The sequence below is a fragment of the Streptomyces acidicola genome (assembly GCF_009377235.1).
GTDB classification, from domain to species: domain Bacteria; phylum Actinomycetota; class Actinomycetes; order Streptomycetales; family Streptomycetaceae; genus Streptomyces; species Streptomyces acidicola.
On the sequence record NZ_VMNX01000048.1, the window covers coordinates 1 to 46,688 of the forward strand.

The 46,688-nt window shown below is 69.4% G+C and carries 42 protein-coding genes and 2 pseudogenes; 26 read left to right on the forward strand and 18 right to left on the reverse strand.

What is annotated here, in order from left to right:
- Positions 1-116 precede the first annotated feature (116 nt).
- Both FPZ41_RS15500 and FPZ41_RS15505 read left to right on the forward strand, forming a co-directional pair.
- A complete protein-coding gene (locus tag FPZ41_RS15500; RefSeq protein WP_322620271.1) occupies positions 117-1,424 on the forward strand; it encodes a hypothetical protein in 1,308 nt (435 codons plus the stop codon).
- A 62-nt stretch (positions 1,425-1,486) separates the two neighbouring features.
- Positions 1,487-2,764, forward strand: a complete 1,278-nt coding sequence (locus FPZ41_RS15505) for a hypothetical protein (protein ID WP_152863075.1) — start codon at positions 1,487-1,489, stop codon at positions 2,762-2,764.
- Between the two features lie 134 nt (positions 2,765-2,898).
- Here the strand turns inward: FPZ41_RS15505 and FPZ41_RS15510 are convergent, their stop codons facing one another.
- On the reverse strand, positions 2,899-4,395 hold the full coding sequence (locus FPZ41_RS15510) for an oligopeptide:H+ symporter (protein WP_152863015.1): 1,497 nt from the start codon (positions 4,393-4,395) through the stop codon (positions 2,899-2,901).
- A 445-nt stretch (positions 4,396-4,840) separates the two neighbouring features.
- Between FPZ41_RS15510 and FPZ41_RS15515 the strand changes: the two genes are divergently transcribed.
- Together FPZ41_RS15515 and FPZ41_RS15520 are read left to right on the forward strand one after the other, a co-directional pair.
- A complete protein-coding gene (locus FPZ41_RS15515; RefSeq protein WP_131559354.1) occupies positions 4,841-5,518 on the forward strand; it encodes a response regulator transcription factor in 678 nt (225 codons plus the stop codon).
- A 266-nt stretch (positions 5,519-5,784) separates the two neighbouring features.
- Complete coding sequence (locus FPZ41_RS15520; protein ID WP_322620272.1) at positions 5,785-7,056, forward strand: ATP-binding protein; 1,272 nt, start codon at positions 5,785-5,787, stop codon at positions 7,054-7,056.
- A gap of 35 nt (positions 7,057-7,091) precedes the next feature.
- On the opposite strand, the gene FPZ41_RS15525 is transcribed toward FPZ41_RS15520, so the two are convergent.
- From FPZ41_RS15525 to FPZ41_RS15545, 5 genes are all read right to left on the reverse strand, one after another.
- Positions 7,092-7,874, reverse strand: coding sequence for an ABC transporter permease (locus FPZ41_RS15525; protein ID WP_152863017.1), 783 nt, complete (start codon positions 7,872-7,874; stop codon positions 7,092-7,094).
- The gene (locus FPZ41_RS15530; RefSeq protein WP_152863019.1) at positions 7,871-8,905 is read right to left on the reverse strand and encodes an ATP-binding cassette domain-containing protein; all 1,035 of its coding nucleotides are present in this window, start codon (positions 8,903-8,905) and stop codon (positions 7,871-7,873) included. The genes FPZ41_RS15525 and FPZ41_RS15530 overlap by 4 nt, the downstream gene beginning before the upstream one ends.
- An 87-nt stretch (positions 8,906-8,992) precedes the next feature.
- The gene (locus FPZ41_RS15535; protein ID WP_152863021.1) at positions 8,993-9,835 is read right to left on the reverse strand and encodes a DUF4097 family beta strand repeat-containing protein; all 843 of its coding nucleotides are present in this window, start codon (positions 9,833-9,835) and stop codon (positions 8,993-8,995) included.
- Between the two features lie 87 nt (positions 9,836-9,922).
- Positions 9,923-10,441: a toxin-antitoxin system HicB family antitoxin gene (locus FPZ41_RS15540; protein WP_152863023.1), complete on the reverse strand. Its 519-nt coding sequence runs from the start codon at positions 10,439-10,441 to the stop codon at positions 9,923-9,925.
- 242 nt (positions 10,442-10,683) lie between these two features.
- Positions 10,684-11,253, reverse strand: a complete 570-nt coding sequence (locus tag FPZ41_RS15545) for a GtrA family protein (RefSeq protein WP_152863025.1) — start codon at positions 11,251-11,253, stop codon at positions 10,684-10,686.
- A gap of 201 nt (positions 11,254-11,454) precedes the next feature.
- On the opposite strand from FPZ41_RS15545, the gene FPZ41_RS15550 reads away from it, so the two are divergent.
- Genes FPZ41_RS15550 through FPZ41_RS15560 form a run of 3 tightly spaced genes read left to right on the forward strand, consistent with a single transcriptional unit; the run spans position 11,455 to position 14,347 of the window.
- Positions 11,455-12,606, forward strand: coding sequence for a 5-(carboxyamino)imidazole ribonucleotide synthase (locus FPZ41_RS15550; protein ID WP_322620273.1), 1,152 nt, complete (start codon positions 11,455-11,457; stop codon positions 12,604-12,606).
- On the forward strand, positions 12,603-13,133 hold the full coding sequence (gene purE, locus FPZ41_RS15555) for a 5-(carboxyamino)imidazole ribonucleotide mutase (RefSeq protein WP_152863027.1): 531 nt from the start codon (positions 12,603-12,605) through the stop codon (positions 13,131-13,133). Before FPZ41_RS15550 ends, purE begins: the two co-directional genes overlap by 4 nt.
- A gap of 5 nt (positions 13,134-13,138) precedes the next feature.
- The gene (locus FPZ41_RS15560) at positions 13,139-14,347 is read left to right on the forward strand and encodes a dipeptidase (protein WP_152863079.1); all 1,209 of its coding nucleotides are present in this window, start codon (positions 13,139-13,141) and stop codon (positions 14,345-14,347) included.
- Between the two features lie 40 nt (positions 14,348-14,387).
- On the opposite strand, the gene FPZ41_RS15565 is transcribed toward FPZ41_RS15560, so the two are convergent.
- The 3 genes and pseudogenes from FPZ41_RS15565 to FPZ41_RS15575 all read right to left on the reverse strand — a co-directional run bounded on the left by FPZ41_RS15565 (position 14,388) and on the right by FPZ41_RS15575 (position 16,587).
- Positions 14,388-14,780: a VOC family protein gene (locus FPZ41_RS15565; protein WP_152863029.1), complete on the reverse strand. Its 393-nt coding sequence runs from the start codon at positions 14,778-14,780 to the stop codon at positions 14,388-14,390.
- Positions 14,781-14,796: 16 nt separating this feature from the next.
- Positions 14,797-14,883, reverse strand: a pseudogene (locus FPZ41_RS48275) (VOC family protein); the annotation flags it as partial.
- Between the two features lie 360 nt (positions 14,884-15,243).
- On the reverse strand, positions 15,244-16,587 hold the full coding sequence (locus FPZ41_RS15575; RefSeq protein ID WP_152863031.1) for a UDP-glucose dehydrogenase family protein: 1,344 nt from the start codon (positions 16,585-16,587) through the stop codon (positions 15,244-15,246).
- Positions 16,588-16,809: 222 nt separating this feature from the next.
- Here FPZ41_RS15575 and FPZ41_RS15580 point away from each other — a divergent pair.
- Positions 16,810-17,774 (forward strand): annotated as a pseudogene (locus FPZ41_RS15580) (acyl-CoA dehydrogenase family protein).
- A 360-nt stretch (positions 17,775-18,134) separates the two neighbouring features.
- Here the strand turns inward: FPZ41_RS15580 and FPZ41_RS15590 are convergent.
- On the reverse strand, positions 18,135-18,581 hold the full coding sequence (locus FPZ41_RS15590) for a DUF397 domain-containing protein (RefSeq protein WP_322620274.1): 447 nt from the start codon (positions 18,579-18,581) through the stop codon (positions 18,135-18,137).
- Between the two features lie 646 nt (positions 18,582-19,227).
- Between FPZ41_RS15590 and FPZ41_RS15595 the strand changes: the two genes are divergently transcribed.
- The 7 genes from FPZ41_RS15595 to FPZ41_RS15630 all read left to right on the forward strand — a co-directional run bounded on the left by FPZ41_RS15595 (position 19,228) and on the right by FPZ41_RS15630 (position 24,624).
- Positions 19,228-19,482 carry a hypothetical protein gene (locus FPZ41_RS15595; protein WP_152863035.1) on the forward strand — a complete coding sequence of 85 codons (255 nt, stop codon included), beginning with the start codon at positions 19,228-19,230 and terminating at the stop codon, positions 19,480-19,482.
- Complete coding sequence (locus FPZ41_RS15600) at positions 19,454-19,969, forward strand: DUF6879 family protein (protein ID WP_152863037.1); 516 nt, start codon at positions 19,454-19,456, stop codon at positions 19,967-19,969. Before FPZ41_RS15595 ends, FPZ41_RS15600 begins: the two co-directional genes overlap by 29 nt.
- A gap of 14 nt (positions 19,970-19,983) precedes the next feature.
- Positions 19,984-20,832, forward strand: coding sequence for a helix-turn-helix domain-containing protein (locus FPZ41_RS15605; protein WP_152863039.1), 849 nt, complete (start codon positions 19,984-19,986; stop codon positions 20,830-20,832).
- A 771-nt stretch (positions 20,833-21,603) separates the two neighbouring features.
- Positions 21,604-22,467: a helix-turn-helix domain-containing protein gene (locus tag FPZ41_RS15615; protein ID WP_194236102.1), complete on the forward strand. Its 864-nt coding sequence runs from the start codon at positions 21,604-21,606 to the stop codon at positions 22,465-22,467.
- A 24-nt stretch (positions 22,468-22,491) separates the two neighbouring features.
- Positions 22,492-22,707: a DUF397 domain-containing protein gene (locus tag FPZ41_RS15620; RefSeq protein WP_322620275.1), complete on the forward strand. Its 216-nt coding sequence runs from the start codon at positions 22,492-22,494 to the stop codon at positions 22,705-22,707.
- Positions 22,708-22,991: 284 nt separating this feature from the next.
- Positions 22,992-23,819: an SDR family oxidoreductase gene (locus tag FPZ41_RS15625; protein ID WP_152863045.1), complete on the forward strand. Its 828-nt coding sequence runs from the start codon at positions 22,992-22,994 to the stop codon at positions 23,817-23,819.
- Between the two features lie 334 nt (positions 23,820-24,153).
- Positions 24,154-24,624 carry an Lrp/AsnC family transcriptional regulator gene (locus FPZ41_RS15630; protein ID WP_322620276.1) on the forward strand — a complete coding sequence of 157 codons (471 nt, stop codon included), beginning with the start codon at positions 24,154-24,156 and terminating at the stop codon, positions 24,622-24,624.
- On the opposite strand, the gene FPZ41_RS15635 is transcribed toward FPZ41_RS15630, so the two are convergent.
- Positions 24,625-25,110 (reverse strand): Lrp/AsnC family transcriptional regulator, encoded by a 486-nt coding sequence (locus FPZ41_RS15635; RefSeq protein WP_181586860.1) that lies wholly within the window; start codon positions 25,108-25,110, stop codon positions 24,625-24,627. It lies immediately after the preceding gene.
- Positions 25,111-25,428: 318 nt separating this feature from the next.
- Between FPZ41_RS15635 and FPZ41_RS15640 the strand changes: the two genes are divergently transcribed.
- The 7 genes from FPZ41_RS15640 (at position 25,429) to FPZ41_RS15670 (ending at position 31,881) form a co-directional block, all read left to right on the forward strand.
- Positions 25,429-26,340: an ABC transporter permease gene (locus tag FPZ41_RS15640; protein ID WP_322620277.1), complete on the forward strand. Its 912-nt coding sequence runs from the start codon at positions 25,429-25,431 to the stop codon at positions 26,338-26,340.
- Positions 26,337-27,152 (forward strand): ABC transporter permease, encoded by an 816-nt coding sequence (locus FPZ41_RS15645; RefSeq protein ID WP_322620278.1) that lies wholly within the window; start codon positions 26,337-26,339, stop codon positions 27,150-27,152. Before FPZ41_RS15640 ends, FPZ41_RS15645 begins: the two co-directional genes overlap by 4 nt.
- A 99-nt stretch (positions 27,153-27,251) precedes the next feature.
- Positions 27,252-28,334, forward strand: coding sequence for an ABC transporter substrate-binding protein (locus FPZ41_RS15650; RefSeq protein ID WP_152863049.1), 1,083 nt, complete (start codon positions 27,252-27,254; stop codon positions 28,332-28,334).
- Position 28,335: 1 nt separating this feature from the next.
- Positions 28,336-29,433 carry an ABC transporter ATP-binding protein gene (locus FPZ41_RS15655; RefSeq protein WP_152863051.1) on the forward strand — a complete coding sequence of 366 codons (1,098 nt, stop codon included), beginning with the start codon at positions 28,336-28,338 and terminating at the stop codon, positions 29,431-29,433.
- 159 nt (positions 29,434-29,592) lie between these two features.
- Positions 29,593-30,384 (forward strand): carbon-nitrogen hydrolase family protein, encoded by a 792-nt coding sequence (locus FPZ41_RS15660; protein ID WP_152863053.1) that lies wholly within the window; start codon positions 29,593-29,595, stop codon positions 30,382-30,384.
- Positions 30,385-30,392: 8 nt separating this feature from the next.
- The gene (locus tag FPZ41_RS15665; protein ID WP_152863055.1) at positions 30,393-31,091 is read left to right on the forward strand and encodes an RraA family protein; all 699 of its coding nucleotides are present in this window, start codon (positions 30,393-30,395) and stop codon (positions 31,089-31,091) included.
- A 73-nt stretch (positions 31,092-31,164) separates the two neighbouring features.
- The gene (locus tag FPZ41_RS15670) at positions 31,165-31,881 is read left to right on the forward strand and encodes a 3-keto-5-aminohexanoate cleavage protein (RefSeq protein WP_322620279.1); all 717 of its coding nucleotides are present in this window, start codon (positions 31,165-31,167) and stop codon (positions 31,879-31,881) included.
- A gap of 109 nt (positions 31,882-31,990) precedes the next feature.
- Here the strand turns inward: FPZ41_RS15670 and FPZ41_RS15675 are convergent, their stop codons facing one another.
- A complete protein-coding gene (locus tag FPZ41_RS15675) occupies positions 31,991-33,034 on the reverse strand; it encodes a glycosyltransferase family 2 protein (RefSeq protein ID WP_152863059.1) in 1,044 nt (347 codons plus the stop codon).
- 119 nt (positions 33,035-33,153) lie between these two features.
- Between FPZ41_RS15675 and FPZ41_RS15680 the strand changes: the two genes are divergently transcribed.
- The gene (locus FPZ41_RS15680; protein WP_456154442.1) at positions 33,154-34,614 is read left to right on the forward strand and encodes an LCP family protein; all 1,461 of its coding nucleotides are present in this window, start codon (positions 33,154-33,156) and stop codon (positions 34,612-34,614) included.
- Between the two features lie 185 nt (positions 34,615-34,799).
- On the opposite strand, the gene FPZ41_RS15685 is transcribed toward FPZ41_RS15680, so the two are convergent.
- The gene (locus FPZ41_RS15685; protein ID WP_152863061.1) at positions 34,800-35,411 is read right to left on the reverse strand and encodes a hypothetical protein; all 612 of its coding nucleotides are present in this window, start codon (positions 35,409-35,411) and stop codon (positions 34,800-34,802) included.
- 340 nt (positions 35,412-35,751) lie between these two features.
- Here FPZ41_RS15685 and FPZ41_RS15690 point away from each other — a divergent pair, with 340 nt between their 5' ends.
- Positions 35,752-37,032 carry an LCP family protein gene (locus FPZ41_RS15690; protein ID WP_194236103.1) on the forward strand — a complete coding sequence of 427 codons (1,281 nt, stop codon included), beginning with the start codon at positions 35,752-35,754 and terminating at the stop codon, positions 37,030-37,032.
- A 100-nt stretch (positions 37,033-37,132) separates the two neighbouring features.
- Here the strand turns inward: FPZ41_RS15690 and FPZ41_RS15695 are convergent, their stop codons facing one another.
- The 5 genes from FPZ41_RS15695 to FPZ41_RS15715 all read right to left on the reverse strand — a co-directional run bounded on the left by FPZ41_RS15695 (position 37,133) and on the right by FPZ41_RS15715 (position 43,767).
- Positions 37,133-37,495 carry a four-helix bundle copper-binding protein gene (locus tag FPZ41_RS15695; protein ID WP_152863064.1) on the reverse strand — a complete coding sequence of 121 codons (363 nt, stop codon included), beginning with the start codon at positions 37,493-37,495 and terminating at the stop codon, positions 37,133-37,135.
- Positions 37,496-37,604: 109 nt separating this feature from the next.
- A complete protein-coding gene (locus FPZ41_RS15700; protein WP_152863092.1) occupies positions 37,605-39,272 on the reverse strand; it encodes an LCP family protein in 1,668 nt (555 codons plus the stop codon).
- A gap of 332 nt (positions 39,273-39,604) precedes the next feature.
- The gene (locus FPZ41_RS15705; protein WP_322620280.1) at positions 39,605-41,329 is read right to left on the reverse strand and encodes an LCP family protein; all 1,725 of its coding nucleotides are present in this window, start codon (positions 41,327-41,329) and stop codon (positions 39,605-39,607) included.
- Between the two features lie 222 nt (positions 41,330-41,551).
- A complete protein-coding gene (locus FPZ41_RS15710; RefSeq protein ID WP_322620281.1) occupies positions 41,552-42,802 on the reverse strand; it encodes an LCP family protein in 1,251 nt (416 codons plus the stop codon).
- A 209-nt stretch (positions 42,803-43,011) separates the two neighbouring features.
- Positions 43,012-43,767 carry a TIGR03089 family protein gene (locus tag FPZ41_RS15715; protein WP_322620282.1) on the reverse strand — a complete coding sequence of 252 codons (756 nt, stop codon included), beginning with the start codon at positions 43,765-43,767 and terminating at the stop codon, positions 43,012-43,014.
- 138 nt (positions 43,768-43,905) lie between these two features.
- Between FPZ41_RS15715 and FPZ41_RS15720 the strand changes: the two genes are divergently transcribed.
- Positions 43,906-45,270 carry a peptidoglycan recognition protein family protein gene (locus tag FPZ41_RS15720; protein ID WP_152863070.1) on the forward strand — a complete coding sequence of 455 codons (1,365 nt, stop codon included), beginning with the start codon at positions 43,906-43,908 and terminating at the stop codon, positions 45,268-45,270.
- Between the two features lie 202 nt (positions 45,271-45,472).
- Positions 45,473-46,555 (forward strand): mannose-1-phosphate guanylyltransferase, encoded by a 1,083-nt coding sequence (gene manB / locus FPZ41_RS15725; protein WP_322620283.1) that lies wholly within the window; start codon positions 45,473-45,475, stop codon positions 46,553-46,555.
- Positions 46,556-46,688: the final 133 nt, after the last annotated feature.

Genomic DNA, 46,688 nt, shown 5'->3' on the forward strand with positions numbered 1-46,688 from the left:
GGCGGGGGCGCGGCGGTGGGCGCCTTCTTCGTCGTACGGCGGTGGAGGCGGCGTGGGACACGGGCGCGAGCGAAGGAACCGCCGCGTCACGAAGCCGAGTTGACGGGAGCGGTGATGTGAGCGGCAAGCGGCGGATCTCGGCGCTGGTGGCGGTGCTCGCGCTCGTCCTGGCCCCCCTGGCGGGGCTGGGGACGGGAACGGCAGCGTGGGCCGCGGACAAACCGATCGCCAAGTCGATGGCCAAAACGATTGCCAAAACGATCGCCAGGCCGACTGCCAAGCCGACCGTCAAGCTGTCCAAGTCCCAGGCGGGGACCGGCGGTTCGATCACCGTGAGCGGGAGCGGATGGCGGTCCGGGGCGCTGCTGATGCTGCTGATCTGTGGTCAGTCCACACCGACCCGAGGGGTGATCGGCGGGACCAACTCCTGTGCCAACGCCGACGGCCGGGCCGTCACCACCGACGACGAGGGCGCCTTCAGCAAGGAGATGCCCGTGGCCGAGCCTCCGGTGCCGTGCCCGTGCGTGGTCCACGTCGCGACGGTGACCGGCGAGAAGGCGGAGGCGGACGCGGTTTTCCAGGTGGCCGGGCATGCGGTGGAGCCGCTGCCGGACGAGGCGGCCGGTGGGCGGCTCTCGGTGCTCACGGACACGCGGCTGGACGGTTCGAGCGGGCTGCTGACCTGGTTCGGGGCGCCGCCGCAGCGCCGGCTCGTCTTCACCGTCGGCAACGTCGGCACGTCCCCCGTCAAGGACCCCGTCTTCCAAGTGGGCACCTCCCACGGCGTGTTCGCTCCCGAGTGGGAGGAGCAGCAGTGGCGCGGCACGATCGAGCCGGGCAAGAAGGCGCGGATCGCGTTGCCGGTCGAACTCGCCGCCGGTGCGCACGGGTCCTACACCGTCTCGCTCAAGTACGGCGGCAAGGTGCTCGCCGAACAGCCCTGGGGCGTGGGGCGGCCCTGGGGTGTGACTCTCTTCTGGATCCTGCTCGCCGTCGTCGTACCGGCCGCGGTGTTCCGCATCGGGATGGCCGTGGTCGACCATGTCCGGCCGCGCGCCCGCGTGTCGGGGCGGCACCGGGGGCTGCGGCTGGCCGGACTCGGCGCACGGCTGCGGAGGCCGAGCCCGTCGGCTTCGGAGGACTCGCTCGCGTCCGCTGAGCAAAGAAGGCCAGTCAAGCCATCCAAGTCGTCCAAGCCATCCAAGCCGCCTTGGCCGTCCAAGCTCTCCAGGCTGTCCAAGCCGGCCCTGGCGTCCCGTCCGGACGCGACATCTCGTACGACCCCGACCCTGCCGTGGTTCACGCCGGACTCCGATCCGGGCACGGCGGCCGCCGGGCAGCTCTCCGCACCGCAAGAGAACGGCCCGGCGGGTCCCACGACTCCGGCGGGCCCGACGACTCCGACCAGGAAGGGAAACACGTGAGCGCGCAACGGAGAGTCCGCACGGTACGGGGTGGGAGAACGACCGCCGCCGGGGCGGCGCTGATGCTGGGCGGGGCCGGGGTCCTGCTCGGGGTGGCCGCGGTCCCGGCGCAGGCGGCGGAGGTGTCGTACGCGACGGAGTGCGTGCCGCCCGCGATCTCGGGGCTGCCGCCCGTCAAGGGCACCTCGGAGGTGGAGGTGACCGCGCCCGCCACGGCGAAGGTGGGGGACGAGGTCGAGGTGGTGTGGAAGTTCGTCCAGGCGGCGTCCAAGAACCCCGACCTCATCGACCTGCCCGCGAACTCCGTCCAGCCGAGCGGCACGCTCAAGGCGGCCGGGGCGCAGACCGGCGACCTCGCGATGCAGGGGCCGCGGGAGAACCCCGCCATTCCCAAGGGCGGTGCCATGGTGCTGTCCGACATGAAGGGCACACTGAAGCTGACGAAGGCCGGGCAGGTGACGCTGACGCCCGACGCGTACGCGATCAACGCCATGTCGACGGACACCAAGTGCGCACCGACCGAGGCCGTGAAGTCCGCCGCCACCATCAACGTGACCGAGGGCGACGGGGGTACGTCGACCCCGACCCAGCCCCCGACGCAGACCGCGACTCCGCCTCCGTCGGGCACGAACGGAGGCGGCGGCAGCTCCGGAAGCACCGGAGGTGACGACGGTGGGGGCGACGACGGCGGGCAGACCGACTTCACCGGCAAGGAGGTCCAGGTCCCCTACAAGTGCAAGACACCGATCGGCGACAAGGACGCCACCTCGCCCGTGCAGATCAACGCCAAGAAGAACGGCGGGAGTTACGACCTCACCGTGCAGTTCAAGAAGTCGGTGATGGACAGTCCGGCGGACATCCCCGCGGACTCGGTCAAGCCGTCGATGGAGGTGGTCCTCGGCGGTTCCGACCAGGGCACGGTGCGTGTGGAGGGGCCGACGAACTCCGCGCCGATCAAGTCCGGTGACCCGATCGAGATCCCTGACCTGAAGGGCACGTACAAGCCGGGGGCGACCGGTGAGTCGACGCTCTCGCCGGGTGTGCTGACGGTGGAGGCGCTGGGCACCACGACGACGTGCACTCCGTCGAAGAGCGAGGTCTCGCTGACCCTCGACACGACGGAGCAGCCCGGCGGTGCCTCGGGCGGCGGTTCGGCGGGAGGCTCCGCCGGGGGCTCGGCGGGAGGCTCGGCGTCCGGCTCCGGCGGCACGTCGGGCGGCCTGGCCGACACAGGTGCCGAGGACCACGGCTCACTCAGGGCGCTGGGCCTGGTCGCGGGGACGGTGACGCTGCTGGGCGGCGCCGTGTTCACGTTCCTGCCGCGCCGACGTATGCACTGATCTTCCAGGAACGCCGAACGCCGGAAAGCCGGAAGGCGGGAAGGCCGGAACGCCGAAGGGCCACCGCACCACACGGTGCGATGGCCCTTCAGTCGTTCAGTCGCCGTACGCCCGGCGGCAGCCGACGGCGGGCGTCAGTGCACGCCGCCCATCAGCTGCTTGACCCGGTTGCGGTACATCCACACCGCGACACCCGCGACCACCGCGAGCGTGGCCTCCATGGCGACCACGTCTCTGCCGTTCAGGCCGACGCCCGCGATGGAGAGCAGACCCGTGGTCGCGTCGCCGGCGGTGACGGCCAGGAACCAGACGCCCATCATCTGGGAGGCGTACTTCGCGGGGGCCATCTTCGTGGTGACGGACAGGCCGACCGGCGAGAGCAGCAGCTCGCCGACGGTCTGGACGAAGTAGATCGCCACCAGCCACATCGCGGCCGCCTTGTGACCGCCCTCGGCGATCGACAGCGGGGCAAGGAAGAGGAAGAAGGACGCGCCGACCAGAACCAGACCCGAGGCGAACTTCACGATCGTGCTCGGCTCCTTGCCGCGCCGGTTCAGCGCGAGCCAGAACCAGGCGAAGACCGGGGCGAGGGCCATGATCAGGACCGGGTTCACCGACTGGTACCAGGAGACCGGGAACGACCAGCCGAAGACGCTGTTCTCGGCCGACGAGTCGGCGAAGATCGCCAGGGTCGAGCCGCCCTGGTCGTAGATCATCCAGAACACGGCCGCGGCGACGAAGAACCAGATGTACGCGGACATCTTCGACTGCTCGACATGGTCGAGGTTCTTGTCGCGCTTGATGCGGACCAGCACCATCGTCGGGATGATCACACCGAGCAGGGTGAGCGGGACCAGAATCCAGTTCAGCGTGTAGTGGCCGGAGAAGCCGACGATCGCGTAGAAGACGACGGCGATGCCGGCCCAGATCGCGGCCTTGCGCAGCGTCGAGACCTTTTCTTCGGCGGACAGCGGCGTCGGGACGACGCTGGAGCGCGGGGCGAGGTGACGGCTGCCGATCAGGAACTGGGCCAGGCCCAGCGCCATGCCGAGCGCGGCGAGCGCGAAGCCCAGGTGCCAGTCGACGCTCTCACCGATGGTGCCGATGACCAGCGGCGCGGCGAAGGCGCCCAGGTTGATGCCCATGTAGAAGACGGTGAAGCCGCCGTCGCGGCGCGGGTCGTCCGGGCCGTCGTACAGGTGGCCGACCATCGTGGAGATGTTGGCCTTCAGCAGACCCGAGCCGATCGCGACGAGGCCGAGGCCCACGTAGAACGTGCCGGAGGACGGCAGGGCCAGCGTGAGGTGGCCCAGCATGATGACGCCGCCGGCGACGGCGACGGTCTTGCGCGGGCCCCAGACGCGGTCACCGAACCAGCCGCCCGGCATGGCGAGCAGGTACACCAGCGACACGTACACGGAGTAGATCGCGGTCGCGGTCGCCGCGTTCAGGTGCAGGCCGCCGGGGGCGACGAGGTACAGCGGGAGGAGGGCCCGCATGCCGTAGTAGGAGAACCTCTCCCACATCTCGGTCATGAAGAGGGTGGCCAGTCCGCGGGGCTGGCCGAAGAAGGTCCTCTCGGAACCGGGGGTGCCCGGGGAGACCGAGTCCTTCGTCAGGCTGGGCGCCATGGTCGTTCCTTGCTGTTCAGGGCGCGCGCGTGGGGTCCCCGCCCGGGGGAGGGGTCGGGGGCGGCCGCGCGCCCGGTCGTTCCTGCACACAAAAGAGACCTTCAGCGCAAAGTCCGCCGAAGGTCCCCGTGTGCTGTTACAGGCGTTGTTTCACCATACGTCAAACCAGTGACGACTCTGGGAACTCTGAGATGTGAATCACAGGTAAGAATGGAACTTCGATCCCTTATTCGAAGGCCGCGCTCAGGGTCGCATCCCATGGCCGCAGGCCCCAACTCCTTGGGCATCACTGTGCGTCACGGTGAGGGTGGGAGAGTGCGGGACGCGGCGGCGGGAGAGCGGCGCGATCGTCGCGTCCGAAGGTAAGAACGCGAAGTGTGAAGGGTATGAATCGCGGTTGCCGATCACCCTCCTGGTCGTGTCCGGGGCGGACTACCATCACCCCATGACCCGAGTACTGCTCGCCGAGGACGACGCGTCCATCTCGGAGCCGTTGGCCCGCGCGCTGCGCCGGGAGGGCTACGAGGTCGAGGTCCGCGAGGACGGCCCCACCGCGCTGGACGCCGGAATGCAGGGGGGCGTCGACCTGGTCGTCCTGGACCTGGGGCTCCCCGGCATGGACGGCCTGGAGGTGGCCCGCAGACTGCGCGCCGAGGGCCACACCATCCCGGTCCTCATCCTGACCGCGCGCGCCGACGAGGTGGACACCGTCGTCGGACTCGACGCGGGCGCCGACGACTACGTCACCAAGCCGTTCCGCCTCGCCGAGCTTCTCGCCCGTGTGCGGGCCCTGCTGCGGCGCGGCGCCGCGGAGCCCCAGCAGCCGCCCGCCACCCACGGCGTCCGTATCGACGTCGAGTCCCACCGGGCGTGGATGGGTGACGAGGAGCTCCAGCTCACGGCGAAGGAGTTCGACCTGCTGCGGGTGCTCGTGCGGGACGCGGGGCGGGTCGTCACCCGGGACCAGTTGATGCGGGAGGTCTGGGACACGACGTGGTGGTCGTCGACCAAGACCCTCGACATGCACATCTCCTGGCTGCGGAAGAAGCTCGGCGACGACGCGGCGAATCCGCGGTACATCGCCACGGTGCGTGGGGTCGGGTTCCGGTTCGAGAAGAGCTGACTCGCCGCTGCTGGGCTTGGCGGGATTCGCCTGGCCGTCGTGTGTCTCTGGCCGTCGTGTGTCTGCGGTGGGCTCTGCGGCTGCGGGTTCGCTGTGGCTGGTCGCTCCCCCACTCTCGGCTGCGCTCGAGCGGGGGGACCCCCATCGCGGCGGAGCCGCATATGTACACAAACCCCGCGCCCCTGCCGGGGCGCACCCCACTCGCCCTGGCCGGCCGCGTCACCGAGGCACACTGGTCCCCGTAAGCCATCAGCCCGGAGGGACCTGTGCGTCGTCGTCTCATTCAGTCCACGCTCGCCGTCGTGCTCGTGGTGATAGCGGTCTTCGGGGTCTCCCTGGTGATCGTCGAGACGCGCACGATCAGCAACAGCGCCCAGGAGCGCGTCGACTCCGAGGCGGTGCGCCTGGTGAGCATCGTCGACAGCCGGATCCTCGGGGACGAGCGGGTCAGCGCGGGCGTCCTCAGGGACCAGGTCGCCGAGGGGCGGTACGCGCTCATCGAGATCCCGGGCCGGGCCCCGATCGAGATCGGCAAGGCGCCCACCGGTGACGTCATCCGCTCCAAGGAGACCGGCGACCAGGGCGAGACGGTCACGGTCGAGGAACCGCGGTCGTCCGTGACCCGGGAGGTCGGCCGTACGCTGCTGATCATCGCCCTGGTCGCGCTGCTCGCCGTCATCGCGGCCGTCCTCCTCGCCGTACGCCAGGCCAACCGCCTCGCGTCCCCCCTCACCGACCTCGCGGAGACCGCGGAGCGCCTCGGCTCGGGCGACCCGCGGCCACGCCACAAGCGGTACGGCGTCCCGGAGCTGGACCGGGTCGCGGACGTCCTCGACGCCTCCGCCGAGCGCATCGGCCGTATGCTCACCGCCGAGCGGCGCCTGGCCGCCGACGCCTCCCACCAGCTCCGTACGCCGCTGACGGCGCTCTCCATGCGACTGGAGGAGATCACCCTCACCGACGATCCGGACACGGTGAAGGAGGAGGCCACCATCGCGCTGACGCAGGTCGAGCGGCTGACGGACGTGGTGGAGCGGCTGCTGACGAACGCCCGCGACCCGCGCAACGGCTCCGCGGTCTCCTTCGACCTCGACGAGGTGATCAAGCAGCAGCTGGAGGAGTGGCGGCCGGCCTACCGCAGCGCGGGCCGCGCGATCGTCAGCTCGGGCAAGCGGCATCTGCGGGCCGTGGGGACGCCGGGGGCGGTGGCCCAGGTGCTGGCGGCGCTCATCGAGAACTCGCTCATGCACGGGGGTGGGACCGTGGCGCTGCGCACGCGCGTGACCGGTAACCAGGCGGTGATCGAGGTGACCGACGAAGGACCCGGCATCCCCGCCGATCTGGGGGCACGGATCTTCGAACGGGCGATCAGCGGGCGCAACTCGACAGGCATCGGGCTGGCCGTGGCCCGCGATCTGGCCGAGGCGGACGGCGGGCGGCTGGAGATGCTCCAGCTCCAGCCGCCGGTTTTCGGGTTGTTCCTGTCCCGTACGCAGCACAAGCCTTCGCTCTCCGGGGATGAGCGGACGGTTCGATAGCTGGGTGGACGTTCGGTGGCTGGAAGGACGGGCTCTCAGCGCTTGGTGGTGCCGTTGAACAGCGAGCGCGACCAGAGGTGGCCGACCAGGGTGATACCGGCGCACCAGGCGAGCGAGATCCAGCCGCTGTTGCCGATCTCCGAGCCGGAGAGCAGGCCGCGCAGCGTTTCGGTCATCGGGGTGAACGGCTGGTTCTCGGCGAACCAGCGCAGGCCAGGCGACATCGACTCGGCCGGTACGAACGCCGAGCCGAGGAACGGCAGGAACTGGATCAGCAGCGGCTTGTTGCTCGCGGACTCGACGGTCTTGGAAATCAGGCCGAGCGCCACCGACAGCCAGGTCACCGCGAAGGCGATGGCCGTGAGGAGGCCGGCGGCGGCCAGCCACTCCAGCGGGGTCGCCCCGGACCGGAAGCCGACGGCGAGCGCGACGCCCACGACCGGGACCATGCACACCATCGTCTGGATGACGCTGCCGAGGACATGCCCCGTCATGAACGACGAACGCGTGATGTTCATGGTGCGGAAGCGGTTGATGATGCCCTCGGTCATGTCGGAGCAGACCGCGACCGAGGTCGACATCGAACCGGCGGCCACCCCCATGATGATGATGCCGGGGGTGAGGTAGTTCACGTACGCGTCCCGGCCGCCGCCCATTCCGGTGCCGATCGAATCACCGAAGGCGTACACGAACAGCAGCAGCATCAGGATCGGCATCATGGCGCTGCCGAACCCCACGGCCGGATAGCGGATCGCGTGCTTGATGTTGCGCCGCAGCATCGTCATCGAGTCGTGCACGGCGTAGGTGAGGGTGCTCATCGCAGGGTCTCCTTGACGTGAAGCGGGCTGCTGGTGCCGGGGTTGGTGCCGCCGGTGTCAGTGGTGCCGGGTTCGGTGGTGCCGTGGCCGGTCAGGGCGAGGAACACGTCGTCCAGGTCGGGGGTGTGCACGGAGAAGTCGGCGGCCCGGATGCCGGCGGCGTCGAGCCGGTCGAGCAGGCCGCGCAGCGCGTCGAGCCCGCCGTCGCCCGCCACGCGCACGGCGAGGTTCTCGTCGTCCCGGGCCGCGCCGGGGAAGGCGGCGGCCGCGCGCTCGTACTCGGCGGACTCGGTGAACCGCAGCCGTACGTGGCTGCCGGGGATCTGCGCCTTGAGCTCGTCGGCGGTGCCCTCGGCGACGATCCGGCCGCCGTCGAGCACGGCGATCCGGTCGGCCAACTGGTCGGCTTCCTCCAGGTACTGGGTGGTGAGGAAGACGGTGGTGCCGCCCGCGACCAGTGAGCGCACCGTGTCCCACATGGTGCGGCGGCTGCGTGGGTCGAGCCCGGTCGTCGGCTCGTCCAGGAAGATCACCTGGGGGTCGCCGACCAGCGTCATGGCGAGGTCGAGCCGACGCCGCATACCGCCGGAGAAGGTCGCGGCCCGGTTCTTCGCCACGTCCGCGATGTCGAACCGCTCCAGCAACTTCTGTGCGCGGGACCGCCCCTCACGCTTGCCGAGGCGCAGCAGGTCGGCCATGAGGAGCAGGTTCTCCTCGGCGGTGAGCAGGTCGTCGAGCGCGGCGAACTGTCCGGTGACGCCGATCGCGGCGCGGACGCCGTCGGGTGAGGTGGCGACGTCGTGTCCGGCCACCTGGGCCTGTCCGCCGTCGGCGGCGATGAGCGTGGACAGGATCTGCACGGTGGTGGTCTTGCCGGCGCCGTTGGGCCCGAGCAGCGCGAACACGGACCCGGCCGGGATACGCAGATCGATGCCGTCGAGCACGGTCTTGTCGCCGTACGACTTGCGCAGACCGATGGTGGAGACGGCGGTGGGCGACTGCGGAACGTCGGGCCGCCTAGACGTGGGCATGACAGGTGAAGGCATGGAGCCCTCCCGTTCGAAGGCTGAAGTGACTGGGGGAGCGGGCGAAGGTGAGCGAGTGTGCGGGGCCGGTGCTCAGGCCCGGGCGCGGCGCACGTCGATGTTGCCCCACCGGGTCCGGGCGCGGACTTTGACGGTGTCCTCGGTCTCCTCGGGGGCATCGGAGTCGGCGAGCGCGTTGCGCACCTGCCCGCGCTCGGAGCTGACGTCGAGCCAGGCGGCGGTGCCCGCGCGGACGCCGACCTCGATGGCGCCGATGGAGGTCTCCAGTTGCACGGTGCCGGAGGCGACTTCGGCGATGCGCAGAGCGCCGTGGGCGGTGGTGGCGGTGACCGAGCTCTCGGCGCGTGTGATGTCGATGTCGCCGTGAGCGCCGCTCACTCGCAGGTCGCCGATCGCGGCGCGGACGGTCGTGATGCCGTGCGAGTTCTTCAGGACGGCGGGACCGTCGACGGTGCCGACGCGCAGGCTGCCGAAGCTGGTGGCGATCTCGGCCAGGCCCTCGATCCGGTCGACGGTGATCGAGCCGTGGGCGGCGTTCAGTTGGAGCGGCCCGGTCGCGTCCAGGCGGATGTCACCGCCGGAGGTCTTCACCCGGACCTCGCCGAGCCGGCCCTCGCCGAGCACCTGGGTCCAGGAGCCGGTCACGTCGACGCGCGAGCCTGCGGGCAGGTCGACCGTCACATCGACGGTGCCGGTGGGCCCGATCAGGCGGCGATCCTTCGTCCTGACGGTCAGAACTCGGCCCGCGTACGTGACCTCGGTCTGCTCGGCGGCCCGCACGTCCTTGTCCCGCTTCGGGTTGCCGGACCGTACCTCGACGACGGTGTCGAGGCGGTCGCTCGCGGTGAACCGGATGGAACCGGCGCCCACGTGGGCGGTGACCGAAATCGGTTCGGGAGTGTCGAAAGAAGGCATGGCTGTACCGTCCTCATGAGTCCTTGGGGCGTCCCCGCTGGTGGGACGTGATGTGAGTGAAGTGCTTCGCCTTGGGTGCGGGCGCGGCTACCGCACCCAGCCAGTGAAGCTCTGTCCGATGGTGCGGGTCCGCTCCGGCGTACGCGGCTGCGTGCCGCCGTCGACCGCGGCCGACACGGCCCGCACCAGCCACGCGTTGACCGACAGGCCCTCGCGGCTCGCGGCTTCCTCGGCGCGCGCCTTGAGGTGGGCCGGCAGCCGCAGATTGACGCGGGCGGTGCCGCCCTCGTCGCCGTCGGCGGGCGCCTGCGCCTTGAACGGTTCGACGGGCAGGACTGCCGCTTCCACGGGGCCGCCGCCGGCGGGCGGCTGCGTCACCACGAAGTCGGGGTCCAGCCCGCGCAGCCGTACGTCGACCGAGCCGGGGGCGAGCTCGCGGGTGATCTCGTCCATCGCGGCGGAGAGCACGTTGAGCATGGTCAGCCGGGTCGCCGACTCCAGCGGAGCGGTGAGCCGCTCGGCCAGCTCGCGGGCGTCTTCCCCGCCGGCTTCAGCGGCGACCGCGAGTTCGCGACGCAGGGCGTCGACATACGGAGTGAGGTCCATGGCGTTATGGTGGCACCACTTTGGTGCCATGTGCAAGCCTGGGTGGCGCCTTATGTGTGGCGGATCAGAGGGTGGCCGCTTTGACCTGGGGAAAGGTGAAGGGGATGGCCTGAGTCATTGTGGCGCCATGCGTACTCAGGTGCTTTGAGAGGCGTGAAATGGCACCGGGTGGCACCGGGTGGCACCGGGTGGCACCGGGTGGTGCCGCGTGGTGCCAGATGGCGCCACACCGGGCCGCTCCCCTACTCGGTCCGGTTCGTCTGGCTGTAAGCCGTGCTGCCCGACAGGGCCGGCCTGTGCGGAGGGCCGCCCTCCAGGAACGACTCGGCGTTGGCCACCGCCTCCTTCGCCGGGAGGGCGCGGAAGACCCAGGTGCGGTAGGACCAGAAGCGGAACAGGGTCGCGATGCCGATGCCGAGGAACTTGAAGACGTTGCTCTGAAGGGGGCTGTCCCAGCCGAAGCCGTAGGTCGCCGCGTACAGGACGCCGTTCTCGATGACGAGGCCGACGACGCTGAAGAGCAGGAAGAGCGTCAGCTCCTTCGTCCGGCCGCTCTTGTCGCGGTCGCGGTACGTGAAGTAGCGGAAGCCGAGGTAGTTGAACACGATGGCGACGAACGTGGCGATGACACTGGCCCGCACCACCGGGAGGTCGGTGACCTGCCGGACCAGGTTGAACACGCCGAGGTTGACCAGCAGCCCCGTGCCGCCGACCGCGCCGAACTTGGCGATCTCACGTGCGAGATGCTCGAACTGCCGGCGCAGGACGCCGCGGGCGGGCCGAGATTTCGGCTCCGAGGAGGTACTGCCCATCGTGTGCCGGCCCCCGTCGTATCGGTTTTCGTCGGTCGGAATCGTCAGTCGGTTCGTCGGTCGGTCCGTCGGTAGGGTGCGCCGACTCCGCCATGCTAACCAGGAGCCCCTGGGGATGCCCGTGTACGCCCTCACCGGCGCCGCCGAGGTGTGGGAACCGGCCGCCGGAAGGCTCATCCCGGTGGCCGATACCCTGGTGGAGTGACGTTCCCGGTAGTCGGCATGGTCGGCGGTGGTCAGCTCGCTCGTATGACACACGAGGCGGGCATCCCGTTGGGCATCAGGTTCAAGCTCCTCAGTGACACTCCGCAGGATTCCGCGGCGCAGGTCGTCAGCGATGTCGTCGTGGGCGACTACCGCGACCTCGACACGCTGCGCGACTTCGCACGCGGCTGCGACGTGATCACCTTCGACCACGAGCACGTGCCCACCGAGCACCTGCGCGCGCTGGAGGCGGACGGCATCCCCGTGCGCCCCGGCCCGGACGCGCTCGTGCACGCCCAGGACAAGGGCGTGATGCGGGCCAGGCTGGACGCCATCGGCGTGCCGTGCCCCAGGCACCGGATCGTGACGGATCCCGCCGACGTCGCGGCGTTCGCCGCGGAAGGGGACGGGGAAGGGGACGGCTTCCCGGTCGTCCTCAAGACCGTCCGCGGCGGCTACGACGGCAAGGGCGTGTGGGTCGTACGGTCCGAGGAGGAGGCCGCCGCCCCCTTCCTGGCCGGTGTCCCCGTGCTCGCCGAGGAGAAGGTCGACTTCGTACGAGAGCTGGCCGCCAACGTCGTACGGTCGCCGCACGGCCAGGCCGTCGCGTACCCGGTGGTGGAGTCCCAGCAGGTCGACGGCGTGTGCGACACCGTGATCGCCCCGGCCCCCGACCTGGACGAAGCCCTCGCCCTGCGGGCCGAGGAGATGGCGCTGCGGATCGCCAAGGAACTCGGCGTGGTCGGCCACCTGGCCGTCGAGCTGTTCGAGACCCGCGACGGGCGCATCCTCGTCAACGAGCTGGCCATGCGCCCGCACAACTCCGGCCACTGGACGCAGGACGGCGCGATCACCTCCCAGTTCGCCAACCACGTGCGCGCCGTGCTCGACCTGCCGCTCGGCGACCCGCGCCCGCGCGCCCGCTGGACGGTCATGGTGAACGTCCTCGGCGGCGACTACCCGGACATGTACTCCGCGTACCTGCACTGCATGGCCCGCGACCCACAGCTCAAGATCCACATGTACGGCAAGGACGTGAAGCCCGGCCGCAAGGTGGGCCACGTCAACACCTACGGCGACGACCTCGACGACGTGCTGGAGCGCGCCCGTCACGCAGCCGGATACCTGAGAGGGACGATCACCGAATGAGCCCAGTTGTAGGCATCGTCATGGGGTCGGACTCCGACTGGTCGGTCATGGAGGCCGCCGCGCAGGCCCTCGACGAGTTCGAGATCGCGTACGAGGTCGACGTCGTCTCCGCGCACCGCATGCCCCGCGAGATGGTCGCGTACGGCGAACAGGCCGCCGAGCGGGGTCTGAAGGTCGTCATCGCGGGCGCCGGGGGAGCCGCGCATCTGCCCGGCATGCTCGCCTCCGTCACCCCGCTGCCCGTCATCGGCGTGCCCGTCCCGCTGAAGTACCTGGACGGCATGGACAGCCTGCTGTCGATCGTGCAGATGCCCGCGGGCGTCCCGGTCGCGACCGTGTCCGTCGCCGGCGCCCGCAACGCCGGTCTGCTGGCCGCCCGTATCCTCGCCACGCACGACGAGGAACTCCTCGGCCGCATGCGGGAGTTCCAGCAGGAGCTGAACGACCAGGCCACCGAGAAGGGCAAGCGCCTGCGCTCCAAGGTGGAGGGTGCGGCGGGCGGTTTCGGCTTCGGCTCGGGCAAGTGAGCGCCATGACGTCCCTGGGGGAGGCCCGGGATCTCCTCGCCGAGTTCCCGGTCGTCGACGGCCACAACGACCTGCCCTGGGCGCTGCGCGAACAGGTCCGCTACGACCTCGCCGCCCGCGACATCGCCACCGACCAGAGCGCCCATCTGCACACCGACCTGGCGCGGCTGCGCACGGGCGGGGTGGGGGCGCAGTTCTGGTCGGTGTACGTGCGCTCGGACCAGCCGGGCGCGGTCACCGCCACACTCGAACAGATCGACTGCGTACGGCAGTTGATCGCCCGTTATCCGCAGGACCTGCGGGCCGCGCTCACGGCCGCGGACATGGAGGCGGGACGCGCGGAGGGCCGTATCGCGTCGCTGATGGGTGCCGAGGGCGGCCACTCCATCGACAACTCCCTCGCCACGCTGCGCGGCCTGTACGCGCTGGGCGTCCGCTACATGACGCTCACCCACAACGACAACATCGCCTGGGCGGACTCGGCGACCGACGAACCGCGCGTCGGCGGCCTCACCGCCTTCGGCCGCGAGGTCGTCCGGGAGATGAACCGGCTCGGCATGCTGGTGGACCTCTCCCACGTGGCGGCGACGACGATGCGGGACGCGCTGGACGCGTCGAGCGCGCCCGTGCTCTTCTCCCACTCCTCCTCCCGCGCCGTGTGCGACCACCCGCGCAACATCCCGGACGACGTGCTGGAGCGCCTCCCCGCGAACGGGGGAGTGGCGATGGTGACGTTCGTGCCGAAGTTCGTGCTCCAGGCGGCGGTCGACTGGACGGTGGCCGCGGACGAGAACATGCGCGCCCACGGCTTCCACCACCTCGACACCACCTCCGAGGCGATGCGGGTCCACCGCGCCTTCGAGGAGGCCCACCCGCGCCCGGTCGCCACGGTGTCCACGGTCGCCGACCACCTGGACCACATGCGCGAGGTCGCCGGCATCGACCACCTCGGCATCGGCGGCGACTACGACGGCACCGCCTTCACCCCGGACGGCCTGAGCGACGTCTCCGGCTACCCGAACCTGATCGCCGAACTCCTCGACCGCGGCTGGTCGACCACCGACCTCGCCAAGCTGACCTGGCAGAACGCGGTACGGGTACTGGGCGCGGCCGAGGACGTGGCGCGGGACCTGCGGTCGCGTACGGCTCCTTCGAACGCCACGCTGGAGGAGCTGGACGGCGCTGACGTCTCCGACACCGTGCGGGCGCCCTGAGCGGTCAGGGACTTCGGCGGCGGACTTCAGGGGGCGTCGGTCAGGCGGAGGCAGACAGGCAGAGGCAGAACGGGTGCCCCGCCGGGTCGGCGTACACCCGGAAGTCCTTGCCGGCGTCACTCTCCAGGTCCAGCGGCCGGGCGCCCAGCGCCAGCACCTTCTCCTGCACCGCGTCGACCTCCTGCCAGGTGGCCCCGGCGTCGAAGTCGAGGTGGAACTGCTGCGAGTTGCGGTCGGCCCGCGGCCACTCCGGCGGGGTGTGGGCGGGCACGTGCTGGAAGGCGAGGTCCGGGCCCTCGGGGATGCTCAGGACGACCCAGCCGTCGTCCTTGGCCTGGGGCGTACCGCCGCCGACCTGCGCGTAGAAGGCGGCGAGCGCGTGCGGGTCGGGGCAGTCCACGACGACGGCATGGAAACGTGCGACGGCGGGCATCGGACCTCCAGGGGCAGCAGGCACAGAGACAGAACGGGTGCCCCCCTGGGTCCGTGTAAACCCGCCGGCTCCGCGACCGGTCCTCCGCGTCCAGCGGCCGCGCCCACCAGCGCGCGCGGCGAGCCGGCAGGTCGGGGCGACCGGGACCGCTTCGGTATCGCGGAACGGATCTCGCGGACCTGCCGGAACTCCATGAGTTGCGGCGCGCCGTCTGCCGCGTACTGCGTAGGCGACGCCGACGCCGGTACCGAGCCTGCCAGCCGTGCACCGACGTGGGAACGCACCCGCACGTCCCCGGAGCCGCTCAGTTGGGCGGTCGCCCCTCCACGCACGCCGAAGTGGTGCAGAATGCAAGCAGACGCCGGTCCGGCCGACTGAGCCTCGGCCGGACCGGCGTCACCTGTCCCGAAGCGTCAGGCTGATGGCTTTCCTGAAGCGTCAGGCTGACGGCTTTCCTGAAGTGTCAGGCCTTCGGTCGTCCCATCGCCCGGTACGTCCACCCGGCCCGCCGCCACAGCTCCGGGTCCAGCGCGTTGCGGCCGTCGAGCACGAGACGGGCCGCCGCCACCTCACCCAGCGCCGCGGGGTCGAGCTCCCGGAACTCCTGCCACTCCGTCAGGTGCAGCACGACATCGGCCCCGCGCACCGCCTCGATCGCGGAGTCGGCGTACCCGAGTGTCGGGAAGATCCGCCGGGCGTTGTCCATGCCCTTCGGGTCGTACACCGTGACCTGTCCGCCCTGGAGGTGGATCTGCCCGGCGACGTTCAGCGCCGGCGAGTCCCGTACGTCGTCAGAGTCCGGCTTGAACGTCGCGCCCAGCACGGCGACCCGCTTCCCCAGGAACGGCCCACCGCCCAGCGCCTGCCGAGCCAGTTCCACCATCTGCCCGCGCTGACGCATGTTGATGGAGTCGATCTCGCGCAGGAAGGTCAGCGCCTGGTCGGCCCCCAGCTCACCGGCCCGCGCCATGAAGGCACGGATGTCCTTGGGCAGGCAGCCGCCCCCGAACCCGATCCCGGCCCGCAGGAACTTCTTCCCGATCCGGTCGTCGTACCCGATGGCCTCGGCCAGCTTGGCGACGTCGCCGCCGGAGGCCTCGCACATCTCCGCCATCGCGTTGATGAACGAGATCTTGGTCGCGAGGAACGAGTTCGCGGAGGTCTTCACGAGCTCGGAGGTCGGGAAGTCGGTCACCACGAACGGCGTCCCCTCGGAGACCGGCGTCGCGTACACCTCCCGCAGCAGCTTCTCGGCCCGCTCGCTGCGCACACCCACCACGAGCCGGTCGGGACGCAGCGTGTCCTGCACGGCGAAGCCCTCCCGCAGGAACTCGGGGTTCCACGCCAGCTCCGCGTCCGCCCCCGCGGGCGCGTGCTCGGCGAGGTACGCGGCCAGCCGGTCCGCCGAGCCGACCGGCACGGTGGACTTGCCCACGACCAGCGCGGGCTCCGTCAGATGCGGCGCGAGCGAGGCGATCGCGGAGTCGACGTACGACATGTCGCAGGCGTACTCACCGTGCCGCTGCGGGGTGTTCACGCACACGAAGTGGACGTCACCGAACGCCGCGATCTCGGCGTAGTCGGTGGTGAACCTGAGCCGCCCGCTGGAGCCCTCGATCCCCGCGACATGCGCCCGCAGCAACTCGTCGAGGCCGGGCTCGTACATCGGGGCCTCGCCCCGCTCCAGCTTCTCGATCTTCTCCGGCACGACATCGAGCCCCAGCACCTCGAACCCCAGCTCGGCCATGGCCGCGGCGTGCGTGGCGCCGAGATAGCCGGTGCCGATCACTGTGATCTTGAGGGCCATGGGTGCTCCAGAGAGGTGGGTCGAACGTGCGCTCGGGCTGGGTCGAACGTGCGCTGCCTGAGCATAGTCGGGGCGTGTCGGCGCCCCTCACCGGGCAGATTTCTCCCTGTCGCCAAACTCACGTGTCCCGTGTGCGGACGGCCCTCTAAAATCTGGGTTACTTACTGGGTTACTTAACGGTAGTTAGCGTGAGTCCACCCCGTCTTTGGAGCGTGAGAGACCTTGGCCGGATCGGCTGACTTCGACCTGTACCGCCCGTCCGAGGAGCACGACATGCTCCGCGACGCGATCCGCGCCCTCGCCGAGGCGAAGATCGCGCCGTACGCCGCCGCCTCCCGGTGATCCTCTCCGGCTCCGAGGAGCTGAAGAAGAAGTATCTGGCCTCCCTGGCCAAGGGTGACGGGATGTTCTCGTACTGCCTCTCCGAGCCGGACGCGGGCTCCGACGCGGCGGGCATGAAGACGAAGGCGGTCCGCGACGGCGACCACTACGTCCTGAACGGCGTGAAGCGCTGGATCACGAACGCCGGGGTTTCCGACTACTACACGGTGATGGCGGTCACCGACCCCACCAAGCGCTCGAAGGGCATATCGGCCTTCGTCGTCGAGAAGTCGGACGAGGGCGTCTCCTTCGGCGCCCCCGAGAAGAAGCTCGGCATCAAGGGCTCCCCGACCCGCGAGGTCTACCTGGACAACGTCCGCGTCCCGGCCGACCGCATGATCGGTGAGGAGGGCACGGGCTTCGCGACGGCGATGAGGACGCTGGACCACACCCGCATCACGATCGCCGCCCAGGCCCTCGGCGTCGCCCAGGGCGCCCTCGACTACGCCAAGGGCTATGTCCGGGAGCGCAAGCAGTTCGGCAAGCCGGTCGCCGACTTCCAGGGCATCCAGTTCATGCTCGCGGACATGGCCATGAAGATCGAGGCGGCCCGCCAGCTGACGTACGCCGCCGCCTGCAAGTCCGAACGCGGCGACAGCGACCTCACCTTCCAGGGCGCGGCGGCGAAGTGTTTCGCGTCGGACGTGGCGATGGAGGTGACTACGGACGCGGTGCAGTTGCTGGGTGGTTACGGCTACACGCGGGACTATCCGGTGGAGCGGATGATGCGCGACGCCAAGATCACGCAGATTTACGAAGGCACGAACCAGGTGCAGCGGATCGTGATGGCAAGGAATCTGCCGTAGCGGTTTTCCACAGGTCAGCGGCCATTTTTGATGCTCGTGGGCTGTGATCGGCGTCCGGTCCGTTCGGGCCGATCATGGGCGCCATGCTCCTGTTCCCTGCTCTGAGCACCGCTCGAAGCAACACCAGAACGCCCTCGCCGTAACCGGCGGGGGCGTTCCTTTGCTTACTCAGCGGTGGAGGACCCGGAACGATTCCAGCGTCCGCAGAGCAGAGTTGAGCGTCGGGCGGTAGCCAGGGCAGGGACGCTCAGCCGGCAGTGCCGCCACTTCCCAGCACGCCATACAGCGCTCCACTCCGACATGCTCCGGGTCACTCTCCACCCTGCCGCCGCACCGGTGGCACTCCTGCATGACGACTCCCTACGCCGTTACGTCGAACTCCCCCAGCTTGGCGCCGCTCAGGAAGTCAGTCCACTCGTCGGTCGTGAACTCGAGGGTTCGACCAGTCACGGTGCTGCGGACCGCAACCTTGTCAGGGACATTGGTCGCCACCTCCACGCACCGGGGGTCGTTGTTGTTGTACTGGCACGTGCTGGACGTGCGGAACTCGAACTCGGTAACTGCGGTCGTCGTGCGTGTCCCTTCGCAGTGAGTGCGGGGAAACGTTCCCCGCGCCGAACCCGCCCCGGCCGCTCGACCTGTGCCACCGGGGCGGGGGCTTGCACCGCCTCTGCCGGGATCTCGAATGGACACGGGGATCCCAGTTCGGTACGTCCGGCAGGGGCGGAGAGTGGAAGTCACCATCTGATTGGCTGCAACGTGCCGCCCGAGCAGGTAGGGCACGGAGCCTTGAAGGTGCGGTTGCATGTCCCGCACCCTTCGAACCCAAAGCAATCGGGGCACCAAATCGAGCGGTGCCCGGCACAAAGCCCGCAGTAGGGTGCCGGTGGCGCTGTGGCCACTGGCTTCGGCGGAGACCACTTCCTGCCTGTCGGCTTGGAACCTGGTCGAATCGCCGTCTGCGGACTCACGGCTTGCCCCTATGGCTCCGCTGGTTGGCCTCCGCCACCTTGGAGCGGAGGTCGTCACGTGGCTGGCCTGGAGGAGCCTGGCAGTCCGAGCATCTCCGGCTGTCGCACTCGCACGTGGGCCACTTCAATTCCTCTCCGGGAACGATGTCGGCCCCCTCCGGGCCCTCGGTGAACTTGCGAACCACGAGCACGCCACCGCTCCCCAGAGCATGGGAGAGACGGGTGAGGAACTGTCGGGCCTCACTGCTGCTCATGCGGTCGGTCGAACCGGTGTTGCGTGCCTCGCTGTCGCCCACTGTTCCCGCCCTCCTGATCCATTCTGCGTCGATGTGTCGACCGTAGGAATCGGGGAGCGCCGGGCTCCAGGAACTTGCACAAGCTTGCACATCAATTCCCTTGGTTCGTTGCGGTATTGACGCTCTCTTTCCAGTTCAAGGATGCTGGTGCAAGCCCGAGCAAGTGCCTAGACCAGGGAGCCTGCCATGGCCGTAGAGTTCGTTGGGATTGATCCCAACACCGACCGGGACCACTGCCCCACCGTGTGGGCGGACGCGGAAGCACAGGAGATCTTGTTGCAGGGGTGGAAGCCGACCCCCGAGACTCAGGCGGAGTGCGAGGGAAGCAGCCCCGCGAACGGTCCGGTACCCGACAGTGAGGCCATCGTCAGGATTCCGGCCCGGATGATTCCGATGATCAGGGAGGCATGCGATGCCGTCGAGCGCGCCCAGCTTCGCTGAGCTGCTTGGCCGGTGCGAGCGATCCGCCGTCCACATGGAGTTGCGCGACTCATACGCCGCCACAGACCGGTTCGAGGCATGGAAGCGTGGGGAGCGGATCAACTGGGAGGATCGCGAGTCCTGGTGGCATCCCTATGACCAGTTGATCGCTGACACCGTGGCCAGGGGCGTGGTGATCCGAAGGGCGCGAGTGGTGTCCGAGCCGGTATCGGAGTACATCCGCTGGGAGCATTACGTCACTCATGCCAACGTCACGGCAGGGGAGCAAGTCCGCTGGCTGCCCCGGCGACGAGCCACGACCATTCCCCTTCCTGGAAACGACTTCTGGCTGTTCGATGACGCGTTGCTCCGGGTACACCACTTCTCGGGCGACGGCGTAGTGGTGGAGGATGAGATCACGGCAGATCCGGAAGCCGTGAAGCTGTGCTCCGCAGCTTTTCGGGCTGTCTGGGAGCGAGCGATCCCGCACCACGAGTACAAGGTCTGACGAAAGCCTGCTCCATGCCCCCGCACCCCCCCTCACGCGTTCAGAAGGCCAGAGAGAAACTTGCGGGCCGCCTGCGTGAGATCCGGAAGGACGCTGGGATCAGCGGGCGGGAGCTGGCCGTCAGATGCGGGTGGTCAGAGTCGAAGTCATCCCGGATCGAGAACGCCAAGACGCCTCCCTCGGATGCCGACATCAGGGCGTGGTGTCGAGCGTGCCTCGCGGACGACCAGGCCCCCGACCTGATCGCAGCCAACAGGCAGTCCGCCGAAGCACATGTGGAGTGGAAGCGGCTTCAGCGAACCGGCCTCCGGCGACTGCAAGAGACCACCGGCGACCTGTACGAACAAACCAAGACCTTCCGCGTCTACGTCTCCGACGTGGTTCCTGGGTTCCTTCAGACTGCGGGGTACGCCCACGCGTTGCTGTCTTCCATCGCGGACTTCCGAGGAACCCCGGATGACGTGAGCGACGCCGTGGCGGCCCGCATGCGGAGCAATGAGGTGCTGAGCAAGGGCGGGCGCCGGTTCTCTTTCGTGTTGGAGGAGTCGGTGTTGCGATACCGGCTGTGTAGCGCCGAAACCATGGCGGCGCAGCTCGGCTACTTGCTCGGGGTCATGGATCTTCAGAGCGCCGCCGTGGGCATCGTCCCATTCTCGGAACAACGGGCTGTGTGGCCCATGCCGACCTTCACGATCTTCGACGACCGAAGGGTGCACGCCGATACTCTGGACGCCGCCTCCACGCTCACGCAGCCGAGCCAGGTCGAGCTGTACGCCCGTGCCTTTGAACGCCTCTCGCAACAGGCCGCACGAGGAGCGGCAGCCCGCGCCCTCATCGCGGACGCGGTGGCATCCCTGGGGTGACCAGTGGCGGTGAGACCCCTCACGCAGACGATCACCGGGAAAACCTCGCGTCCTGTAGCCCTCCGTCCCTCGGGCGGAGGGCTACTTGCGTCCCAGGCCCGGCGGTATCGTCACCCGCGCAACTCGAACCACGTGACCTTTCCCGCCCCACCGGGCGCGGCTTGGCTTCCCCATGCCTGGGCGCAATGGCTCACCAGTAACAGACCGCGCCCTCCTTCGACGCCAGTACCCCCACTCCTCGGGCTGGGCAATACGTCATTCCCATCCCGCACGCCGACATGCAGCGTGCCGTCCCTCCAGCGCACGCGCACGGTCGCGGGACCGGTGGCATAGCGGTACGAGTTTCCGCACAACTCACTGGTCAGCAACTCGGCCGTATCGGCGAGATCGGGAAGCGAGTGGCGCGTGAGGATCGACCGCAAGGTACTGCGGGCGACGCCGGAGCCGATTGCGTGGTGGGGGAGGGTGAGTCTGTACTCCCAAGAGTCATTGGGTTGCGGGGCTGGTGGCTCGCTCATGGTTGAACTCCCTTCGTAAAGACGGCTACTGGAACACGCCTGTTCATGCGGTGGCGCCGTCGTCGTCCGCATGGGGTGCGGTGGCGGTGCTCTTCCGGGCTCATGGGGGGCGTTGGGGAGCGCTCTTGTCTCGAAGGTAGAAGTGCGACTTCCCGAGGTGCAACATTCTGGAGTAGCTTCACTCGACCGTGTGACTAGACGGCATCGGAGCTCGACGGAAGACTCAACTCGCGTCATCAGCAAGGGAGTCGACATGCCGCCTCGCAGATACCCCACCGTCAGACAGAAGCGCCTGGGCGCCGAGCTGCGCCGACTACGTGAGGCAGCCGGCCTGTCCGGAGAGCAGGCCGCCGAGGCGTTGGAATGCAGCAAGGGGAAGATCAGCCGCGTCGAGACGGGCATGAGCGGAATCCGAGCTGCTGAGCTGAAGGCTCTGCTACTGGCGTACGGGGTGGACGACGCTGACCTCACCCAGGCGCTCATCGAGATGGCGCGGGAGGGCCGCAGGCGCAACTGGTGGAACCAGTACGAGAGTGTGTTGCCACCGGGGTTCGCTGATCTCGCCGAACTGGAGTCGAAGGCGGTGAGCTTGTACTCCTGGGAGACGATCCTGATCCCCGGCCTCCTGCAAACCCCCGACTATATGCGCGTTCTCTTCCGACGCGGTCGACTTGAACCGCCAGAGGGCGAAGTGGAAGCGCACGTACGCGGGCGACTGCACCGGCAGCAGATGTTCGAGACCGACGACCCGACGACGGAACTGTGGGTCGTGCTCTATGAGGCCGTGCTGCATGCGAAGTTCGGTGGCTCGGCCGTCATGAGGGAGCAGTTGCTGCACCTCTCGCACATGGCACAGCGCGACCACGTCACAGTGCAGGTACTGCCGTACACGATCGATTCGCATCGAGGGGTGAATGGCCCCTTCGGGATCGTGGGCATGCCCGACCCGGGGATGGACGTGGTGCGGACGGAGACCGCGTTGTCCTCTCTATACGTTCAGGATGACACCCAAGTCGCCGCCTATAGACTTATGTTCGACCAACTGAGGGCCGTTGCCCTCGGCCCCGTACCGTCGCTACAGCTCATACGGGACGTGGCTGAGCGACTCCGAGTCTGAGTGAGGTGCAGGGTGTCGGACCCCGTGTGGCAGAAGTCCAGCTTTTCCGGTGACGATGCGAGCCGGGATTGCGTGGAGGTGGCCGCCGCCACTGGCGGGGAGTCTTTGCTGTTGCGTGAGTCCGATGTCCCCGGCACCACGCTCCGGATCTCGGCCCCTTCTCTACGGGCCCTGCTCGGCGCGGCGAGGTCAGGCGCACTCGGCGGTGCCGCCGCAGACGTCAGTCAACGGCCCGCCTGACCGGACAGGTTTGTTCAGGCAGTGCAACACATTTTCCGAAAGTGTTGCAGTTCAGTTGGTAGACCACCCCCGCGGACATGGCCCAATACCCCGCTCAGTGCAGCGCCAGCACTGACAATGCTGCCTGGCCTGCATGCAGGCCAGCAGGGGCTTGGCCGGGCATGGCCTGCCTAGTGGTGGGTGGCGTCGCCCGCCCTCTGCATCCACGCTCCCGACAACCGGATGGACCCTCCGGTAACGTGGGGCGAGGACTCTTGACGCCTACTGGGACGGTGGGGGACAGGATGATTCTCGTGACCGGTGCGACCGGCACCATTGGGCGGTACCTGGTACGGGCGCTTGCGGAAACGGAGGCGCCCTTTCGCGCGCTGGTGCGTGACGCACGCAAGGGCAAGGAGTTGGGCTGCGAGTTCGTCGTCGGGGACTTCGACGAGCCGGCGTCGATGGTGTCCGCGCTGAGGGGTGTCGATCGTCTTCTGCTCAACAGCGGCGGCGCGCTCCCTGTGGCCGGGCAGCAGCCGATGGTCCGGCAGCAGGCTGGTGTCATCGACGCGGCGCGGGCTGCCGGGGTCTCGTGGGTGGTGAAGGTATCGGCGTGGCAGCCCGGTTCCGATTCGAAGCTGTCCGTACGCGCGCACTGGGAGATCGAGCGATACCTCAAGGCGTCCGGGCTGCGGTGGGCGTCGCTGCAGCCCACCGGCTACATGCAGAATTTCTTCACCGGCGAGGGCGGCTACACCCACAGCGGCGCCCTGTCAGGTCCGTACGGCGCGGGACGTGTGGCGTACATCGACGCCTACGACGTCGCCACCTGTGCTGCCGTGCTGCTGACAGGCCCGCTCGGAGTCGGCGAAACCTATGCCCTCACCGGTCCGGAGGCGCTGACGCATGAGGAGATCGCGGCGAAGCTCAACATTCCCTTCCGCGATCTGACGCGCCAGGTAGCGGCTGAGGGTCTACGGGCGCAAGGGCTGCCGGGCTGGTTCGTGGATGGACTTCTGCAGCTCTACGCAGAGATGGCCGCCGGCTCGATGTCCGAGGTGACAACGGCGGTGCGGGACCTGACCGGGCGTGCACCGCGTACGTTCGACGAGTTCTTGGCGAACCGGTAGGACACGCTCACTGAGGCTACGGAACCCCGGCCCGCCTCATGGGATGGCCTGACCCTCTTCTACCCCGGGGAGGCAGCCACGACTGGCCGGTGCTACGCGCCGCCCTGAAGGACGGCCACCAGAGGTGCATCGGAGTCGTGTGTCCTGTGAGCACGCGGAGCTGCGAGGGCACGAACCAAGTGCAGCGGATCGTGATGGCCAGGAACCTGCCGAACATAGAAACACCACAGCCCTCGGTAGAACGCCGAGGGCTGTTCGCCTGGGGCGTCAGGTCGCTCTTGCCTGTTCCCTGCCCGTTCCCTCTGCGCGCGTACGATCTGAGAGGAGGCCTCCTGTGATCGACGACCTGGATCGCAAGATCATGCAGACGCTCACGCGTGACGGGCGGACGCCGTACACGGCACTCGCCCGGGATCTCGGTGTGTCCGAGGCCACCGTGCGCCAGCGGGTGTCGCGGCTCCAGGAGAGCGGGGCCCTGCGCATCGTGGCGCTGTGCAACCCGCTCACACTGGGGCACCAGTCCGTCCGGCTGATGATCCGGGTGCGCGACCTGACGCCCCGCGCGGTCGCCAAGAGCCTCGCGGACATGCCGATGATCAACCATGTGGCGTTGTGCGCCGGAAGCCAGGACATCTTCCTGGAGGGCACCTGCCGGGATCAGGCGCAGCTGGTGCAGCTCCTCGACGACATCCGGATGCTGCCCGGTGTCTCCAGGGTGCAGGTCCTGCTGCTTCTCGAACTGTTCAAGGACTATTCGTGGAACGGTCTCGACAGCGCGGTGGGCCAGAGCGAGGCCGGGGAATGATCACGGCGGGAGGATCCGCTCGCCCGGCGCCGCCGACAGCTCCCGGAAACCCGCCCACAGATACGTGTCCTTGAGTACTTCGAGGACGGTCAGCGCCTCCGCGTGGGCCACCCCGTTCACCCGGCGGACCCGTTCGGTGAGCAGCTCGGACAGGTGCGCGAGGTCACGGCAGCGGACGTCCACGATCAGGTCGTAGGGCCCGACGCAGGAAGCGACGTACCGCACCTCCGGCATCCGGGACAGCTCGCGCGCGACCAGCGACACCGGGATGTGGTGGACGCGCACGGCCAGGTGCACCTCCACCTCGCCCAGCCGCACCGCGTCCGTCATGCCCACGACCTGAATCACTCCCTGGCGCTGCAGACGCTGGAAGCGGGCCCGTACGGATGCCTCGGACAGGCCGATGGAGCGACCGATCTCGCCGAAGGAGCGACGGCCGTCGACCCGCAGCTGGTCGATGATCTGCCGGTCCAGGTCGTCGATCACGTCACTACCTCCTGTGTGCCTCCACTCCATCATCACCCGGCCATCACCCGGCCGGAACGGTGGCGGGCGTCCAAGCCGGATCGGCCGGATGGCCGGATCGGGCCGTACTGCGAGATCCGTGGAACAGGGTGCGCATTTCCACTCGATTCGATGCTGTGGCGCCTGTTCACCGCCTGTATCTCTGCCTGAAGCTGTTGCGCAACCCGGGACGACCGCGGCGACCGCGCGGACCGTGGTGGCCGCCCGGCCGGAATCCCCGGAATCCAAGGAGGTACAGCACATGCACGCACCCCCTCCCCCGCCGCCACTGAGGCCCTGGTGACTGTCACCGCGCCGGCGCACGCCCCGGCTCCGCCGACCGCCCCCGCACGGCGGTCCGGCTTTCGGAGCGCAGCCGTCACCGCGGCCCTCCTCGCGCCCGCCGGAGTCACGATCGTCGCGCTGGTGCTGGTACCGCTGGCGCTGGTCGTGCGCGACAGCTTCGCGACCGCCGATCCGTACGGCGGCATCCAAGGGGGCTTCACGCTGGCGAACTACCAGCAGCTGCTGGACCCGGTCTACTTGAAGGTGTTCGGCTACAGCCTCGGCATGGCGGCACTGAACACCGTCGTGTGTCTGTTCCTCGGCTACGTGGTCTCGTACTACCTCGCCGGGCGTCCGCCGCAGCGCCAGGGGCTGCTGCTCCTGCTGATCATCGTGCCGTTCTGGACCGACTTCCTGGTGCGGACCTTCGCCTGGATCAATCTGCTCAGCCCGGGCGGCCCGGTGAACACCCTCACCGACGCCCTCGGTCTGACCGACGGACCGACCCGTTGGATCCCCAGCCAGGGCGCCTCCTTCGTCGGCCTGGTCTACGCCTTCCTGCCGACGGCGATCTTCCCGGTGTACGCCTCCCTGCGCGGTGTCGATCCGGCACTCGGTGAGGCCGCGCGGGACCTGGGCTGCGGCTGGTGGCGGGTGCACACCAAGGTCCTGCTGCCGCTGGCCCGCCCTGGACTGCTGGCGGCGGCACTGCTCACCTTCGTCCCCACACTCGGTGTCTTCGTGATTCCGGTTCTGCTCGGCGGGGGCAAGCACGAACTCGTCGGCAACCTCATCGTCACCCTCTACACCGAGTTCCGGAACCAGCCCATGGGCGCGGCGGCCTCCGTTGTGCTGCTGACGCTGATGATCGTCTCGCTGGCGGTGTTCGGCACCGCGGCCGGGCGGCTGAGGAGGAAGGCGTCGTGAAGTCCGCCGTGAAGTCCCTGCCCGACCGCGCCACCGGCTGGCTGGCCCGCGCCGTCATCGTCTTCCTCTACGTGCCGATCGTGGTCGTCGTCGTCCTCTCCTTCAACGGCTCCGACGTCACCTACAAGTGGGCCGGGTTCAGCACCCGCTGGTACGGCGTACTCGCCGACGACACCGACCTGTTGTCCGCGTTGCGGATCAGCGCCGAGGTCGGCGTGGCGTCCGCGACCCTGGCCACCGCCGGCGGACTGCTGGCCGCGATGGGCATGGCCCGGCTCGGCCGCCGCTTCCGGGTGGCCTTCTCGGGCGGGCTGTTCCTGCCGCTGGTCATCCCCGAGATCGTCCTCGGTGTGGCCCTCCTGGCGGTGTTCGGCACCCTCCGCGCCGACCTGGGCCTGACCACTCTCGTCCTCGGCCACCTCGTGGTGACCCTGCCGTACGCGGCCCTCATCGTCCTGGGGGCCCACGGCGCCCTCGACCCCGCGCTCGACGAGGCCGCCGCCGACCTCGGATGCAACGCCTGGCAGGGCTTCCGCCGCGTGACCCTGCCGCTGCTACGGCAGGCGCTGGTGGCGGCCTGGCTGCTCTGCTTCACCATCTCCTTCGGCAACATCGTGATGTCGACCTTCACCAGCGGCGTCGGCACCACCACGCTCCCGTTGCGGGTCTACTCCCTGCTCAAGGGCGGGCTCACCCCCGAGATCAACGCGCTCGGCACGCTCCTCGTCCTGTTCACCTTCCTGATCGTGCTCGGCGCGGGCCTGCGTCAGATGCGCCGCATCCTCGTCGGCGGCGACCGCACGCCCGGCTGAACCCCGCACTCCTCTCCCCTGCACTCCTCCCCTCCTCGGCACCCGCACCCGCCGTACGTACGTCCCCTTCTGCTCCGTACGTTCTCGAAAGGCCCCGTCATGTCCCGTCGCGCCGCCTCCAGAACCCTCCTGGCCACCTCCGTCGCCGTCAGCACCACCCTGTTCGCCACCGCCTGCGGAGGCTCCGGCTCCGACGCCGCCTCCTCCTCCGGCGGCGGCAAGAACCTGCACGTCTACGCCTGGGCCGGGGAGATCCCCGACAGCGTGGTGAAGGGCTTCGAGAAGGAGACCGGCATCAAGGTCACCGTCGACACCTTCGACAGCAACGAGACGATGACCGCCAAGCTCAGCTCCGGCTCCTCCGGCTACGACCTGGTCGAGCCCAGCCAGTACACGGTGCAGCAGCTCATCGGGCAGCAGCTCATCCAGCCCCTGGACCACGCGAAGATCAAGGGCCTGGGCAATCTCGCCCTCAAGTTCCGCAGCCCCTCGTACGACAAGGACAACAAGTACAGCGTCCCGTGGATCTGGGGCACGACCGGCTTCGCCTACAACGACAAGTGCATCAAGTCGGCGACCAGCTGGAAGACGCTCTTCGACCCCAAGTACAAGGGCAAGCTGTACATGCTCGACAACATGCTGGCGTCCTACATCGCCGGGCTCCAGGTCACCGGCCACCGCGCCACCAGCACCGACAAGGACCAGATCGCCGACGCCACGGCGGCCCTCCAGAAGCAGAAGAAGATCCTGGCGGGCTACAACTCGACCAACTACCCGCAACTGCTCGCCGGCGGCCAGGCGTGCGCGGCCCAGGCGTGGAGCGGCACCGCGATGGCCAAGGTCGTGCAGTCCGACCCCCACGTCCACTACGTGATCCCCGAGGAGGGCGGCTCGGTGTGGACCGACGGGTTCGCCATCCCCAAGGGCGCCAAGAACACCACCTCGGCCTACGAGTTCATCAACTACACGCTGCGCCCCGAGGTCGCCGCCAAGGTGACCGACGACGGCTCCTCGGCCAGCGCCAACCAGGCGGCCCGCTCCTACGTCAAGAACAAGGAGGCCCTGGCCAACACCGCGATCTACGCGCCCAACGCCACCATCGTCAAGGCCGACTTCCTGCTCGACCCGGGCACCGCCATGCAGTACTTCCAGCAGGGCTGGACCAAGGTGAAGGCGTCCTGACATGATCGTCCACAAGTCACCCGCCGCTCCCGCTGCCGCCGCGCCGGCCGTGAAGCTGACCGGCGTCGGCAAGGCCTTCGGCCGTACGCACGCCGTACGGGGCGTGACCCTCGACATCCGGCAGAACGAGTTCTTCTCCATCCTCGGCCCTTCCGGTTGCGGCAAGACCACGCTGATGCGCATGATCACCGGCTTCGAGGAGCCCACCGAGGGTGAGATCGCCCTCGGCGGCGTCCCGGCGGTCGGTGTCCCGCCGCACAAGCGGGACCTGAACATGCTCTTCCAGAGCTATGCCCTCTTCCCGCACTTGAGCGTCCACGACAACATCGCCTTCGAGCTGAAGGTCCGCAGGTCCCGTCCCAAGGAGGCGATCTCGGAGGCGGTCCGCGAGGCACTCGCACTGGTCCGCCTCGAGGGTTTCGGCGACCGTGCCGTCTCCCAGCTCTCCGGCGGCCAGCGCCAGCGTGTCGCCATCGCCCGCGCCCTGATCGGCCGGCCCTCCCTGCTCCTGCTCGACGAACCGCTCGGCGCGCTCGACAAAAAACTGCGGGCCGAGATGCAACTGGAGCTGAAGAAGATCCAGCGCGAGGTCGGGGTCACGTTCGTGATGGTCACTCACGACCAGGAGGAGGCCCTGACCATGTCCGACCGCATCGCGGTCATGCACGGCGGCCGGGTCATCCAGGTCGGCACCCCCGAGCAGATCTACGAGCGTCCGGCCACGCGTTTCGTCGCCGAGTTCATCGGCACCTCCAACTTCCTGACAGGAAAGGCGGATGGTGCCGGCCTGAGAGTGGAGGGCCTGGGAACCGTGCCGCTCCCGGAGGGCGGCTTCACCGGCGCGGGGCATCTCGCCGTCCGGCCCGAGAACGTCCGCATCTGCTCGGGGGAGTCCGCACTGCCGCCCGGGTGGGCGGCCCTGCCCGCCACCCTCCAACAGGTCGTCTACCTCGGCAGCGCCACCCGCTACCACCTCGCTCTCGTCGACGGCGGCGCGTTCGTCGCCGAGACGCACGGCGCGGAACCCGCCGGACTCTTGGCCGGCGGGCAGGTGTGGGCCCACTGGGACCCGCGGGCCTCCCGGTTCCTGGCCGAGTGACGACCGAGCCGCACCCCTGTGACACACCCGCACTCCCGTGACACACGCGTGCGTCTGTGCCGCACCCGTAGCCCGTACCGCACCCGCACCGTGCCGCACCCGCACCCCCGTGCCGCACCCGCACCCCGTGACACACCGCCACAGCAAGGAGACACGGCCTTGAAGGTCGCCGCAGCCCAGTTCGCCCCCACCGCCGATGTCGGGGACAACCTGGCCGCCATCGAGGACATGGTCGGCGAGGCCACGGCGGCGGGCGCCGAACTCGTCATCTTTCCCGAGGAGTCGATGATTCCCGCCGAGGCCGCCGCAGAGCCCCTGCGGGACATCGCCGAGGCACACTGGCCCGCCTTCCTCGACGGGCTGTCCCGCATCGCGACCACCCACGGCACCGCGGTGATCGCCGGCGGCTACGAGGGCAGCGGCGCCGCCCTCCCGTACAACACCATCGCGGCCGTCGCCGCCGACGGCGAACTCCTCGGCCGCTACCGGAAGATGCACCTGTACGACGCCTTCAACTACCGGGAGTCCCGCGAGGTCCAGCGCGGCGACGAAGGGCCCTGCGTCGTCCGCATAGGCGAGTTCAACGTCGGGCTGGTCAACTGCTACGACGTCAGGTTCCCCGAGTTCACCCGCTCCCTGGTGGAGATGGGCGCCGACCTGCTGTCGGTGTCCGCGGCATGGGTGCGCGGCCCGCTGAAGGAGGACCACTGGACGACGCTGCTGCGCACCAGGGCGATCGAGAACACCTGCTGGGTGGTGGCCGCCTCGCTCACCACACCCGACTGCATCGGTATGAGCATGGCCGTCGACCCGCTGGGCATCGTCCGCGGCGCGCTCGGCGAGGAGGAACGAGCCCTGTTCGTGGTCGACGCCGACAAGCACCGCATCGACCGCGCCCGCACCATCCTTCCGGTGCTCCGCAACCGCCGCATCATCATCGGACCGAGGTGACCGCCACCATGCCGCTCGACATCCGGAACATGTCCGAACTCCCGCCCATCGAAAGTCAGTTGGCGCGGCGCCTCACCGAGGTCGACTTCGCCACCCTCGGCCACTATCTGGAGGACGGTTTCTGCGACCCGCGGCTCCAGCGCGTCGCCGGTTCGGCCCGACTCGTCGGCCGTGCGGTGACCGTACGCATCACCCCCACCGACTCCACCCTGCTGCACCACGCCGCCGGCCTCGTCGGCCCCGGTGACGTCGTGGTCGTCGACTGCGGCGGGGACCGCCGGCACGCCCCCCTCGGCGAGGTCGTCGTCAACGCCCTAGTCGCACGCGGGGCAGCCGGCGCGGTTGTGGACGGTGTCTGCACGGACGTCGACGCGCTGCGTGCACTCGGCCTGCCCGTCTACGCGTACGGCACCTCCCTGCTGACGACCAAGCTGCACGGGATTCCCGACGGCGGCCTGAACGTCCCCGTCTCCTGCGGCGGCGTGCCCGTCCGGGCGGGAGACCTCGTCCTGGGCGACGCCAACGGCCTGCTCATCGCGCCCGCCGCACGCCTTGCCGCGGTACTCGACGAGGCGCTCGCCGACGACGCCGAGGAGCCCTCGATCGTCGCCGAACTGTATGCCGGCAGCCCGCTGGGCACGCTCACCGGAGCCACGGCGACGGTGCAGAAACTGCTGTCCGCAGCCGCACCCACCGAGAACCCCTAGCCCGCACCCACCGACCACCACCCCCCAACCAACCCCTCCAACCACCAACCCCCCAACCAGTAAGGAAGATCCCGTGTTCCTCAAGGCAGCCGTCAACGGCGGACGCAGCAAGGCCGAGCATCCCGCGGTCCCGGTCACCGCGCGGGAACTCGCCGTGGACACCGCCGCCGTGATCGCCGCCGGCGCGGACGTCGTCCACCTCCACGTCCGGGACGAGGACGGAGGCCAGACCATCCGCCCGGACGCCCTCGCCGAAGTGCTGCGCGAGGTCCGCTCCACGGCACCCGGCGCGATCCTCGGCACCACCACCGGTCTGTGGACCTGCTCGGGCCCCGAGGAGCGATACGCGCTGGTCAAGGCGTGGGAGGTACTGCCGGACTTCGCCTCGGTCGCCTTCAGCGAGGAGGGCGCCGCCGAGACGGCGTCCCTGGTGGTCGCCCGCGGCATGGACCTGGAGAGCGCGGTGTGGAGCACGGACGACGTCCCGGCCCTGCTCGCGTCTCCGACACTTCACGCGAACGTGCGTGTCCTCATCGAGCCCATGGACACCGATCCGGAGACCGCCGTGGCCCATGCCCGGGAGATGGCCGCCCGCATCCGTGCGGCCGGGGTGGCCTGTCCCCTCCTCTACCACGGCGAGGACGCCACGACATGGCCGGTGCTGCGCGCCGCCCTGGAGGACGGCCACCAGACGCGCATCGGATTCGAGGACGGAATCCACCTCCCCGACGGCACTCCGGCCCCGGACAACACCGCACTCGTCCGCGCCGCCCGCGCCATGACCGTATGACGACGCGCGGGCCGGGCGGGCCGGGCGGCCCGGTCAGCAGTCCGACCACCGCTGAGCAGTCAGACGACCGCTGAGCAGTCAGACGACCGCCGAGCAGTCCCACGACCGCTCAGCTCTCGGCCAGTACCGCCGGCCGCCGGGACGCGATGACCCGCTTCGCCAGGGAGCGCGGGCTGGTCAGGAAGCCGAAGCCCCAGGACATGTGCATGGTGGCGAGGGCGACGGGGATCTGGAGCCGTGCCTTCAGCGGCAGCCCCTTGCCCGCCGGCAGTGACCCGGCCACGATCGCCGCGAGATAACCGCCGGGGACGACGAACCCCCAGGGAGTCAGCGCGGCCCCCACGACGATCCCCGCCGCGATCGCGCACACCGCGGCCGGCGGGGCGAGGTAGCGCAGGTTGATGGAACCCTGGTGGAAGCGGGCCACGACATGGCGCCAACGGCCGTAGTCCTTGTACTGCTTGGCCAGGGCTTTGACCGACGGACGCGGACGGTACGACACCTTCAGCTCGGGCGAGAACCAGATCAGCCCGCCCGCCTCACGGATACGGAAGTTCAGCTCCCAGTCCTGGGCGCGGATGAACTCCACGTTGTAGCCGTCCTGTTGTTCGAGGGCCGCGCGCCGGAAGACGCCCAGGTAGACCGTCTCCGCCGGGCCGGCCTCGCCGCCCGTGTGGAAGGCCGCGTTGCCCACCCCTATCTTCGAGGTCATCGCGGCGGCGACCGCGTGCTCCCAGTCGTTCTCCCCCTCGGCGTGCATGATGCCGCCGACGTTCTGCGCGCCGGTCTCCTCCAGGAGCCGTACGGCCGTCGCTATGTAGTTCGGCGACAACATGCCGTGCCCGTCGACGCGTACCACGATCGGGTGGCGTGAGGCCTTGATCGCGGCGTTCAGCGCGGCGGGGGTGCGGCCCGTCGGGTTCGGGACCGTGTGCACGCGCTTGTTCGTGTGGGACGCGGTCTCGCGTACGAGCTCGGCGGCGATCTCGTCCGTGCGGTCCGCGGAGGGACCGAGGGCGATCACCACCTCCATCTCGCCGGCGTACTCCTGGGCGAGGATCGCGTGGACGGCGCCGCGCAGATGCCGCTCCTCGTTGAGGACGGGCATGATGACGGACACGGCGGGGAGCTGCACGTCGGGCTTGGCGTTCATAGGGGGCTCACGTTACCGCGAACGGGGGACACCGACGCGCGCCGCCCGGCCGCTGGGCCGGGCAGCAGATCGTATCGGCCTACGGTGCTCACGGATCCCACGCCCCAGCCCTCGCGGAGGTGTCCCCCGTGCCCCGACCGCTCCGCCGCCCTGCCCGGCCGAGGCCGTCCCGCCCGCGACGGCCGCGCGTACGGCGCACCCGGTCGGGCTGGGCCGCGCGGGCGGTGACCACGCTCTCCGTGATGGTGCTCGCCTCCGCGGGCATCGGACACGCGATGCTCACCGGCCTCGACAACGACATCGCCCGCGTCGACCCCTTCAAGGACATGAAGAACCGCCCGGAGGCGGGCCACGGCACGAACATCCTGCTCGTCGGCACGGACGGGCGTGACCAGGTCACGGAGGAGGAGCGGCGCAGGTACCGGCTCGGCGGCGCACCCTGTCACTGCACGGACACGATGATGATCGTGCACATCTCGGAGGACCGGGAGCGCGCCAGCGTGGTGAGCCTGCCGCGCGACTCGTACGCCGAGACCCCCGAGCACACCGACCGCAACACCGGCGCGTTGCACGCCTCGCACCCGGTCAAGCTGAACGCGGCGTACGCGGAGGGCGGCCCGCAGCTGACCGTGCGCACGGTCGAGCACATGACGAAGGTCAAGATCGACCACTATCTGGAGGTCGACTTCATCAGCTTCATGAAGACCGTGGACGTGCTCGGCGGGGTCGAGATCTGCACCCGCTACCCGCTGAGAGACCGGTACACCGGCCTCGACCTTCCCGCCGGCTCGCACCGGCTGAACGGCGGCCAGGCCCTGCAGTACGTGCGCTCCCGCCACACCGACGGGTCCTCCGACCTGGGCCGGATGCAGCGCCAGCAGCGCTTCCTGGCCTCACTCATCGAGCAGTCCACGTCCTCCGGGGTGCTGCTGAACCCGATGAAGTTCCGTGACGTCACGGGGGCCGTCCTCGGATCGGTGCGCGCGGACGAGGGGTTCGGCACGCGGGAACTGCTCACTCTGGGGCGGGCGATGCGCAACTTCTCGCCCGCTTCGTCCGAGTTCACCACGGTCCCCATCGGACAGATGGGGTACGCCGTGAAGGGGGTCGGCTCGACGCTGAAGTGGGACGAGGCCAGGTCGGACCGTCTCTTCGGGGCCCTGCGCGACGACAGGCCCCTGGCCCCGCACAAGGTGCGACGGAGCCGCGCCGTCCGTGTCGAGGTGGCCCCGGAGCAGATCCACGTCCAGGTGGAGAACGGCACGATCGTGGACGGGCTCGCCAAGCGGGTGGACCGCCGGCTGGCGGCCGTCGGGTTCCGTACGACCGGGGTGCCCGTGAACGCGCAGGTCAGGAACGTGGAGCGCACGATCGTCGAGTACGACCCGCGCTGGGACCGCTCCGCCCGGTCCCTCGCGGCCGCCCTGCCGGGGGCCGAGATGCGGGAGATGCCGGGACAAGGGGCGACCCTGAAGGTGATCGCCGGGACCGACTTCAAGAAGGTGCGGAAGGTCCGGGCCGCCGACGCGGATCAGGGGGAGTCCGGGGTGGTGACCGGGGACGAGGTCTCGTGCGGGTAGAGGAAGAGGACCGGGGCGGTGGTGCCGCGCCCCTGGATTAGCGAAACGTAGTGATCCCGTGGCAGTGTGTCACATGCACGCCCGGCGCCCAGGCGACGTCGGGCACCCTCCTCGGCCGATAGCTGTGCAGGCTGGCCGACCAGCGTCCGGAGGGACGTGCCACGAGGGCTGACGGCACCTGCCACTCAGCACCAGGGCACGAAGACGATTGGCTCACACCTTGAGCAACACTGAGGGTCACTAAGCCAATCAGAGACGCTTCTGCCGCCCACCCGTTCCATGTCGCGGTGATCGCCCCCGAAGCGCAACTCGTCGGGGGTGCCGCCGCACTCCGTGCCCCGGAAGCAGAAGAAGCGGTCGTGGCCACGCGGTGTCCTGAGCCGGTAGCCGATGACGACCAGGGCCCGCGCCTGTACGAGCAGGCTGACGCGCGGCGCGTCCGGGTTTTCGGGGGCTTCGCCGGCCCGCAGGCCGACCGCGAAGACGTGGGCGGCCCACGGCACGTCTTCCTCCGGCACCACTTCCTCCGGCATCCCTCCACCGGCCGCTCGCTCACGGACCGCCTTGATCATCGCCTGGTACGCCGGCAGACCGCCGTTGACGTCCCAGGTGATGTCCCCGCTGCCGTCGATGGCGCCCGCCTTCTCGTCGAACTGGGGGGCCACCAGGACGGTGCCGGCGAGCACGCCGGAGATGAGGAGGTAGAGCGCCAGGAACTTCCCCGAGATCCGACGGGCGTGGTGGTGGTGACCGGGGCCGTGGACCGGAGGTTCGGGCGTCGCCACGTGCAGGTGCATGCCGAGGACTCCTTCTCGCGCCGCGGCGGGACGGGATTGTCCCGGATCTCCAGGGGTGCGCGAGTCTGTTCAGGTCCCTCAGAGGCAACCAGAGGCAGATGTCCCAACCGGCCAGTACCGACAGGTTTCCCGGGCGTTGACTCGTGTGACGTGTCCAACGGCACATTGCGGCCGGGTTGCCCGGAATATTGGGTTCCGAGGTGGTGGCCTGGTCTGTCATGGCCCCCACCAATTGCCCGCACTGACATTTGTGCGATTTGTGTTAGCTTCGCAACAGCCCCGCCTCTGTTTTCCGACGACCCTTGTAAAGGGCATGGCTGGGCACTGCACACTGGGGCGCATGAATAACTGGCCCGAGGGATGGTCCGACAACAACCGTGGCGGTGGTTACGGCCGCGGTGGTGCGAGCGCACAGCCCGAGGGCGCGCGCGTCATGCGACAGGTGAGGCGGGGCCCCGCAGGGGCGCCCCCGCAAGGCGGGGTGCCGCCGCAGCAGTCGTACAACGACGGGTACGGCGATGGTTACGGCACGCCCGATCCGTACGACAACGGATACAACACCGGCCAGGTCTACGGGCAGCGGGACGGCGGGTCCGGGGGCCCCGGCGGTTACGGGGGACACGGCGACCGGCCCGCCCCGAACTGGCGCCGCCGTATCAAGTGGACGGCGATCACGCTGGTGACCGTGCTGGTCGCGTGGTCCGTCGGCACGTACTTCTGGGCGGACTCCAAGCTGAACCGCGCGGTCGACCTCTCCAAGGTGATCGAGCGGCCGGAGGCGGGCGACGGCACGAACTACCTGATCGTCGGCTCCGACAGCCGCGCCGGCCTGTCCGACGAGCAGAAGAAGCAGCTCCGCACCGGGTCCGCCGAGGGCAAGCGCACCGACTCGATGCTGATCCTGCACACCGGGAGCAACGGGCCCACGCTCATATCGCTGCCCCGCGACTCGAACGTCACGATCCCCAGCTACAAGGGCTCCGAGTCCGGCAAGACCTACGAGGGCACCGGCCGCCAGGTGAAGCTGAACGCGGCGTACGCGGAGGACGGGCCCGAGTTGCTGGTCCGTACCGTCGAGGCCAACACGGGCCTGCACATCGACCACTACGTGGAGATCGGCTTCGCGGGCTTCGCGAACATCGTCGACGCGGTCGGCGGCGTGGAGATCGACATCCCCAAGGGCGGCATGAAGGACACCAAGTCCGGTGCCAACTTCGAGGCGGGCAAGCAGACCCTGAACGGTGAGCAGTCCCTCGCCTTCGTCCGCACCCGGTACGCCCTCGCCGGCAGTGACCTGGACCGCACGAAGAACCAGCAGAAGTTCCTCTCGGCCCTGGCCGGCCAGACGGCGACGCCGAGCACGATCCTCAACCCGTTCAAGCTGTACCCGACGATGAGCGCGGGTCTCGACACCCTCATCGTCGACAAGGACATGAGCCTGTGGAGCCTGGGCCAGATGTTCTGGGCCATGAAGGGCGTCACGGGCGGCGACGGCAAGTCCATGAACATGCCGATCTCGGCCAACTTGCCGAACGGCAACCTCCAGTGGGACAGCGCGAAGGTCAAGCAGCTGGTCAACGAACTCAAGAACGACGAGAAGGTGACGGTCTCGGGGAACTGACCGCGTCACGTAGAAACATCACGCAAAGACGTCACAGAGAAGTAGCGAGAGGCCGCGCTGATGCGCGGCCTCTCGCCGTCCTCGGCTTGGGCCGGTCGGGTCACGCCATGGCGGCCGCCATCGAGCGGCACATGTCCGCGCAGCGGCGACAGGCCTCGGCACAGCGCATCATGTGCGGGTCGTCCGGCATGGACATACACGCCTCCGCGCACATGTCACACGCGCGAGCGCACAGGGCGCACATCTCGGCCGACATCGGCGACCGGCGCATCATCATGTCCGCACACATGCGGGTCATCTCGGAGCAGTCCATGAGCGTGCGCATGATCTGCATCTGGGCCTGACCGCCCATCTGCATGCAGGAGCTCATGGTCTCCTCGCACGTGGCGTGGCAGGACAGGCACGCCTGGACGCAGTCCTGCATCTCCTTGCTCATGGGGGTCACGGATCCGGTCTGCTGCATGGCTCCTCCTCGGGGGACGGGGACCCCGTGCGGGGCCCTCACCCTTCCGTGGTACGCCACCGGGCCACCCCTCGCCATCGGGCGGCCGGAGACAATCCGCCATGCGGAGCTACCAGGTGAAGTTCGGGTCCACCTTCATGCACGCCTTCTTGTCGGCGCCGTTCAGGGCGTCGGCGGACTCGGGCGTCGTGTCGTCCTCCTTCTTCGCCTGGTACGCCGTCCCCTCGCGCCAGTCCGCGCCCACGACGAGCGTGACCCCGCTGACGTCGGTCGACTTCTCCACCTGGCCCAGTGGGATGCCCAGGGCCCTGGCGACCGCCTGGGCGTCGCCCTCCAGTTCCGCGCTCGGATAGCGCACGACGGTCTCGTCCTCGGCTGCCGCCGTGGTCTGGTCGGCCGTGGTCCTGGTGAAGCCCTTCTCCACGAGCAGCCCGCGCACCGTGCTCGCGCGCCCGCCGACCGGACCCAGTGTCGACGTCCTCGTGCCGTTCTGCACGAGCACACCGATCTCGTCCTCCGGCGCGGCCGGGTCGGACGAGGTCTCCTCCGTGGCCGGCTTCTTCTCGTCCTTGCCGTCCAGCGCGATGTCGTCACGCACCAGCCGGAACAACTGCTCGGCGTCGCCCTCCTTCGGGATCACACGGGCGCCGACGTACGTGTACGGCATCGTCGTCATCGTGATCCGCTCGGGCTCGACCCCGCGCAGCTGGGTGCTGAGGTCGTACAGCTTCTTCACGGTGCCCAGGCCGTCGTCGACGGTCAGGGCGTCCGTGGCCTCCTCGGCCAGGTTGCGCAGCTTGTTCGGGTTGGTGATCGTGGCGTTCTCGCGCAGCTCGCGGACCATCGAGTTCATGTACTGGTGCTGCGCCTTGGCGCGTGCGATGTCGCTGCCGTCCTCGAAGCCGTACCGGGTGCGCAGCCACTGCAGTGCCTGCTCGCCCTTGACGTAGGTCGTGCCCTCCTTCAGCTTCAGACCGGAGCCGTGCCCCTGGCTGTCCTTGGAGTAGATGTTGGCGTCGACGCACACGGGCACGCCGCCGATCGCGTCGGCCATCGACACCACGCCCGCGAAGTCCACCATCATGAAGTGGTCGATGCGGATTCCGGTCAGCTCCTGCCAGGCCGCGACCGTACAGCCGGGGCCGCCGCGGCCCAGCGACTGGTTGGTCATCACCGGGCCGGCGGACGCCGGGTACACCTCGCCGTCGTCGGGGTCCGTGCACTTGGGGATCTGCAGCAGCGTGTCGCGGGGCATGCTGATGACCGACATGTTGGTGCGGTCGGCGGACAGGTGCAGCAGCATCTGGACGTCCGCGAGCGGGGTGCCGCCGAAGGTCTCCTTGGCGCCACCGAGCTTCTGGTTCTCCTTGGTGTCCCGCGCGTCCGAGCCGATGAGCAGGATGTTCAGCGGGGTCTGACCGGCCGCGTTCGGCGTCGGCCCGGCGATCTCCTTGTCACCGAGGTTCAGGTCGTCCTTCTTGATGTTGCCGTTGAGGTGCTCGTAGTAGAGGTAACCCGCTCCCGCGGTGCCGAGTATCAGCACCGCCAGGACGGTCGCCGACCAGCGCAGGACGCGGCGTCTGCGGCGTGGGCCTCCGGGAGCGCTCCCTCGCTCGCGGCCACCCCCGCCGTGCTGTCCGCCGCCCTGCGGCTCGGACGCCGGGGCACCGTTCTCCTTCGGGCCGCTCCCGGCGTCGTGCTGTCCGTCGCCACCGCCGTCACCGGCCTCCCGCACCCCTGGCCGGCAACGATCCTCTCGCACACCACCGCGCACCAACTCCCTGCCCCTCCCCACCCTGCCTGCCGAACGGGACCGTCCCCGCGCACTGTTGGACTGTCGAAAGCCCAACTCGGATGTACTCACGACTGGTTTGAACGCGTCACAGGTCCGATCCGTATGACACGTTCGTACGCCCGGTCCTGGACGCCCCGTTGCGCCCGCCCCGGACAGGAGTACGCGCCCGGCTCGGCCACCCGTCGTGCCGCCGACCCGGACACTCACGAGGAACGCCCGGGCCGGACACGCGCACGCCCGCTCGGGACGCGCTCTCGTGTCCGGCCCGGACACACCTCACACGTTGTGAGACGCGAAATGACCCCGTCAGGTCATCACTCGGCGCACGTTTCCTTGTCCGCCGTGTTCTTCTCGACGTCCAGATCGGCCGCCGACGCGCTCCCCGACTTCCCGGCGCCCTTGAAGTCCTTGCCGAGGGTGAGGATCATCGCGGGCAGCCCCTGCGCGTTGCTCTCGCTGGCGCCGTCACCGGGCTTCAGCGCGGACGCGGACAGGCCCAGTATGTCGGCCAGCTTGCGCGCCTGGTCGGCCTGGTCGGGATCGTACGCGAGGGTCGTCTTTGCCTGGTTCTTGTCGGCGTTGCCGAGCTGACTGGACTTGGTGACGCCCTCGTCGTTCTGCAGGTAGGTGAGAGTCTCCTGTGCGCTGCCGGCGACGGCGCCTCCGTTGTAGATGTCCACCCGGACCTCGGAGGCCTCCGCCCGCGGACCCTTGAGCTTCGCGTCCTCCTTGGCCTTCTGCTGCTTCTTCACCTCGGTGAGCGACACATCGTCCCTGACCGTGTCGAACAGCGCCTGGGCCTTGTCCGGGGCGGGCAGCACGGTCGCACCGTCGGTGTTGTCGATGACGGGGACGGTCGTGAACGTGAGGTTCTTGGTGTTGACCTTGCCGATCTCCTGGCCGAGCGCGGCGAGCTTGCGCAGGTCCGCGATCTTCGAGTCGACAGTGAGCGCCTCGGTGCCCGCCTCGGCCAGCTTCAGCATCTTCGACGGGTCGGTCAGCGTGTCGTTGGACTTCAGCTTGCGCATCAGTGAGCTGAGGAACTGCTGCTGGAGCTGGATCCGGCTGAGGTCGCTGCCGAAGCCGACGGTGTACCGGGTGCGCACGAACGCCAGTGCCTGCTCGCCCTGGATGACGCTGTTGCCCTCGGGCAGCTTCAGGTGGGACTTCGGGTCGTCGATGGGCTTCTTCAGACAGACCTCGACACCGCCGACCGCCGTGGACAGCGTCTTCACCGCGTTGAAGTCGGCCACCATGAAGTGGTCGGGGGTGATCCCGGTGAGTTCCTTGACGGTCCGCATCGTGCAGCTCGGGGTGCGCCCGGACTGGCCGAGGCTCACGTTGAAGCGGGTACCGGGCGTGCCCGCGATGTCCTTGGTGCTGCCGTCCTCCTGCGTGGTCGGGCAGTCCGGGATGTCCACGACCATGTCCCTCGGGATGCTCATCGCGGTCGCGTTCGTACGGTCCTTGGAGACGTGCAGCAGGATCGTGGTGTCCGCGTGGCCGGCGCTGCCGGTGTCGCCGTATCCCTCGTTGCCCTTGCCGCTGCGTTTGTCGGTGCCGATGATCAGGATGTTGATCGCGCGGTCCGTGCTGAAGCCGCCGGTGCTCGCGCCGTCGTCGGAGAGAGCCGTGATGTTGCCGTTGAGGTGCTGGTAGTAGAGATAGCCCGCCGCGCTCCCTCCGACGAGGAGGAAGGCCAGCACGCCACCCGTCCAGACGAGGGCCTTCTTGCCCTTGCCCTTGGGCTTCGTCCGGCGGCGTCCCGGCGGCGGCTCGGGCGGCGCGCCACGCCGACGGCGCTGTCCCGGCACCACCTCCGGCATTTCCCGGGTGCCCGGTCCCGCCGACACGGGTCCCGTACGGGTTCCGTCGGACCGCTTCCCCGTGGCGCCCGCACCGTTTCTCCGGGGCCTCGGCACCGTTGACTGCGGTGCGGAAGGGGTCAGTCGCAATTCGTATTCACCGGTGTTCGGGTTGAGCACCCACTGGTCTGCGGGGTCGATGCCATCCGCCCGCCCACGGCCTTGCGCGTCCACGGTTGTCCGATTCCTCCGTTGGGGCCACGCGGCGCCTTCCCCCTCAAAAGGCGCTCGGGTCTCGTGCAAGTGGTGCGCGGCCGAAGAAGGCCCGGCACACCGGATCGCTCACACTATCCGCCCGATTAGGCGTCAAGCGACGGCGGTGACAAATTCAACGTCCATACAACTGGGCAATCCGCCCATTTCTTAGTGCATTTGTTCCCTGCGTTGACACGCGTTTTACCTACAGGTGCCCTCGGCGGCCGTGCTGCCGCGGAAAGTAGGAGCTGGATCGGACTCACGGGAGCCCTCCTCGCGCGTGTCCCCAGGGGACTCGCTGTAGTCATGCGGGTGCGCGTTCGGCTCCTTGTACGGATTCTCCCCGCCCATGTGTTCACTCCGGTCCCCGGCTTCCGGCGCCGCATTGCGGCTTTTTGGACCGGAATACTCCGTATTCTCTGTGACCACCGTCACTGGGGCGTCCGCGCGCAACTGCGCAAAGAGTTTCTCCGCCGCGGGCTCCACGAGTTGGTCGCGATTGGTGTCGAAGGGGTACGACCGGCGGGGTGCGGTCAGGAATTGCACGTTTCCCGTAGGGATCATGCGCATGCCCCGCACGAGGTCGTACAAACCGCGCAAACTGGCCAGCTCCGGGTCCGTGGTGAGTGCCGAAGTGGCCGCGTCCAGTACGGGGTAGAGCCTCGCCGGGCTCAGCAGGACGCCATTGCTCTTCACCTTGCTCACCAGTGCGCCGAGGAACTGCTGCTGGCGGTCCATCCGCTCGGTGTCACTGCCGTCGCCCAGGGATTTGCGGGCGCGCACGTAACCGAGCGCCTGTTCGCCGCCGAGCCGCACCTTGCCGGCGGGCAGCCGTAGTTTGGCCGCCTCGTCGTTGATGGGCTCCCTCATGCAGACCTCGACCCCGTCGAGGGCGTCGACCATCTCTTTGAAACCGCGGAAGTCGACCACGATGTGGTGGTCGACACGGATGTCCGTCAGCTTCTCGACCGTACGGATCGTGCAGGCCGGTCCGCCCGTCTGGTAGGCGTGGTTGAACACCGTGAACACGGGCTTCGTGCGCGTCCCGTCCCGCCTCAGGCAACTGGGCACGTTCACCATCAGGTCGCGGGGCAGGGACACCGCGGTGGCGCTGCGCCGGTCGGCCGCGAGGTGCAGCAGGATCGTGGTGTCGGAGTGCTCGCTGCCGGAGTTCCGCCCGTATGTGAGGTTGCCCGCTCCCGAGCGTGTGTCCGAACCGATCAGTAGGATGTTCTGCGCGTCACGCACCAGCGCGGTGGGGCGCTCCTTCTCGTACCGGGAGAGTTCGGCCGCCGTCCTGGTGTCCGGCGTGATGTTCCCGTCCAGCTTCTCGTATGCCGCCCACCCGACCCCGGCGGTCCCGGCCGCGAGCACGGCCAGCCCGACCGCACTCCACTTCAGCCACTTCCGCGGCCGGCGTATGCCGCTCGGGGCGCCCTCGGTACCTCTCACCTCCGGGTCACCCCCTCGTGTCGTACGAGCGACGTGCTCTCACGACGATGCCCCAGGGAGGGCGGGGATGGCGGCCGGGAGTGGGCCGAATGGGCGAGGAGCCGAGAACTTGGGGGAGTGGCAAGCCGCCTCGTCCCCGCAGCGACGAGACCACCCGCGGCCCCCCGTGTCCCGCTCAGGCCAAGCGGCAGCGAGCCGGCAGTGAGCCGTCAGCGCGCCGTCGCCGTCACCCGCTCGTTCTCGACCCGCTTGGCCAGCGCGTCCTCCCCGAGCCGATCGAGGTGACGGCACAGCACCACGGACCCGCCCGTCGCGAGCGGCGCGTACAACCCGGCGTCCAGCCCCTCCCAGGTGTCGTACGGCAATCCCGACAGCAACCGCGACCCGGGCCCGGTCAGGCCCAGCGCGGGCGCCTCCGCCCGGGCCCGCTCGACGACCTCCGCACCGCTGAACTCCCGCCCGGCCACGATGAGTGCGGGCTCTTCGGGGTCGACGGGCACGTACGGCGCGAAGCGGTCACCCTGGCCCGGGACCTCGACGGCGTAGTCGCTGAACCCCTCCGGCGGCTGCGGGAAACGCCCCCCGAGCGGCCGCAGCGCCAGCGCCACGCGCTCACCGGAGCAGGCGCGGGCCGCGTCCAGCGTGTCGGGCCCGCTGACCACGATGTCGGCCGCCGCCGGCGTACCGGCCACGTCCGCGACCACACCCACCGACGAGCACGCCAGCAGCCACACGGCGGTCTGCCAGTGCGCGGGCAGCAGGAGCGCGACCCGGTCGCCGGGCTCGGCGGAGAGCCCGTCCTGGAGCAGGTTCGCGGTCTTGGCCACCCAGTTGGCGAAGGTGGCCACGGACAGTTCGACACGTTCGCCCGTGGCGTCGTCGTAGAAAGTCACCAGAGGGCGCGCGGGATCCGTGGCGAGCGCGGATCGCAGCAGGTCGGCAGGGGTGCGGTCGGTGGCGTTCACGCGGCAAGCGTACGCGGGGCGCGAGTCGGGTCCGGCCGCCCGGTCGATCGGCCGGACCACCGGTTCGGGGGAACTCGGCCGACGATCCGTTAAGTCCTGGATATGCATATAAGTATGACTGTGCCCAAGATCAGGCGTATGCGTAGATTCCTGGCATCCTCGATCGGCGTCACATGCGCCGCGGCCCTGTCCCTTCCCCTGGTCCTGCCCGCGCCTCCGGCCTCGGCCGCGTCGGTCACCCCACGGTCCGGCGAGTCCCCGTCCGGTGAGCCTCTGTCCGCCGAGCCCGTGTCCGGCAGCACTCAGTCGATCCCGCTCGTCCCCTTCGGCGGTGACCGCGCGGGCGGTCCGGACGCGCCGGAACAGGGCGTCACGCGCCGGGGCGTGCGCTCGTTCTCGCTGGTCGGCGTCGTCTGGGACGACCCGGAAACCGAGCTCCGCGGCCGCGTCCAGGTCCGTACCCGGGCGACCGGCACGGCCCGCTGGTCGGGCTGGCAGGACATCGAGACGCACAACCAGGAGCACGCGGCGGACCCGGAATCCGCCGAGCGCGCCTCCGGACGCGTACGCGGTTCGACGGCGCCGCTCTGGGTCGGCGCCTCGGACGGGGTCGAACTGCGGGTCCGCGCGGAGATCGAGCACCGGACGGGAGTCCCTGGAGTCCAGACGCTGCCTTCGGGGCTGCGCCTCGAACTCGTCGACCCGGGCCTCGGCACCGAGCCCCCACCGGTCGGCGGTGGCTCCGCTGACACCTCGCGCCTCGGCCCGCTGACCGCCGAGGCGGCCGCCGCCTCCGCCGTGAACGCGGAACTCGCGCCGCTGGGCGCCCTGGAGATCCCCGCGCTGTCCGCACGGGACGCCGACCAGCAGAACGCTGCGGACCCCGGCGCGGCTGCGCGCGTCGCCCCCCGTCCGGCCATGGTCACACGCCGCGGGTGGGGTGCCGACGAGCAACTGCGGGAGCGCCAGTTCCTCTACACGAAACGGGTCAAGGTGGCCTTCGTGCACCACACCGCGTCGGGCAACAACTACAGCTGCTCGCAGGCCGCTTCGGTCATCCGCAGTATCTACCGCTACCACGTGCTGAGCACCGGCTGGCGCGACATCGGCTACAACTTCCTCATCGACAAGTGCGGAACCATCTACGAAGGCCGCGCTGGCGGCGTCGCCAAGGCCGTCATGGGCGCCCACACCCGCGGGTTCAACGCGAACAGCATGGGCGTCGCCGTCATCGGCAGCTTCGGCACCACGAAGCCGCCCGGCGCCGCGGTCACGGGCATCGCGAAGCTCACCGCCTGGAAACTCGGGCTCTACGGGGCAGTCGCGAACGGCAAGACATATCTGACGTCGGGTGGTGGCAATCTCTACGCAAAAGGTAAGAAGGTACGACTGAACGTGATCTCCGGTCACCGGGACGGCTTCGCCACCGAGTGCCCCGGCCGCGCCCTCTACAGCAGGCTCGGCACGGTCCGCTCGCAGGCGGCGCGGTACCAGGGCCGGTAGCTGGGCGCTCCAGATCGCACACGACCAACCCCGCACTACACCTGCAACTACAACTCCACACAGAGCCGTCTCCCTACACAGCCGTCGACGGACCCCGCACCGCCATCGAAGGCGTATCGAACGCAGGCGTATCGAACGGTCTGCACACACTGGCCGGCCGACACTCAGTTCGGCCGGTCCCGGCAGGAAGCAGAGACGACAGGTGACAGAAGCGATTCTCCTGGTCGGTGGCAGAGGCACCCGACTGCGTCCGCTCACGGTGCACACCCCGAAGCCGATGGTTCCGGCGGCGGGCGTCCCCTTCCTCGCGCACCAGTTGGCACGGGCGAGGGCAGCGGGCGTCGACCACATCGTCCTGGCGACCTCGTACCTGGCCGAGGTCTTCGAGCCGTACTTCGGCGACGGTTCGGCGCTCGGCCTCCACCTGGAGTACGTCACCGAGGAGGAACCCCTCGGCACCGGCGGCGCCATCCGCAACGTGGCCTCGCGTCTGCACTCGGGGCCCGACGACCCGGTCCTGGTCTTCAACGGCGACATCCTCACGGGCCTCGACATCAGGGCCCTGGTGGCGACCCACCGGTCGACCGGCGCGGACGTCTCCCTGCACCTGACACAGGTCACGGACCCGCGCGCCTACGGCCTGGTCCCCACGGACGCGACAGGCCGAGTGACAGCCTTCCTGGAGAAGCCGCAGACCCCCGAGGAAATCGTCACGGACCAGATCAACGCGGGGGCGTACGTCTTCCGCCGCTCGGTCATCGACACGATCCCCACGGGCCGCCCGGTCTCGGTAGAACGCGAGACGTTCCCGAACCTGCTGGCGGCGGGAGCCCACCTCCAGGGCATGGTCGACTCGACCTACTGGCTGGACCTCGGCACCCCGGCGGCCTTCGTCCGCGGCTCCGCCGACCTGGTCCTCGGCCGGGCCCCGTCCCCCGCGATCCCCGGCCGCTGCGGCGACCGTCTGATCCTGCCCACCGCCCGGGTCGCCGGAGACGCCAAGCTGACCGGCGGCACGGTGGTCGGCGAGGGCGCCTTCGTCGGCGAGGGGGCGCGCGTCTCGGGCAGTACGGTCCTCGCGGGCGCCGTCGTGGAACCCGGCGCCGTCATCACCGACTCCCTGATCGGCGTCAGGGCCCGCATCGGCGAGCGCTCGATCCTCACCGGCGCGGTCATCGGCGACGGCGCGGTCATCGGAGCGGACAACGAACTCCGGGACGGCGTACGCGTGTGGTGCGACGCGAGAATCCCGACAGCGGCGGTGCGCTTCTCGTCGGACGAGTAGCCGGCCAGCCCGTCCGGCGCTTGAGGACGAGGCCGTCAAGGCCGATGAACACCACCCACCCACCCGCACCAACTCACTCGCCCCGGGCCCCGCCCACAGCGGGGGTCTGGGGGCGCAGCCCCCAGTGATGGGA

Excerpts from the sequence above, each read along its gene's own strand:
- FPZ41_RS15505 (WP_152863075.1), top strand. The coding sequence starts at position 1,487 with ATGCTGGGCGGGGCCGGGGTCCTGCTCGGGGTGGCCGCGGTCCCGGCG.
- FPZ41_RS15510 (WP_152863015.1), bottom strand. The coding sequence starts at position 4,395 with ATGGCGCCCAGCCTGACGAAGGACTCGGTCTCCCCGGGCACCCCCGGT.
- FPZ41_RS15515 (WP_131559354.1), top strand. The coding sequence starts at position 4,841 with ATGACCCGAGTACTGCTCGCCGAGGACGACGCGTCCATCTCGGAGCCG.
- FPZ41_RS15525 (WP_152863017.1), bottom strand. The coding sequence starts at position 7,874 with ATGAGCACCCTCACCTACGCCGTGCACGACTCGATGACGATGCTGCGG.
- FPZ41_RS15530 (WP_152863019.1), bottom strand. The coding sequence starts at position 8,905 with ATGCCCACGTCTAGGCGGCCCGACGTTCCGCAGTCGCCCACCGCCGTC.
- FPZ41_RS15535 (WP_152863021.1), bottom strand. The coding sequence starts at position 9,835 with ATGCCTTCTTTCGACACTCCCGAACCGATTTCGGTCACCGCCCACGTG.
- FPZ41_RS15540 (WP_152863023.1), bottom strand. The coding sequence starts at position 10,441 with ATGGACCTCACTCCGTATGTCGACGCCCTGCGTCGCGAACTCGCGGTC.
- FPZ41_RS15545 (WP_152863025.1), bottom strand. The coding sequence starts at position 11,253 with ATGGGCAGTACCTCCTCGGAGCCGAAATCTCGGCCCGCCCGCGGCGTC.
- purE (WP_152863027.1), top strand. The coding sequence starts at position 12,603 with ATGAGCCCAGTTGTAGGCATCGTCATGGGGTCGGACTCCGACTGGTCG.
- FPZ41_RS15560 (WP_152863079.1), top strand. The coding sequence starts at position 13,139 with ATGACGTCCCTGGGGGAGGCCCGGGATCTCCTCGCCGAGTTCCCGGTC.
- FPZ41_RS15565 (WP_152863029.1), bottom strand. The coding sequence starts at position 14,780 with ATGCCCGCCGTCGCACGTTTCCATGCCGTCGTCGTGGACTGCCCCGAC.
- FPZ41_RS15575 (WP_152863031.1), bottom strand. The coding sequence starts at position 16,587 with ATGGCCCTCAAGATCACAGTGATCGGCACCGGCTATCTCGGCGCCACG.
- FPZ41_RS15590 (WP_322620274.1), bottom strand. The coding sequence starts at position 18,581 with ATGCAACCGCACCTTCAAGGCTCCGTGCCCTACCTGCTCGGGCGGCAC.
- FPZ41_RS15595 (WP_152863035.1), top strand. The coding sequence starts at position 19,228 with ATGGCCGTAGAGTTCGTTGGGATTGATCCCAACACCGACCGGGACCAC.
- FPZ41_RS15600 (WP_152863037.1), top strand. The coding sequence starts at position 19,454 with ATGCCGTCGAGCGCGCCCAGCTTCGCTGAGCTGCTTGGCCGGTGCGAG.
- FPZ41_RS15605 (WP_152863039.1), top strand. The coding sequence starts at position 19,984 with ATGCCCCCGCACCCCCCCTCACGCGTTCAGAAGGCCAGAGAGAAACTT.
- FPZ41_RS15615 (WP_194236102.1), top strand. The coding sequence starts at position 21,604 with ATGCCGCCTCGCAGATACCCCACCGTCAGACAGAAGCGCCTGGGCGCC.
- FPZ41_RS15625 (WP_152863045.1), top strand. The coding sequence starts at position 22,992 with ATGATTCTCGTGACCGGTGCGACCGGCACCATTGGGCGGTACCTGGTA.
- FPZ41_RS15650 (WP_152863049.1), top strand. The coding sequence starts at position 27,252 with ATGTCCCGTCGCGCCGCCTCCAGAACCCTCCTGGCCACCTCCGTCGCC.
- FPZ41_RS15655 (WP_152863051.1), top strand. The coding sequence starts at position 28,336 with ATGATCGTCCACAAGTCACCCGCCGCTCCCGCTGCCGCCGCGCCGGCC.
- FPZ41_RS15665 (WP_152863055.1), top strand. The coding sequence starts at position 30,393 with ATGCCGCTCGACATCCGGAACATGTCCGAACTCCCGCCCATCGAAAGT.
- FPZ41_RS15675 (WP_152863059.1), bottom strand. The coding sequence starts at position 33,034 with ATGAACGCCAAGCCCGACGTGCAGCTCCCCGCCGTGTCCGTCATCATG.
- FPZ41_RS15685 (WP_152863061.1), bottom strand. The coding sequence starts at position 35,411 with ATGCACCTGCACGTGGCGACGCCCGAACCTCCGGTCCACGGCCCCGGT.
- FPZ41_RS15690 (WP_194236103.1), top strand. The coding sequence starts at position 35,752 with ATGAATAACTGGCCCGAGGGATGGTCCGACAACAACCGTGGCGGTGGT.
- FPZ41_RS15695 (WP_152863064.1), bottom strand. The coding sequence starts at position 37,495 with ATGCAGCAGACCGGATCCGTGACCCCCATGAGCAAGGAGATGCAGGAC.
- FPZ41_RS15720 (WP_152863070.1), top strand. The coding sequence starts at position 43,906 with ATGCGTAGATTCCTGGCATCCTCGATCGGCGTCACATGCGCCGCGGCC.